Annotated in this window: 47 protein-coding genes (2 of these 47 cut by a window edge); 17 read left to right on the forward strand and 30 right to left on the reverse strand. The window is 40.3% G+C overall.

Annotated features, from left to right (window positions below):
* The 4 genes from rhaB to kdgR all read right to left on the reverse strand — a co-directional run.
* Window positions 1-110, reverse strand: partial view of a rhamnulokinase gene (gene rhaB, locus VCASEI_RS16670; RefSeq protein WP_086958795.1) — the 5' end (the start) only. The gene continues 1,357 nt to the left of window position 1, outside the view; only the first 110 of its 1,467 coding nucleotides appear in the window; its start codon is at window positions 108-110; the stop codon falls past the left edge of the window.
* 141 nt (window positions 111-251) lie between these two features.
* Window positions 252-977 (reverse strand): exonuclease domain-containing protein, encoded by a 726-nt coding sequence (locus VCASEI_RS16675; protein WP_086958797.1) that lies wholly within the window; start codon window positions 975-977, stop codon window positions 252-254.
* Window positions 978-980: 3 nt separating this feature from the next.
* Window positions 981-2,843, reverse strand: coding sequence for a DUF294 nucleotidyltransferase-like domain-containing protein (locus VCASEI_RS16680; protein ID WP_089111143.1), 1,863 nt, complete (start codon window positions 2,841-2,843; stop codon window positions 981-983).
* 195 nt (window positions 2,844-3,038) lie between these two features.
* Window positions 3,039-3,821: a DNA-binding transcriptional regulator KdgR gene (gene kdgR / locus VCASEI_RS16685; protein WP_089111144.1), complete on the reverse strand. Its 783-nt coding sequence runs from the start codon at window positions 3,819-3,821 to the stop codon at window positions 3,039-3,041.
* 284 nt (window positions 3,822-4,105) lie between these two features.
* Here kdgR and kduD point away from each other — a divergent pair, with 284 nt between their 5' ends.
* The 8 genes from kduD to VCASEI_RS16725 all read left to right on the forward strand — a co-directional run bounded on the left by kduD (window position 4,106) and on the right by VCASEI_RS16725 (window position 11,885).
* The gene (kduD, locus tag VCASEI_RS16690) at window positions 4,106-4,867 is read left to right on the forward strand and encodes a 2-dehydro-3-deoxy-D-gluconate 5-dehydrogenase KduD (protein WP_089111145.1); all 762 of its coding nucleotides are present in this window, start codon (window positions 4,106-4,108) and stop codon (window positions 4,865-4,867) included.
* 38 nt (window positions 4,868-4,905) lie between these two features.
* Complete coding sequence (locus VCASEI_RS16695; protein WP_089111146.1) at window positions 4,906-5,229, forward strand: cupin domain-containing protein; 324 nt, start codon at window positions 4,906-4,908, stop codon at window positions 5,227-5,229.
* A 114-nt stretch (window positions 5,230-5,343) separates the two neighbouring features.
* The gene (locus VCASEI_RS16700) at window positions 5,344-5,982 is read left to right on the forward strand and encodes an RpiB/LacA/LacB family sugar-phosphate isomerase (RefSeq protein WP_089111147.1); all 639 of its coding nucleotides are present in this window, start codon (window positions 5,344-5,346) and stop codon (window positions 5,980-5,982) included.
* A gap of 269 nt (window positions 5,983-6,251) precedes the next feature.
* Complete coding sequence (gene kdgK / locus VCASEI_RS16705; RefSeq protein ID WP_089111148.1) at window positions 6,252-7,184, forward strand: 2-dehydro-3-deoxygluconokinase; 933 nt, start codon at window positions 6,252-6,254, stop codon at window positions 7,182-7,184.
* 31 nt (window positions 7,185-7,215) lie between these two features.
* Window positions 7,216-7,839, forward strand: coding sequence for a bifunctional 4-hydroxy-2-oxoglutarate aldolase/2-dehydro-3-deoxy-phosphogluconate aldolase (locus VCASEI_RS16710; RefSeq protein WP_089111149.1), 624 nt, complete (start codon window positions 7,216-7,218; stop codon window positions 7,837-7,839).
* 129 nt (window positions 7,840-7,968) lie between these two features.
* Window positions 7,969-8,529, forward strand: a complete 561-nt coding sequence (locus VCASEI_RS16715) for an MSMEG_1061 family FMN-dependent PPOX-type flavoprotein (protein WP_272948328.1) — start codon at window positions 7,969-7,971, stop codon at window positions 8,527-8,529.
* Window positions 8,530-8,846: 317 nt separating this feature from the next.
* Window positions 8,847-10,607 (forward strand): sodium:solute symporter family protein, encoded by a 1,761-nt coding sequence (locus VCASEI_RS16720; protein ID WP_086958816.1) that lies wholly within the window; start codon window positions 8,847-8,849, stop codon window positions 10,605-10,607.
* 96 nt (window positions 10,608-10,703) lie between these two features.
* Entirely contained in the window at window positions 10,704-11,885 is a 1,182-nt protein-coding gene (locus VCASEI_RS16725; RefSeq protein ID WP_086958818.1) for an oligogalacturonate lyase family protein, read from the forward strand.
* Window positions 11,886-12,063: 178 nt separating this feature from the next.
* Here VCASEI_RS16725 and VCASEI_RS16730 read toward each other — a convergent pair whose 3' ends face one another.
* The 7 genes from VCASEI_RS16730 to VCASEI_RS16760 form a co-directional block, all read right to left on the reverse strand.
* Entirely contained in the window at window positions 12,064-13,464 is a 1,401-nt protein-coding gene (locus tag VCASEI_RS16730) for an EmmdR/YeeO family multidrug/toxin efflux MATE transporter (protein WP_089111151.1), read from the reverse strand.
* A complete protein-coding gene (locus VCASEI_RS16735) occupies window positions 13,464-15,098 on the reverse strand; it encodes a pectate lyase (protein ID WP_089111152.1) in 1,635 nt (544 codons plus the stop codon). The genes VCASEI_RS16730 and VCASEI_RS16735 overlap by 1 nt, the downstream gene beginning before the upstream one ends.
* Window positions 15,099-15,126: 28 nt before the next feature.
* Window positions 15,127-16,194, reverse strand: a complete 1,068-nt coding sequence (locus tag VCASEI_RS16740) for a pectinesterase family protein (protein ID WP_089111153.1) — start codon at window positions 16,192-16,194, stop codon at window positions 15,127-15,129.
* Window positions 16,195-16,375: 181 nt separating this feature from the next.
* On the reverse strand, window positions 16,376-17,656 hold the full coding sequence (locus VCASEI_RS16745) for an ABC transporter substrate-binding protein (RefSeq protein ID WP_089111154.1): 1,281 nt from the start codon (window positions 17,654-17,656) through the stop codon (window positions 16,376-16,378).
* A gap of 17 nt (window positions 17,657-17,673) precedes the next feature.
* Window positions 17,674-18,813, reverse strand: a complete 1,140-nt coding sequence (locus tag VCASEI_RS16750; RefSeq protein WP_089111155.1) for an ABC transporter ATP-binding protein — start codon at window positions 18,811-18,813, stop codon at window positions 17,674-17,676.
* Window positions 18,814-18,830: 17 nt separating this feature from the next.
* A complete protein-coding gene (locus VCASEI_RS16755) occupies window positions 18,831-19,745 on the reverse strand; it encodes a carbohydrate ABC transporter permease (protein ID WP_226983306.1) in 915 nt (304 codons plus the stop codon).
* A 2-nt stretch (window positions 19,746-19,747) separates the two neighbouring features.
* Window positions 19,748-20,632, reverse strand: a complete 885-nt coding sequence (locus VCASEI_RS16760; RefSeq protein ID WP_086958830.1) for a carbohydrate ABC transporter permease — start codon at window positions 20,630-20,632, stop codon at window positions 19,748-19,750.
* Window positions 20,633-21,162: 530 nt separating this feature from the next.
* On the opposite strand from VCASEI_RS16760, the gene VCASEI_RS16765 reads away from it, so the two are divergent.
* The 3 genes from VCASEI_RS16765 to VCASEI_RS16775 all read left to right on the forward strand — a co-directional run bounded on the left by VCASEI_RS16765 (window position 21,163) and on the right by VCASEI_RS16775 (window position 26,970).
* Window positions 21,163-21,879, forward strand: a complete 717-nt coding sequence (locus VCASEI_RS16765) for an oligogalacturonate-specific porin KdgM family protein (RefSeq protein ID WP_086958832.1) — start codon at window positions 21,163-21,165, stop codon at window positions 21,877-21,879.
* Between the two features lie 90 nt (window positions 21,880-21,969).
* Window positions 21,970-24,210: a right-handed parallel beta-helix repeat-containing protein gene (locus VCASEI_RS16770; protein WP_089111156.1), complete on the forward strand. Its 2,241-nt coding sequence runs from the start codon at window positions 21,970-21,972 to the stop codon at window positions 24,208-24,210.
* Between the two features lie 96 nt (window positions 24,211-24,306).
* On the forward strand, window positions 24,307-26,970 hold the full coding sequence (locus VCASEI_RS16775) for a pectinesterase family protein (protein ID WP_089111157.1): 2,664 nt from the start codon (window positions 24,307-24,309) through the stop codon (window positions 26,968-26,970).
* A gap of 84 nt (window positions 26,971-27,054) precedes the next feature.
* Here the strand turns inward: VCASEI_RS16775 and guaD are convergent, their stop codons facing one another.
* From guaD to gcl, 9 genes are all read right to left on the reverse strand, one after another.
* Window positions 27,055-28,362, reverse strand: a complete 1,308-nt coding sequence (gene guaD, locus VCASEI_RS16780; RefSeq protein WP_089111158.1) for a guanine deaminase — start codon at window positions 28,360-28,362, stop codon at window positions 27,055-27,057.
* 42 nt (window positions 28,363-28,404) lie between these two features.
* Window positions 28,405-29,265 (reverse strand): xanthine dehydrogenase accessory protein XdhC, encoded by an 861-nt coding sequence (gene xdhC, locus VCASEI_RS16785; RefSeq protein WP_226983305.1) that lies wholly within the window; start codon window positions 29,263-29,265, stop codon window positions 28,405-28,407.
* 23 nt (window positions 29,266-29,288) lie between these two features.
* Window positions 29,289-31,706 (reverse strand): xanthine dehydrogenase molybdopterin binding subunit, encoded by a 2,418-nt coding sequence (gene xdhB, locus VCASEI_RS16790; RefSeq protein WP_089111159.1) that lies wholly within the window; start codon window positions 31,704-31,706, stop codon window positions 29,289-29,291.
* Window positions 31,699-33,180, reverse strand: coding sequence for a xanthine dehydrogenase small subunit (xdhA, locus tag VCASEI_RS16795; RefSeq protein WP_089111160.1), 1,482 nt, complete (start codon window positions 33,178-33,180; stop codon window positions 31,699-31,701). Before xdhA ends, xdhB begins: the two co-directional genes overlap by 8 nt.
* 269 nt (window positions 33,181-33,449) lie before the next feature.
* Window positions 33,450-34,613, reverse strand: coding sequence for an aromatic amino acid transport family protein (locus VCASEI_RS16800; protein WP_089111187.1), 1,164 nt, complete (start codon window positions 34,611-34,613; stop codon window positions 33,450-33,452).
* Between the two features lie 237 nt (window positions 34,614-34,850).
* Entirely contained in the window at window positions 34,851-35,456 is a 606-nt protein-coding gene (locus tag VCASEI_RS16805) for a TetR/AcrR family transcriptional regulator (RefSeq protein ID WP_089111161.1), read from the reverse strand.
* 353 nt (window positions 35,457-35,809) lie between these two features.
* On the reverse strand, window positions 35,810-36,706 hold the full coding sequence (locus tag VCASEI_RS16810; RefSeq protein WP_086958845.1) for a 2-hydroxy-3-oxopropionate reductase: 897 nt from the start codon (window positions 36,704-36,706) through the stop codon (window positions 35,810-35,812).
* An 80-nt stretch (window positions 36,707-36,786) separates the two neighbouring features.
* Window positions 36,787-37,563 (reverse strand): hydroxypyruvate isomerase, encoded by a 777-nt coding sequence (gene hyi / locus VCASEI_RS16815; protein ID WP_089111162.1) that lies wholly within the window; start codon window positions 37,561-37,563, stop codon window positions 36,787-36,789.
* A 61-nt stretch (window positions 37,564-37,624) separates the two neighbouring features.
* On the reverse strand, window positions 37,625-39,400 hold the full coding sequence (gene gcl, locus VCASEI_RS16820; protein WP_086958849.1) for a glyoxylate carboligase: 1,776 nt from the start codon (window positions 39,398-39,400) through the stop codon (window positions 37,625-37,627).
* A 420-nt stretch (window positions 39,401-39,820) separates the two neighbouring features.
* Between gcl and aceB the strand changes: the two genes are divergently transcribed.
* The 3 genes from aceB (at window position 39,821) to VCASEI_RS16835 (ending at window position 42,839) form a co-directional block, all read left to right on the forward strand.
* Window positions 39,821-41,410 carry a malate synthase A gene (gene aceB / locus VCASEI_RS16825; protein ID WP_394347161.1) on the forward strand — a complete coding sequence of 530 codons (1,590 nt, stop codon included), beginning with the start codon at window positions 39,821-39,823 and terminating at the stop codon, window positions 41,408-41,410.
* Window positions 41,411-41,540: 130 nt separating this feature from the next.
* Window positions 41,541-41,969, forward strand: a complete 429-nt coding sequence (locus VCASEI_RS16830; RefSeq protein ID WP_089111164.1) for a GlcG/HbpS family heme-binding protein — start codon at window positions 41,541-41,543, stop codon at window positions 41,967-41,969.
* Window positions 41,970-42,104: 135 nt separating this feature from the next.
* Window positions 42,105-42,839, forward strand: a complete 735-nt coding sequence (locus tag VCASEI_RS16835; RefSeq protein WP_086958855.1) for a GntR family transcriptional regulator — start codon at window positions 42,105-42,107, stop codon at window positions 42,837-42,839.
* A gap of 102 nt (window positions 42,840-42,941) precedes the next feature.
* Here the strand turns inward: VCASEI_RS16835 and VCASEI_RS16840 are convergent, their stop codons facing one another.
* The 5 genes from VCASEI_RS16840 to VCASEI_RS16860 form a co-directional block, all read right to left on the reverse strand.
* Window positions 42,942-43,352, reverse strand: a complete 411-nt coding sequence (locus VCASEI_RS16840; protein ID WP_226983304.1) for a YgiW/YdeI family stress tolerance OB fold protein — start codon at window positions 43,350-43,352, stop codon at window positions 42,942-42,944.
* 242 nt (window positions 43,353-43,594) lie between these two features.
* Window positions 43,595-43,993 (reverse strand): YgiW/YdeI family stress tolerance OB fold protein, encoded by a 399-nt coding sequence (locus VCASEI_RS16845; protein ID WP_086958859.1) that lies wholly within the window; start codon window positions 43,991-43,993, stop codon window positions 43,595-43,597.
* Window positions 43,994-44,092: 99 nt separating this feature from the next.
* Entirely contained in the window at window positions 44,093-45,331 is a 1,239-nt protein-coding gene (locus VCASEI_RS16850; RefSeq protein WP_086958861.1) for a sensor histidine kinase, read from the reverse strand.
* Window positions 45,324-45,995 carry a response regulator transcription factor gene (locus VCASEI_RS16855; protein ID WP_086958863.1) on the reverse strand — a complete coding sequence of 224 codons (672 nt, stop codon included), beginning with the start codon at window positions 45,993-45,995 and terminating at the stop codon, window positions 45,324-45,326. Before VCASEI_RS16855 ends, VCASEI_RS16850 begins: the two co-directional genes overlap by 8 nt.
* A gap of 67 nt (window positions 45,996-46,062) precedes the next feature.
* Complete coding sequence (locus tag VCASEI_RS16860) at window positions 46,063-47,136, reverse strand: AI-2E family transporter (protein WP_086958865.1); 1,074 nt, start codon at window positions 47,134-47,136, stop codon at window positions 46,063-46,065.
* 283 nt (window positions 47,137-47,419) lie between these two features.
* On the opposite strand from VCASEI_RS16860, the gene VCASEI_RS16865 reads away from it, so the two are divergent.
* Window positions 47,420-47,986: a sugar O-acetyltransferase gene (locus VCASEI_RS16865; RefSeq protein WP_086958867.1), complete on the forward strand. Its 567-nt coding sequence runs from the start codon at window positions 47,420-47,422 to the stop codon at window positions 47,984-47,986.
* Between the two features lie 73 nt (window positions 47,987-48,059).
* Here VCASEI_RS16865 and VCASEI_RS16870 read toward each other — a convergent pair whose 3' ends face one another.
* The 5 genes from VCASEI_RS16870 to VCASEI_RS16890 form a co-directional block, all read right to left on the reverse strand.
* Window positions 48,060-49,250 (reverse strand): sugar transporter, encoded by a 1,191-nt coding sequence (locus VCASEI_RS16870; protein WP_086958869.1) that lies wholly within the window; start codon window positions 49,248-49,250, stop codon window positions 48,060-48,062.
* Between the two features lie 234 nt (window positions 49,251-49,484).
* Complete coding sequence (locus VCASEI_RS16875) at window positions 49,485-51,959, reverse strand: molybdopterin guanine dinucleotide-containing S/N-oxide reductase (RefSeq protein ID WP_086958871.1); 2,475 nt, start codon at window positions 51,957-51,959, stop codon at window positions 49,485-49,487.
* Between the two features lie 9 nt (window positions 51,960-51,968).
* Complete coding sequence (locus tag VCASEI_RS16880; protein WP_174208767.1) at window positions 51,969-53,072, reverse strand: NapC/NirT family cytochrome c; 1,104 nt, start codon at window positions 53,070-53,072, stop codon at window positions 51,969-51,971.
* A gap of 276 nt (window positions 53,073-53,348) precedes the next feature.
* Window positions 53,349-53,810: a DUF2127 domain-containing protein gene (locus VCASEI_RS16885; RefSeq protein WP_086958875.1), complete on the reverse strand. Its 462-nt coding sequence runs from the start codon at window positions 53,808-53,810 to the stop codon at window positions 53,349-53,351.
* Window positions 53,811-53,872: 62 nt separating this feature from the next.
* Entirely contained in the window at window positions 53,873-54,376 is a 504-nt protein-coding gene (locus tag VCASEI_RS16890; RefSeq protein WP_086958877.1) for a GNAT family N-acetyltransferase, read from the reverse strand.
* 277 nt (window positions 54,377-54,653) lie between these two features.
* On the opposite strand from VCASEI_RS16890, the gene VCASEI_RS16895 reads away from it, so the two are divergent.
* Both VCASEI_RS16895 and pulA read left to right on the forward strand, forming a co-directional pair.
* Window positions 54,654-55,649 carry an LLM class flavin-dependent oxidoreductase gene (locus VCASEI_RS16895; protein ID WP_197709596.1) on the forward strand — a complete coding sequence of 332 codons (996 nt, stop codon included), beginning with the start codon at window positions 54,654-54,656 and terminating at the stop codon, window positions 55,647-55,649.
* A 316-nt stretch (window positions 55,650-55,965) separates the two neighbouring features.
* Window positions 55,966-57,671, forward strand: the 5' portion of a protein-coding gene (pulA, locus tag VCASEI_RS16900) for a pullulanase-type alpha-1,6-glucosidase (RefSeq protein WP_089111166.1). Its footprint extends 1,687 nt past the window's final position; the window shows 1,706 of its 3,393 coding nt (coding positions 1-1,706); it begins with the start codon at window positions 55,966-55,968; its stop codon lies beyond the right edge, outside the window.

Raw genomic sequence — 57,671 nt, forward strand, 5'->3', positions numbered from 1 at the left:
TTTTTAAAACGATGAATTTCAGACAAGACGATTTTACCCGCTTGAAACTGAGATAAAATCACTCGCCCGCTGGATGCACCAAGATCAACCGCAATAATGTTCTTAGACATGAGATAACAACCTTTCCTTTATTTAGGCTGTTATCTTGACGAAATGCGATGAAATGTAACTTAAAAAAAAGGACAGCCTTACGAGAAGGCTGTCCTTTTTTTTAGTTTTCAATGTGCACATTCACATAATGTAAAATAAGATTAGCATGTTGCTCGACAATACATTTCGCCAATGGTGGTTTTTTTCGCTTGCCGCCCAAAGATTTTAATTTTCTGTGCCATAAAAAGTTCTGCGGTAGAAATAGCATCAACCAACGCATTATGAGCAGAATACAACGGTAAACCATAACGCTGTCTAACCGCATTAAGTTGCAACTCAAAATTGTCGCCTTTACTATGGTAAACCAAATGCTTTTCTATTTTTAAGGTATCCAACCAAATGATGGGTAAGTCATTTAAACCATAACGCTTACGTACATAGGCTTGCATGAAACTACGCTCTACCACAGCCCCATGCGCCATCACAATTTTACCGGTCATTTTTATAAATAAACGATTCATTGCCTCTTCTAGTTGCTCACCTTCTAATAGCATTTGGGGCATAATATGGTTCACAACAGCACTCGCCGCTTTTATCTTTTGATTATCATCAAGATAACAATGAGCCGCGGTATCCATATCGATTTGATTGTTTTCAATTCGAATATTACCGATGCTTAATAAACTATCTTCCGTAGGATTAAGCCCTGTAGTTTCAAAATCAAGAACCAGAAAATCTAGCTCATCTAAACACTTATCAGGTTTAGGCAACGGTGTCCTCAGTAAGCGACGCAGTTCTTGAGAGCACTCTTTAGGTACTGACAATGCCTTTCGCTTCTTCTCTAATTGAGTAATGGGATGGAAATAGTTTTTTAACCTCTTATACATACCCTACCCTTTGGTAAAACGAAGTTTTGCACCATCTTGTAGCTCATTAATGATTTTAAACGCATCTTTTAAATGTTTACGTTCAAAGCTACTAAACCGTTCAGGATCAATATGATTATCCGGTGTTTTGTTATTTTTTAAGGCTTCACATTGATGAGTGAAGCGAACTTGAGTAATAAATCGATAGGCACCAATAATATTTCTATAGCTGTCTTCAGCCATGACACCTTGTTCAAAAGCATATTGGAAACGTTCTTCAGTACCCGTTTGGGTTCCATTCGCTGATAAGCTATAAATACGAGCTAAATCAATAATAAGGTTCAAGGCATATTTTTTGATATTTAATGTTCGGCTATTATCACCACTTTTCTCTAATACTAACTTATTAAATATTCCAAGCGGTGGTTGAGTTTCTATTGCATCACGTACCAAAGACGGTATAAAACGAGCACTATTGGTGATGCATTGATGTAAATGCTGTTGCAGTTCATCCGCTAACTCTTTATTTCCGTATATTGCACGAACTTCCAAAAAAACACTGATATTCAATAATTTATTATATTCAGGTGTATTCACCCATTTACGATAATATTCTTTCCAACGAGAAAGAGGCTGACACCATTTAGGCGTTGCCGCCATGTATTTCCCATCACACAGCGGATAACCACAGGCATCCAATCCATTACAAACTATCATGGCTAAATGAGTGAAATACGCAATATCTGCGTTTGTTGCTGAGTCCTCAATGATCAGTGCACTGTCCTGATCCGACAATAAATGCACTTCATTACGAGCATGAGATCCTGCGACAATCCATGCATAATCACATGGTGGAGCCCCAAGTTGTTTTTCGGCCAATTGAATGATACGGCGATTAAAAGCATCCATAATCATCGACATTACAGAGGCAACGACATTTGACCCAACACGACTTTCCACTAACGAATTGAAAATAACCTTCCTTTCTTCTTTAAGCGTTTTTAAAGCTTCAATAGAATTTGAATATTTTATTTTTTCAATCAGAAAGAGTGCTTGTGTTCTATGGTTATGCACTAAATGGGTCGTCGTAATTAAGCCAACAATGCTTTTCCCATACACAACGGGTAAACACCGGATATTGAATTGCATCATTAAAGATATCGCTTCCAAAACCGTCGCATCACCGTGTATTAACTGTGGATTTATTGTCATGACTTCGCCAATAGGAGAGTCTGTATTAATTCCGGTAGCCACGACCCTAGTCGTCATATCTCGATCAGTAATCACACCAACAATATCATCCCCATCTTTCACCACAGCACAGGATGAACGCATTTCGTCCTGCATTAACAACGCGACGGTTCTAATACTGGTATTCCTTTCGACAATTGCAACATCTTCACTCGCCACTTCCGATACTTTACGGTAATAAGGCCCTTTATCATTTGGCATCACACGATATAAAGCAGAATTTAAACGTGCTCGAGCACGAGAATCGAAAAATTCGGAATACTCGGGATTGCTCTCAAGCACATTTTGTAAAACAGAATGAGGAATGAGATATAAAAGTGAATCCACCAATGCGACGGCCTGATATCCATCTTCACTATCTGATAAGGGCTCTAGAAAGGTAAAACCAAATTGATCTTCTTCACCAAGGCGAGCACGTAATGATCCATCTTTCATGCGTTGCTCAATTGCGCCTGTTCGAATGACGTACAGAAAACGTTGATCACAATCAGAATGAAAAGGGATCTCATCCCCTTTCGCTAAATAGCTAATTTTAACTTTTTGCACCACTTCTTTAACCACGGATTCAGGCAATTTATCAAATGGATCAATTCGAGCCATAAAGTTATAGATATTGGGTAGCAGCGCATTTGTCATCCGTCCGACCTTCCGAATTAATTAGCTTTTTATACAAGAGAAACTGTATTCAATAAGAATATCACTCACCATATCAAAACATTGTTTTAATATTGAAATTAAAATATAAAAAGTTTACTAAGTGCACAAAAAAAGCAGCTTAACGCTGCTTTAATAAACTAAGTTTTTACCGTGTACGACTTTTACAGGCGAGAATCACGATACTGGTTCATGGTAGCCCAATTGTTCAGAAATATTTCGACAGGCGGTTTGAAGTAAAGCAACATAGTAAGACATTCTACTTTCATCAAAACGAATCGTTGGGAATGAAATCGATAGCCCTGCAATCACATGACCAAAACGATCGTATACAGGAGCGCCAATACAACGTAAACCTGGCTCTTGCTCTTCGTTATCTTCCGCATAACCTTGTGCTTTCACACGCTTTAACTCTGCAAGAAGCTGATCCACATTGTCATGAGTTTTTTGAGTATGCTTAACAAATTTCACATTTTTTAAGGTTTCGCGCACAAAAGACTCGCTGCGCTCAGCCAGTAACACTTTACCGATAGCGGTACTATAAAGTGGATTACGGCGACCAATACGCGATTGCATGCGTAGGTTATAGCCAGAATCAATTTTGTGGGTATAAATGATTTGGTCAACATCTAACGCGCCTAAATGCAGCGCTTCATTGGTTTGCTCAGAAATATGGCTCATCTCTTTATCGGCTAAAGAAATCAGATCAACATATTCTAACGACTTTGCTCCTACCTCAAATAACTTCAAAGTAAGCGAATATTTATCGGCTTCACCTTCTTGATCAACATAGCCCAACATTTTCATCGTTTGCAGAAAACGATAAGTGGTGCTTTTTGACATCAGTAAGCGCTGGGATAGTTCGGTAATACCGATATTTTTTTGCTCACCAAGTGCTTGAAGAATACCAAACACTTTCATGACTGATGACACTGCATCGGGTTGTTTTGCTTTTTCCATTAGAGTTGACCTTGAATTTGATTAGACCTTAAAAAGCCAGTCATCATTGTTATCGTTTTATCATTCTATATCCTTTATCGATTTTTTTGAAATGCATGGTTCAAAAAAATGAAACACAAATCACTTTAATATATAAAACACGATTTAGGTCACTTTTTATGAAACGGCTTTTTATTTTTAATTGAAATGGCGTTTCACTATTGCTATTGTTATCACACTTGCTGAGGGATACACCTCAATATCAATAAACCTACTGGCTGAAAAGCTGAATTTAAGGACACGTTATGATTTTGAACTCTTTTGATCTACAAGGTAAAGTGGCTATCGTTACTGGTTGTGATACCGGCCTTGGTCAAGGTATGGCTTTAGGTTTAGCGGAAGCTGGCTGTAGCATTGTTGGTGTTAACTACACTGCCCCAGAAGAAACAATTGAAAAAATGAAGGCAGCGGGACACAAATTCTTAGACGTTCGCGCTAACTTACTAAAACAAGATGAAATCCCAGCCATCATTGATGCCGCTATTACTGAGTTTGGCAAAGTTGATATTCTGGTGAATAACGCCGGTATCATTCGCCGTGAAGATGCCATTGAATTCTCAGAGCAAAACTGGGATGACGTAATGAACATCAACTCAAAAACAGTATTTTTCATGTCTCAAGCGGTTGCTAAGCAATTTATCTCTCAAGGTAATGGCGGCAAAATCATCAACATCGCTTCTATGCTTTCTTTCCAAGGAGGGGTTCGTGTTCCTTCTTATACGGCATCAAAAAGTGCGGTTATGGGTATTACTCGCGCCATGGCAAACGAATGGGCAAAACATGGCATTAACGTAAACGCTATTGCACCAGGCTATATGGCTACTAACAACACAGCGGCTCTACTCGCTGATGAAGAACGCAGCAAAGCCATTCTTGAACGTATTCCAGCTGATCGTTGGGGTACACCTGCTGATGTTGCCGGCCCTTGTGTGTTCCTAGCCTCTGATGCTGCAAGCTACATTAATGGCTACACTGTTGCCGTTGATGGTGGTTGGTTAGCTCGTTAATACCACTATTTCATTCTATAAACAAAGGACAACTGAGCATGTTTGTTTATAACAAAGATATTAAATTAGAAGACCTAGGTGATGGCGTTTCACGCAAAATCATGGCTTATAGTGACAATATTATGTCGGTTGAAGTTTACTTCGAAGACGGAGCCATTGGCCCACTGCACAATCATCCGCACGAGCAGTTAACTTACGTGCTATCAGGTGAATTTGAATTCACTATTGGTGATGAAACCAAGATTGTAAAAGCAGGCGACGCGCTCTACAAAGAACCTAATGTAATGCACGGTTGTACTTGCTTAAAAGCAGGCGTATTACTCGATACCTTTACTCCAATGCGTAAAGATTTCGTAAGCTAACACCTTGCTATAAGATCACTCAATATAGAAGCGGTCACTGCTTTAACCTCGATTAACATAATCAGTGACCGTTTATTTTAAAATTGATGTAGGCGGACCCTACTGGAGAATACAATGAAAATCGCACTAATGATGGAAAACAGCCAAGCTGGCAAAAACGCAACTATCTTAAATGAGCTAACAAGTGTTGTTGAGCCACTAGGTCACTCTGTTGCAAACGTAGGCATGAGCGATGAAAACGATCATCACCTAACTTACATTCACCTTGGTATCCAAGCTAGCTTGCTTCTTAACTCTAAAGCGGTTGATTTCGTGGTGGCAGGTTGTGGTACTGGCCAAGGCGCAATGATGTCACTGAACCTACACCCAGGTGTATCTTGTGGTTACTGCCTAGACCCATCCGATGCTTTCCTTTTCAACCAAATCAACAACGGTAATGCGCTTGCGCTTGCGTTTGCGAAAGGCTTTGGTTGGGCAGCAGAATTGAATGCTCGTTATATCTTCGAAAAAGCATTCTCAGGCCCACGCGGTGAAGGCTACCCTGTTGAGCGTAAAGCGCCACAAGTTCAAAATGCGGGCATCCTTGGTCAAGTAAAAGCGGCAGTAAACAAAGAAAACTACCTTGATACCCTACGTGCTATCGACCCTGAACTGGTGAAAACAGCCGTAACTGGCGAGCGTTTCCAACAATGTTTCTTCGATAATTGCCAGAATGATGAAATCAAAGCGTTTGTTCGTGAAGTATTAGCTTAACCCCCATTTGATTAAGCTTTTAAATTGCACTAACTTTTGCCGACCTCCGAGGTCGGCTTTTTTATTTAATTTTTCTAGTTCTCTGTCATCAAGTGACTGTCACCAAGTAAAAACCATCAAGTGAAAGCCATCAAATAAAGGTCATCAAAGAAGGTTTATTAAATGAAAAAGTGATCTACCCTGTAATATTATGAAACCTCGTTTCAATTTAATTGACCTTGAGTTTGCAATTGATAATAATAGCCTCATACCGATCAAGGAGAATTCTCATGCAAGCAAATCGCATTGCCATCATTGGCGAGTGTATGGTTGAACTACAAAAAACAGGTGATGCGACTTACAAGCAAAGCTTTGGTGGTGATACCTTAAACACGGCACTTTATCTATCTCGTTTAACCCATCAGCACCAATTAACGACGGCTTATGTCACTGGCTTAGGGAAAGATCCGTTCAGCAACTCGATGTTAGAAGCGTGGCAACAAGAAAATATTAATACTGATTTGGTGCATATTTCAGAGAAAAAATTACCCGGATTATATTCGATTTCAACCACACCCGATGGTGAGCGTGCTTTCCAATATTGGCGCAACGATGCCGCAGCACGCTACTGGTTACTCGAAAAAGACACCAACGCCGTTATTGATTCATTAAGCCAAAATCAGCTGATCTATTTAAGCGGTGTAAGCCTTGCCATTTTACCATCAGAAGCATTGGATAAACTTTTCACGGTTTTAACTGCCTGTAAAGCGCAAGGCTGTAAAATCGCATTTGATAATAACTACCGCCCAGCCTTATGGGAAAACAAAGAACAAGCGCAACAAGCGTATAAAACCATGCTTCAATTAACCGATATTGCTTTCTTAACTTACGATGATGAAGAAATGCTGTACGGCGATACCGAAGAACAACAAGCAATTGACCGTACTCAAGCACTCGGCGTAAATGAAATTGTGATCAAGCGTGGCGCAAAAGCGTGCTTTGTGATCACCGCCGATGAGCGTATTGAAGTCGCACCAAAACCGGTATCTGGTCTTGTCGATACAACAGCCGCGGGTGATTCGTTCAGTGCGGGTTATTTAGCAAAGCGACTACTCGGGGGTACATTAGAAGCATCAGCCAAAATGGGCCACACCTTAGCCGGAACCGTGATTTGTTTTCCGGGCGCTATTATCCCGATCGACAAAATGCCAGCACTTAATTAAATTTTATTAACATCATTCTCAAGGACTCAAAATGAAAACGTTAAATCAACGTCTCAGTGAAATCAAAGTGGTACCGGTCATTGCTATCCATGATGCCAATAAAGCCGCTAAACTGGCTCAAGTATTAGTTGAAAACGGCCTACCTTGCGCCGAAGTCACCTTCCGTACACCTGCTGCAGCGCAAGCAATTCGTAACATGCGTGAAGCCTACCCAGATATGCTAATTGGATCAGGTACCGTATTAACCGCGAAGCAAGTGGATGAATCCATTGAAGCTGGTGTAGATTTCGTAGTAAGCCCAGGTTTGAATCCAACCACAGTAAAATATTGCCAACAACGTGGTGTACCAATTATTCCTGGGGTGAACAATCCAAGTCTCGTTGAGCAAGCGATGGAATTGGGTCTAGATACATTGAAGTTCTTCCCTGCTGAGCCTTCTGGCGGCGTGAACATGCTGAAAGCATTAACTGCGGTTTACCCTGTTAACTTTATGCCAACAGGCGGAGTGAACCCGAAAAATGTGAATGATTACCTAGCGATTCCTGCCGTATTTGCTTGCGGCGGCACTTGGATGATCCCAAATGATTTGATTGATAATGAAAAGTGGGATGAATTAGCTGTATTAGTCGCTGGTGTTGCCCAAGTTATTGCTTAATTAATATTAGTCACAAGCTTGCCTACAGCAGTAATAAAATAAAAAAATCGAGCCTTTAAATGGCTCGATTTTTTGTTTTAAAGATAGAGATAAAGAGTAGAAACCTAAATAACCATAACAGAGAATAAAATAACAACACAGGAACAACTTCGAGATCTTTATAGTATTCCAATGGCTTTAGCGGCAACAAAAGACATACATCATATTGACAAACATGCCAAAAAATTCATTGAAAATAGCGTGTTATTTTTCCTTGCTACACAAAGTGAAGATGGCTTTTATGACGTATCACCGCGTGGTGGTGATGCTGGGTTTGTAAAGGTTTTAGACGACCAATACATTGCCTTTCCAGACAGTCCTGGTAATAACCGTTTAGATACACTGACTAATTTATTGTCTAACCCTAATGTCGGAATGTTATTCATCGTGCCGGGTATTCAAGATGTGGTTCGACTTAAAGGCGTAGCATCAATCCATGTCGATGATTCTCTTCGTGAGCAATGCCTGGATGGTAAACACAAACCAAAGCTCGTCCTCAAAATAAAAATCACATCCCTTATGTTTCATTGTCCTAAAGCACTCATCATTTCAAAAGTATGGAAGAATAGTACTTACATTGATCGCGATTTTTTACCCTCGTTATTAACGATTATTGAAGATCAACAAATAGAAAAAGAGCAAATAAGCTAAGAATGAGGTCGATTTACAAATAAATTGAGGTGTGGAAATAAAAACGATTAATTCACAATATTTCCACATCTTATAGTCCTCGTACCGTATTTCCTGCATGACGTGTCCATAAAAACCTGCCTACTACTTCCCTCTCCAAGATCTCTCTTTCAACAATGTGCGCTACCTAATAAATACAAGCCTAATAAAGTGGCATAGATCACAGTTACACACGAAGTTACAAATTATTGAACCCTTGTTTTGATTTCGCGCACATTTTGATTTCACTTATACCGGTATTATTTATAAAAATTAAAACAACGTTTCAGGATGAAGTTATGAATTATGATTACCTCGTAATAGCGGGTTATTTTGCCTTAATGGTAATGATCAGTGTGTTATTCAAAAAAATGGCAAGCAACAGCACCAGTGACTACTTCCGTGGAGGTGGCAAAATGCTCTGGTGGATGGTGGGGGCAACGGCCTTTATGACACAATTCTCAGCATGGACTTTCACCGGTGCGGCAGGTAAAGCCTTTACTGATGGTTTTGCAATTCTTTTTGTATTCTTCGGCAACATGCTCGCTTATGTGTTTGCTTACTTCTACTTTGCTCGTCGTTTCCGCCAAATGCGCGTGGATACCCCAACAGAAGCAGTCGGTCGCCGTTTCGGTTCTGTGAACGAACAATTTTTTACTTGGGTAATCATTCCATTAAGCGTGATTAACGCTGGCGTATGGTTAAACGGTTTAGGTGTATTTGCTTCTGCGGTATTTGATGCTGACATCATTACGACCATCTACGTAACAGGCGCAGCAGTACTGGCTATCTCACTGATCAGTGGCGCATGGGGTGTTGTTGCCTCTGACTTCATACAAACACTTGTGGTTGCAGTAATCTCTATCGCATGTGCTGTTGTCGCCATCTTTGTTGTCGGTGGCCCGGGTGAAATCGTAACAAACTTCCCTGGTGGTTTCTTTATTGGACCAGACATGAATTACCCAATGTTACTGGTTGGTTCATGCTTATTCTTCCTTGTGAAGCAGCTTCAAAGTATCAACAACATGCAAGAGTCTTACCGCTTCCTGAACGCAAAAGATTCTAAAAACGCCAGTAAAGCAGCATTGATGGCACTTGGTATGATGTTCTTCGGTGCAATTGTTTGGTTTATTCCACCTTGGGCTACCGCAATTCTATACCCAGATGCTGCTGCCGCTTATCCAAACCTTGGCGCAAAAGCTGCCGATGCCGTTTACTTAGTATTCGCTCGCGAAGTAATGCCAATTGGTACGGTTGGTCTATTAATGGCGGGTTTGTTTGCAGCAACGATGTCTTCTATGGACTCAGCATTAAACCGTAACTCTGGTATCTTTGTTCGTAGCTTCTGGGCAACAGTGGTTCGTAAAGGCAAAGCAACCGATAAAGAGCTTCTGCGTGCAGGTCAAGTGGCTTGTCTTATTAACGGTATCTTAGTTATTTTGATGGCTCAGTTCTTCAACTCACTGAAACACCTAAGCTTGTTTGATCTCATGATGCAAGTCGCGACATTGCTACAATCGCCAATCCTAGTACCATTATTCCTAGGTATCATTATCCGTAAAACGCCAAAATGGGCACCTTGGGTAACGGTTATTGTCGGTATGTTCGTCTCCTACTTAGTAGTGACTGTTTTCACACCAAGCTTTGTTGCAAGCTGGTTTGGTATTGATTCACTAACGGGTCGTGAGACATCTGACTTCCGTACTATGATTACCATTGCCGCCCACTTGTTTATCACTGCTGGTTTCTTCTGTGCAACAACGTTGTTCTATAAAGAAGAAAATGATGTGAACATCGAAAACACCAAAGCATTCTTTGAAGATGTGGATACCGAGTGTGTAGCAGAAGAAGGCCAAGATGAAATCGACCGCATGCAACGTCACAAACTAGGTACCCTTGTGAACTACATGGGTTACGGTTTAACGGCAATGGTGCTAATTCCAAATCCATTATGGGGTCGAGGTCTGTTCTTAGCGTGTGCAGTGTCTATCTTAATTATCGGCTACTTATTGAAAAAGAGTGCCAGGATCGATGAGTCAGCACTTGCCATAAATCATTAAATAGCTAAGTAATAAATAGCGAAACAACATAATAGTTAATTTACCAATTAGCAGCCAACATTATTACGTTGGCTGCTCCATTTCGGAGCATTTCTCATGGCTAAAGGCAACATTATCCATTTAGAGTTCGATACCTTCATCGACTCAGACACAAATAATAAAGTAACACGTTTAACTCCAACGAATGTGATCTGTCATCGTAACTATTTCTACCAAAAATGCTTTACCACTGATGGTAGCAAGTTATTATTTTCTGGTGATTTTGATACCACATCCGGTGATGCGAATCGCAACTACTATCTGCTTGATCTGAAAGCTCAGAAAGCCACTCAGCTAACTGAAGGTAAAGGCGACAACACCTTCGGTGGTTTTATTTCGACCGACGACAAATCTTTCTTCTATGTGAAAAATGAATTAAATCTGATGAAAGTTGATCTAAACACATTAGAAGAAACCATTATTTACACGGTTGATGACGAATGGAAAGGTTATGGTACTTGGGTTGCCAACTCAGATTGTACTAAGTTAGTAGGCATTGAAATCAAAAAAAGCTGCTATCAACCATTAACATCTTGGGAAAAATTCGCCGAGTTCTATCACACCAACCCAACGTGTCGCTTAATTAAAGTTGATATTCAAACGGGCGCGTTAGATGTAGTTCATCAAGAAGATGCATGGCTTGGTCACCCTATTTTCCGCCCATTTGATGATAACACCATCGGTTTTTGTCATGAAGGTCCACACGATCTTGTTGATTCACGTATGTGGCTTGTCAATGAAGATGGCAGTAATGTAAGAACCATTAAAACGCATGCGGAAGGAGAATCTTGTACTCACGAATTCTGGATCCCAGATGGCAGCGCGATGGCCTATGTATCTTACTTTAAAGGCCAAACTGAACGTGTGATTTATAAAGCGAATCCAGAAACGCTGGAAAATGAAGAAGTCATGATCATGCCACAATGTTCTCACTTGATGAGTAACTATGATGGCTCGTTAATGGTCGGTGATGGTAGTGATGCGCCTGTCGATGTAGCAGACAGCGAAGGGTACAATATTGAAAATGACCCATTCTTATATATCCTAAATACTCAGAAGAAAAGCTACGCCAAACTGGCAAAACACAGTACTTCTTGGGATGTATTAGCTGGTGACCGTCAAATTACCCACCCCCACCCATCATTTACACCGGGTGATACTGGCGTGTTATTTACCAGTGATTTTGAAGGTGTCCCAGCCATTTATATTGCTGAAATTCCAGAGGAGTTACGCGGTTAATTTTCAATTATATTGTTAAAAACATTAAGCCTTATTTACTTTAAACATAATCGTTAAGTAAATAAGGCTTTTAAAATTGAGATGAGTGTATTCTCAAAGCTGAAAATCAAATCTGTCTAACAACATATAAGAGCATACTCCATTGAAGCTCAGCCACCCTATTTGATTTCCATCAATACTAAGCTCGCGTTGAGTAGAACTTCTTCAACCATGTCATTTTAATCAAACGAGAATAATAAATGCCTCCTCGAACGAGCCAATCGACATACATGCCCAACCAAACACCATACACACCAAATCCCAAAACAATACCAAGCACGTAACCGCAGCAAATACGACATCCCCACATGCTAAAAATGGCCGTCCACATGGTCGATTTTACATCTTTTGCGCCTTTAAATGCGGCAGGTAAAACAAAAGAAGCAGCCCAGAAAGGCATCATAATTGCGTTCAAATAAAACAGCTTCACGACCACACTGCTCACTTCTGGATCGGTGGTGTAAAATGCAATCACAGGATGAATAAAAGGGAGTAATAGTAATGTGGAAATAATCAGTAAAATCGTGGCAGCCCAAAAGATTAATTTCAACTCTTGATAGGCCATTTTAGGTTTATTTTGCCCTAGCCGTTTCGCCACTAATACCGTTCCTGCCATACCTAAAGTATTACCGGGAATATTAATCAGTAAGATAATAGAGAAGGCGATGACGTTACCGGCCATAGCAACCGTCCCCATTCCTGCCACCATTAACATAGTGATTAATTTACCAATGTTAAACATTAACGATTCAATACTTGATGGGATCCCGATACCTAAAATATCTTTTAATATTGCGCGGCTAAAAGGTGAAAAATAACTTTTAAATGGGATCGGTAAACGATCGTTTTTAGCCAAGTATACTAAGATAATGATCGCCCCCACCCAACGAGCACAAGAGACACCTAACCCCGCACCTAATAAACCTAAACCATCCCAACCAGCAAAGCCATAGATAAGTGGATAACTGAAAATGATATTAAGAATATTGATAAGGATGTTCACTCGCATTGGCAAACGGCTATTGCCTACTGCGCGTAACACTCCACTGCCAGCAAGCATAATGGCAAGAGCAGGATAACTGAGTGCTATGGATGTAAGGTAGATTTCTGCAAGTTGGATAACATCTTGCTCGGCACCAACGGCAATCATCCCTAAAATCGATTGACCGAAGAGAAGAATCGCCACTAAAAAAAGAGTCGAGATCAACATATTCAAGCTTAACGTTTGTCTTGCTTGTTCAATCGCTTGTGGTTTGTTTCTGCGCCCATAAGATTGGGCGACCAATACCGCACCACCTAATTCTATTGCGGCTAGTACCGAATAAATAATATAGGTCATGCTGTCACTGACACCAATCGCGGCGGTTTGAGATTGTCCTAAACGGCTCACCAAAATCGTGCTCACTATCCCCATGAGCACCACGCCAAGTAATTCGATAAAAATAGGCCAAGAGAACGGCAATACCTCTTTACGAAGCAAAACCCAATGGCGCTTTCTAATATGACAAAATGGCCATCGGGTTGACAGTGTACTTAGCATTAGGCCTCTTCAATTAACGAATCATAAATAACATCGCGGTCGTAAACCGTCTTGATTTCACCATGCATATCTCTTTCTCCATGCAAGTATCCACCCGTTGAAATTTGCACGGCTAATTGGTCATAACACCCTTTATAGGAAGCTTCTAATGCCAATAAAGCATACGGTGCTGGATCATCAATACGAGCAAATCTATGCAGGCTTGATTCCACAAAATAACCACGGTGATAATGCGCTTGAACAATGTTATTAGCAATACAATCTGCAAGGGTTAACACCAATTCTTGCTGCGTTAGTTGATGTAAATCCAGTAATGCAAAAACCAAGTATGGCGAGGCGATTTCTGTGAGTGGATTGATCTCGCTCAGTACTAAAGTTTCAGGATTGATCAGACCCAATTCAAAGCGAGCAAACATGGTCGCCATTAACTGACGAAGCTCAAAATCATCACTCATAATACAAGCACGAATCAATGGTAAAAGATAAGCGGGGTCAGCTGCTTGACGCTTAATCTCCATACCTTTTTCACCATAATAACCATCGCGCTTAAAGATATAACCCGTCAGGTCATCACCATTATTCCACATTGGGATCATTTGATTATCAAAGGTATCCCAAGCATGAGCAAAGTAGGCTTTAATGCCTGCAATCGCACCTGTAGCCAGTTCTGGGTCATTCAGCTTTTTCGCACACAGTAAAATCGCCAGTGGATTATCCACTACCACAGGCCAGCAATCACGAAACAAAGCATTGGCTTCTCTGGCAACATCACCAAATTCAGGGCCAAATTGACGTTTCGCCCTATCGCCAAACCAAGAATAAGTTAGCTTGTCATCTTCCGGAATTGGCTCACGCTGTTTTGGTGACGAAAATTGATACACTGGCATACCCGTTTTGGGGTTTCGAGCAAGTACAAACTGCTGATACAAATGTTTCGCCCACATGGCGGAATGTTGATCACCCGTATATTGCGAATAATGGCAAGCCGCATAAATCAAATCGGTAGCCGCATTTACAAACGTCAGTCCCACCGTCTCGGGTAATTCTGGCCATTTATTAGAATCAACAACAGGCTCTGGCTGATAATGGGCAAATACATTATCAATCGGCTTCTGTCCGTATTGCCCATGACGACTGAGATCCAGTTTTTTCCAATCCAACACATGTGATGCCCAAAAACCATGTAAAAAATCTTCAGTTTTTTTTGCATCCACTTGGTGAAGAAAATCATAAAAAGGAAAATGATGTTTTAATTCATGCACTCGCTCTTTACTGGCTGGACCTTCAATCTCACCGGTTTGTTGATTAATGAATCGATGCCCACCCCAATTAAATAATCCACTTGCACCATCGCAATAATTATCCAAAAAATAATGAGTAACTTGCTCTGCCGTTTGCTGCCATTTTTCATCTCCTGTCACTTGTGTCATACCACATAAGCCACGCAGGAAGTTTTGCTGGCTGGCAAAATTACTCATGATCGCAGTGCTACCATCAGGATATGTCCAATACACAGGTTTGTCGGTTAATGTGTCCAAACCATCGGCGAGTAATGACATAGTAGGATTGAGAGCATGGATAAGAACTTGCTGATAATAATCATTTAATAACGGAAGAAAAGATTGACGTTGCATATAAAGCTCCTGGAAAATAGAAAAGGAATTACCCAAAGACACTGAGAGCGGGTAACCATTGCTGCAATGAAAAATGTACATGTTGCATTAATTGTTCTGCTTTCTGACTTGGCAGAGGATTAAAAAATGAAAGTGACGAACGAGGATGAGCAAATAAACAGTTTTGATATTCTTCAAAGCGTGCTGATTCAGGTTCAAACCACATCATGTCCCCACTCGCACTTTTTCCTCCCATTTTGTCCCAACCATAAATATGATCATCGATTTGGCAGTATAAAAAGGCACAATGCCCAATCGCGTTAGGATCGGCGTATCGACCATCTTCAAATAAAGTAGTGGGATGCCAAGGCCGCCCCAATGCATAGCTTCGCTTTGGTACACCTTCTTCTTTTAATAAACGGCAGTGGTGGAAAATAAATCCATGGGATTGGGTGATATTAGTACTTGGTGCGGCCAAATAGCCCCAAATTTTTTCCTTAGTTGGATTTACATGTTTTCGAGCCACAATATCGCACTCATGAAACAAAGCTTGTCCTGCACCAAAAATGAAATCTATGCAACCACTTACCATACAATTATAGAAATAACTGCGACCTGCGTTGACATACAAGGTGTCGTGGTAACTGATCAATCGTATATTTTCACAGTAAACTTGGTCTGCATGATGTCCCAATAATAAAGCAACCGATTGGGTATGTTTACAATGATGGGGATCCATCACATCACGTTGTTGATTGGCAATGAAATCAAAATCATTGCATATAGTTAAGTTCTTTATTTTACAATTATTAGCATCAATATTGACGGTATTCGAACCATAAGTTCCGAGAATACTGCCATCTTGCACAACCATTTGATTGCACAAACTCATACTAATAATCGTTTTTTCAGCATCTTCACCAATCAATTGCACGTTGTTATGTGTGAGATGTATTCGCTCACGGTACTGCCCATTCTTGATAATGATTTGATAGCAAGTGTCATTAATTTCATGACTAGGAAGTGCACTTATCGCTTGCAGGATAGAATTAAAGTCGCCCACATTTTGATCTTGTGATACGACCCAAGAAATGGTGTGTTTATATTGCGAGTACATTCAACCTACTTCCTAATACATATCTGTAATGTTACAACCTAAACTCAATAGCCAGCTGACTTACTCGTATAAGAAATTACGTAAAGTAATAAAAGTAAAAAGCACCCTACCTTGGCGACGACATAAGATAGGGTGAAGGCTGTGCAATAGATTTAGTTGAAACTTGTTTCTAGTTTATTGATCACTTAGTTAAACGAGCCAGAATACGCTTACCTTTACGAAGGAATTCTTGTGCAGATTGCTCTGGTGTCGATTTACCGTAATCCAACGCTTGCATCTCTTCGCTGAAAATATCCATTAACTGGGCATTATCAGTGTAAGGCGTAGAAACAATCGTTTGAGGTAAAGAACCCGCTTGAGTATAACCAGCAAATGATAGGCTTGATTCTTGGATCGTACCGTCAGATTTCAACTCTTTCACACCAGCGGTACTCAGTGGAATACCACGAGTTAAGCCAAGTGCTTTCACGCCAACAGGATCGTTAAGCAAGAAGTTGATAAGTTTTGCCGCTTCTTCAGGATGCTTAGTATTACGGCCAATTGAGAACATCATGGATGGGCGAGATAATAAACCTGCATCTTTCGCATCAGGTGCCATTGGGTATGGTGCTAATTCAAGCGCCATTGGTGGCTTCAAGTTATCAGAGTATTTGGTGATTGCAGTATCCCACATGTAAACCCCACCAAATTTACCTTCAATCCATGGCCGCATTTCATAAAGATTTGAGCGACCGTAAGATGCATATTCTTTAGTCGATGGGAAAACATGATCTTCAACTTGCTTAGTATACAGCTCGAAGAATTTCGTCATTTCATCTTGGCTATAATTCAATTTACCATCTTGTGTAATGATGTCTTTGCCTGTCGTTTGGATCATGTATGAACGGTTCATAGCAAACACGTCACGAGCTTCGATCACAATTGGGTAATATTCATCACCCAATTTTTCTTTAAAGGCCTTACCTGCCGCCATTAACTCATCCCAATTGTTAGGATAAGCAATACCAGCTTTGGACCATGTCTCTTTGTTGTAGTAAAAAACACGTGATGTCATGCTGACAGGAACACCATTTAATTTACCGCCAAAAGTCACGGTATTGAGCGCTGAATTGGAGAAGTTATCCGCATGTAAGTCAGGTTTGACTTTGTTCATGTCATAGAAACCCTCTCCTGTTTTAGAGAAGATCGGCATCCAGTTTAAGTTAGTTTGCATCACATCCGGTTCAGTATTACCCGCAATTTGAGTGGTGATACGAGTCAATGCGCCATCCCAACCTGTGTATTCTGCTTTTACAGAAATATCTGGGTTGGCTTTTTGAAAACGCTCTAATGCATCGTTGGTTGCTTGGTGGCGTTCGTTACCGCCCCACCAAGACATACGTAATTCCGTTTTTGCATAAGCTCCCGCAGACATTGTTGCCAATGCTAGAGCGGTGACGGTAGTAATTAACTGTTTTTTCATGCTCTCTATCCTTGTATTTATTGACGTTCTAATGAGATGTTTTGTTCCGTTACTGCATCAAAAATGTGTGCTTTGGTAACATCCACAGCAAATTTAACGATTTTATCAATTTCAAAACCTACTTGGCCTTTTACGACATCAACTGGTACACGGGCCGTGAAGGTATTTTTATCCACTCGGAAGTAAACAAATACCTCATGTCCCATGTTTTCCATTCGGATGACTTCGCCAGAAATGACTTTATTTTCATCATCTTGGTCTGTTGCAACCGTAATATTATCCGGACGGATACCAAGTACGGTTTTTGAATAGCTTCTTTGCTTAATGTTACGAGCTTTTTCTTCTGGTAAACGAATTCTCTGGCCACCAATTTCAACCAATAAATCGTTTTGGTCTTCCACTAATGTCACTTCGTGTAAGTTCATTTCTGGAGCGCCAATAAAGCCGGCAACAAACATATTGACAGGATTGTTATAAAGCTCTTCAGGGGTATCCACTTGCATGATTTCACCCAACTTCATCACGCAAATACGGTCGCCCATGGTCATTGCTTCAGTTTGATCGTGCGTTACATAAACCGCAGTAGCAGGATGCTTCTCTTTCTTCAGATGCTTATGAATATCTGAAATACGAACACGCATTGAAGCTCGCAGTTTGGCATCCAAGTTCGACAATGGCTCATCAAACAAGAATACTTCTGGTTTTTTCACAATCGCACGGCCTACCGCTACACGTTGTGCTTGCCCACCAGAAAGCTGCCGTGGTAGACGATCCAATAGATCTTCAATTTCTAGAATCGCGGCCGCTTCTTGTACCCGAATTTCAATTTCTTCTTTTGGCAACTTTTGCAGTTTCAGTCCAAATGCCAAGTTTTCTTTCACTGTCATGTGTGGGTAAAGCGCGTAGTTTTGGAACACCATCGCAATCCCACGGTCTTTAGGTACCAAGTTATTCACCACTCGGTCGCCAATACGGATTTCACCTCCACTGACACTTTCCAAACCAGCAAGCATGCGGAGTGTGGTGGATTTAGCACAGCCTGATGGGCCAACGATAACGAGAAACTCACCATCACGAATGGTTAAATCAATACCGTGTACTGCTTTAAAGCCGTTCGAATATACTTTTTCTAATTTCTTAAATTGAACTTGAGCCATAATTTGTTACTCCAAAATTAACCTTTAATACCGCTGTTTGAGACGCCTTCCACAAAGTATTTTTGTGACATAAAGAAGACAACAATTGACGGGATGATAGCGATAGAAGCCATTGCAAGAATCTCGTTCCAACGCGCACCTTCGGTGACATCGATAGACATTTTTAATGCAAGAGCAATAGGGAATTTCTCAACACTGGATACGTAAATCAAAGGACCTAAGAAGTCATTCACCGACCACATGAATTGGAACAGAGCAACCGAAATAATCGCAGGGCGAATAACCGGAACCACAACATGCCAAAGCACTTGCAGTGAGTTACAACCATCGATCATTGCCGCTTCTTCCATATCCGTTGGCACACCACGTAGGAACTGAACCAACATGAATACGAAGAAACCTTGTGTAGCGAATGCAAGTGGCAGGTACAAAGGTAAATAGCTGTCTAATAAGCCCATTTCACGGAACATTAAATACTGAGGAATAAGCAGCACCGTTTGAGGCAACAAAATTGAGGCAATCAAAGTACCAAACCACAGCTTCTTCCATGGAATATCAAAACGAGCAAAGCCGTAAGCTACGATGGTAGAAGAGACGACCGTAAAGAACACTTTTGGCACTACATATAAAAAAGTATTAATAATGTAGTGACCAAAGGTAAATTCCGTGCCGGTTTTCCAACCATTAATGAAGCCATCTAAGCTCCACTCTTTGGGAATCAAACTCATTGAGGTAAAAATTTCATGGTTCGGTTTCAAGGCTGCGGTAAACATCCATAACAATGGGTACAACATCATTAACCCGACCACACCCAACACCACATAACGAATAAAAGCATTGATCTTTTCACGACGTAATGTGCGGTTGTTTTCAGCGTTGTCGGCTTTGGTAGTGTTATTCATAACATTATTGTTTTTCGTTATTGTATCCATAATTATTTCCCGCCCTTATCGCCAGAATAAAATACCCAGTACTTAGATGAACGGAACGTGATGCCTGTGAAGATGGCAACGATCACGAATAATGCCCACGCCAAGGCGCTGCCATATCCCATATCAAAGAATTTGAATGCGGTTTCATAGATATAAAGTGAAATTAAATACGTCGATTTCATTGGGCCACCACCGGTCACAACATAAGGTGCGGTGAACTCTTGGAAAGCTTGTGTGGTTTGCATAATGAAGTTAAAGAAAATAACAGGAGTGATCAGCGGCACGGTTACTTTGGTAAACATCTGCCATTTACTGGCTCCATCAATCATCGCGGCTTCATATTGAGATTGTGGAACATTTTGTAGCGCCGCTAAGAAGATAACCATCGCAGAACCGAACTGCCATGCACGTAATAAAGTGATGGATAAAAGCGCGAAAGAAGGCTCGCCTAACCAATTAATTGGATCGAGACCAATGACGCCAAGCATGCCATTTAATACCCCATCGATCGCAAATAGTGCACGCCATAATACTGCGATAGCGATACTACTGCCTAAAATCGATGGTATATAATACGCGGTACGGAAAAACCCGATGCCTTTCAACTTAAAGTTAAGAATAAAAGCAATAAACAACGCAAAGGCTAACTTCACTGGAATGGTCAAGAAAACGTACATAAATGTCACGCTCATTGATTTCCAAAACGTATCATCTTCAAAAAGCATGTACTGATAGTTATCTAGACCCACAAAATTTGGTGTGGTCATAAGATCGTAATCAGTAAAGCTCATCAAGAATGACGATACAAATGGAAAAGCAGTAAACAGTATCAACCCGATAATATAGGGTGATAAATACGCTAATCCTAACTTTCGATTTTCATACATTTCCTTGTCCTCGATAATTAAAAGAATGCAACTGAGATAGAATTCGACCCTATTAATACAGCTCAGAAGCTAATTTAAAATAAATGAACAAAAAAAATACTCCACACATAATAAATACAATTGTGATCCAATATACGCTTTTATAGAATAATGTTTCATTTTTATTGATCTAAATTAAATAATTTTTACAATCAAAAATAATAAAACGATTTTAAAAAAAATAAAACCCAACAAAAAACATTAAACACAATAAATATCAATAATTTAAATTACATAGACTAAAGTCTAACATTTTAAGCTTATGTTTATATTGAAAAATAAATATATATGTAAATTTAAATTTAAATTACGCACAAGAAAAAATCATTGCTAATAAACTCAACATTAAAATAAATTGATCAATATCATAAAAATATCATAATTTTTTTAAAACAATGTTTTACACATCACACTAAAACAAAAGATGCATTTTATTAAATTTTTAATGTCTTATTATCCAAAAAGAAAAAACAAACAATAAAGGACTAGTCATGAAAAAAATATTAAGCCTCTCTCTACTAGCTGTTGCCATTACGTCTACTTCAGTCTTTGCAACCACGATTAATATTCGTCACGAATGGAAGCCAGAGTTTGGAGATAAAGAACAAGGAAATGCAGATCGGATAGCCGTCAGCCACCGATTTGCAAATGGTATTGGTTTTGAGGTTGAAGCAAAATGGAAATCAAATAATGAAGCCGCATTTAGTAATCTCAGTGGTAATGGTCAACAAGCAAATCTAAGCTATCGCTATAAGCTCAGTGAATCATTTACTCTAACACCTCAAGCAAAACTAGAAACCAGTGAAAAAGGTGCCAACTACCAAGGTAATTTGACCTTAGGATATAAGGTCAATGACGATGTTTCGACTTCGATCCGTTACCGTTATAACTATTTCAACGGAAAAGATGCCACCATTGATAACAACCACTACAACCGTATTACCTTAGCGGCAAGCTACAGCGGTGTTCAAAACTTTGGCTTTGGTGCGAGCACAGATTATACCTTCCGCCAAGAAGGTACCGTACAGTATGGAACAAGCAAACAAGGTATTAGTGAAATCAACTTAACCGCTGAATATAAAGGTTTTGAATCAGGTTGGCGTCCATTTATTGAAGTCGGTGTTACGCCTGAATATAAATACAAAACAGATGACGAGCGTGATGACTGGCGTCCCCGCTACCGTGTTGGTATGAAATACAGCTACTAATATCTATAACCCGTTTATTTAACATTTTGTATTAGGGCTTATTTTGTATTTACCAGAATAAGCCTTTTCTCATTTCAGGAGTCAGTAAAAATGAAGAAAACCACTCTCTCGGTTTGTTTGGCAATATTGTTATCTCCTGCGGTTCTTGCCGCCAATACCATTCCTAATGCGAACAATTTAACTTGGCATGCCATCACTTTTGGTCAATCCACTGATCTCAACTTTGGATCGACTATTCTTCCAGAAAAAGTGGGAACCAACCAAGTTACCGTCGACGGGAAAAAAATCGATTCAGGTAAACTTGCCAATAAATTCACCATTGAAAGCCGCGGCGGAAAATTAGCTAACTCTCATGAAGGGGTAACTTATTATTACACCGCTCTACCAACCGATGTGAACTTCACGCTAACTGCTGATATTCAACTAGAACAACTTGGCCCAGAAACAGGCGCAACACCTAACCGCCAAGAAGGAGCTGGTATCATGATACGTGATGTAATCGGCAAGCCTCGTATGGATCCTCAACCTCAAGGTATGGAAGAATTTCCAGCAGCTTCCAACATGGTAATGAACGCACTACGCGCCAATAAAAAAGCCGTCAATGGATTAACTAATATTAATGGTATTTATCGTGAAGGGATCTACCAACCTTGGGGAACCGGCGGCAATAAAATGTCCCGTGATGAATATTTAAAAGGTGTGCCATTTGGCCCTAAAACGCATTATAAAATGTCAGTCACCCGTACCGACTCTGGATTCACAGTTAGCTACGATGATGGAAAAACACAAAAAACACAGCCTTTAGATGGCGCTCATGCCAATATCGTAGAGATGCAAGATCCAAAAACTCAATATGTCGGTTTCTTTGCTTCCCGTAACGCTAAAATCAATGTTTCCGATGTAAAATTAACCTTATCCGAAGCTAAAACGGTCGATGCACCCAAATATCAAGCCAAACTCAATGAACTGGTCTTTGAAAATGCATCTTCCCCTCGTACTGCCAGTGACGATTATTTAGTTCAAGCACGTGCGAACTACGCTGGTACTTTTAGCTTAACTCAAGATGGCGAATCAGTAGTAAAAGATCAAACCGTAAAAGCAGGTGAATTATTTAGCTACGAAGCTGATATCAACAATGCTTCATCCGATTTTGAAATTACCTTTACTGCAAGCGAAGGTCCAAATTTAGAAGCACAAACGCATAAAGTCGTTGTCACAAAATCCAATGTTGCTGACGTAAATGATATATATGTCAGTCCAAACGGCGTGGCAACGAATGATGGCAGTAAAGCGAACCCAATGAACCTTGCCACTGCGATGGAGTTGCTGGCTCAGGGCGGGACAATTTATCTTGAAGATGGCGACTATCCTGCCATTACCATTGAAGCCACCGCTAGCGGCAACAAAGATAATGTGAAAAACCTTGTCGCTAAAGGTGATAACGTGCGCTTTGTCGGTGAAGTGATCCACAAGGCACATTACTGGCATTACACTGGAATAGAAGTATCTGGCGCTCAGTTTATTGTTCATGGTAGCCATAATACCTTCGAGAAAATGAGCACTCATGACGCACCTGATACCGGTTTTCAAATTACCTCTCCAGCCGAAGTAGGCAAAGCGCTGTGGGCAAGTTACAACACCGTAATCGACAGTGAAAGCTACAACAATATGGATAAATCACGCATCAACGCTGATGGCTTTGCCGCCAAAATGCGTGTTGGTGAAGGTAATACATTCATTCGTTGTATCTCACATCACAATGCCGATGATGGTTGGGATTTATTTAACAAAGTAGAAGATGGCCCGAATGGCGCGGTGACCATTTTGGATTCGATCTCCTTTATGAATGGACAAAATCTGGGTTACCCAAACCAAGGTGGCACCATTGGTAATGGGTTTAAACTCGGTGGCGAAGGCTTACCCGTTCCGCATGTCATTAAAAACAGCTTAGCTTTTGCCAATAATATGGATGGGTTTACTGATAACTTTAATCCTGGAACATTAACGGTTGAAAATAATGCATCCATCGACAATAAGCGCTTTAACTATTTATTCCGTTTAAGCCCTTATTCTGATGAAATTAAACAAGGAACATTTACACACAATACCTCGCTTCGTTTCTATCAAAAAAGTCAATACGATGACTCCGTGAACAGTGAAAAATCGATTGATAATGCCTTCTACCAAGATGGTAAAACACAATTTTCGGATAACAATACGATGGATGCCAAATTGCTTGAAAAATTGAAAGCAGCCGCAAAAATCGATGAAAGCCAAAAAATAGCTGGCCGAGCTGAAGCATTAAAACTGAAAGATATTCTCTTTAAATAATTCATTCACTTAAAACCCATATCCCCTTTCGGTTATGGGTTTGTTGTTTAAGAAAATGAAAGGACACAGCCTAGATAACAACATGTAGGACGAATCATGAAAAAGACTTTAACCGCTAGCTTAAAAATAGCGACCTTACTCACCCTATCTTTCCCCTCCTTTGCATCACTTTATAACGTGACTGTGGCACGAGATGAATCAGGTGATTATAAAACCATCCAAGAAGCCTTAAAAAACGCGCCAAAAGATAACTCGCTTTACACTATCTACATTAAAAATGGTACTTACAACGAAAGACTGAATATTGAGCGCCCCAATATTTATCTCATTGGTGAGAACCGTGATCACACCATAATTACTGCCACCACCGCCAGCGGCACATTAAAACCCGATGGTTCAAATTGGGGTACTACCGGCAGCCGAACGGTAAATATTAATGCCGAAAACTTTACTGCGCGCAGCCTGACCATTGCTAATGGCTTTGACTTTCCAGCTAACCAAATCAAAGCCAGTGATGATCCTACTAAAATACAATCAACCCAAGCTGTTGCTTTATTAATCTCAAACCAAGCCGATCACAGCCAATTTAAAAACGTCAACTTGGTTGGCTACCAAGACACCTTGTATATTAAATCACCCATGAATTATTTTGATCAATCTCGTATCAGTGGTCATGTTGATTTTATCTTTGGCTATGGTGGCGCACTCATTGAAAATAGTAACATCGTGGCGAGAAATCGAAATGATGTCGCAAATGGAGAACCTTATGGATATCTCACCGCACCCGCCACTGATATCAAGCAACCTTATGGATTTGTTTTTAAAAATTGTCAATTAACTAAAGAAAGCAATGAAGTTCCAGCTAAATCCTTCGCTTTAGGACGACCTTGGCATCCTACCACCACATTTGATGACGGTCGTTACGCCGACCCAAATGCAATTGGACACAGCGCATTTATTAATTGTTCAATCGACGATCATATTTATGGCTGGGATCAAATGTCAGGAACAGGAAAAGATGGAAGTAAAGTTTGGTTTACACCTGAAGACTCCCGGTTTTGGGAATATCACAACCGAGGTGAAGGCTCCGTTCAAGTACAATCGCATCATAACCATTCAGACAAGCTAAAAGATAATACTTACCGCCCACAACTCACAAAACAACAAATAAAACTATACGATAATAACCGTATTTTACAGGGGTGGATTCCTGATATTTCTTTACCAAATAACAGTCAATTAAAAGGCGAAGTTCTAAACGAAGCGATGACATTTCCGGCAACCATCACAGTAATTGATAGCTTAGGACAAACCGTAATAGCAAGAACTGATAAAAAAGGTCGCTACCAAACCGATATTACAAAAATGACATTACCTATTATCGTGTCGGCCGATGACCATAGTGGATTTTCCTGCTTAAAGAGTGATAAAAAACGTTCACTCTGTATGAGCGCGTTGATTACCAAAGCAAATCTAGATGGCACTACGGTTGGAAACATTAATCCATTTTCAGATGTCATTGTTTCTAGTGTGGCGAGTGCAGCTGATATCGATGGGCCACAACAATTGGTCGCAAAAGGATACGTGCCAGCGCTGCCGTTAGATGCATTTAAATTAGCACAAACACACTTTGAACAGGCATTTGGCGACTTAGCTCCTAACCGCAATAAAGAGCGCCATAATAAAAAACAAAATAATGAGAAAGGTGGTAGTAAAGATAATAATTGGGATCCGGTTTCTTATCCGAAAAAATACCATTCATTAATGGAAGATTTGACGAAGAAAGTAATCCACAATCGTGGTTACACCACGAATACTGGCTTAGCGTCAAAAACAACCTTAACTGATTTGGCATTTCACCCCCTACTGAGTGTATCCGACAATCCAAGCTATCAACTGCAAAAAAGTCAATTATCACAAGTACAACAACAAGTAGAAAAAGCAAAAACAAGAGTGTTTATTGTTGGGGATTCAACTGTCTCAAACTATGAAGCCGATGTTTTTCCAAGAATGGGTTGGGGTCAAGCCTTCGATTTACGTTATACCACCGAGGATCTTTCTATAGTAAACGCCGCACGTTCTGGTCGTAGTTCGCGTGACTTCATTAATGGCCGCTGGTTAAGTAGCATTGAACCTTATGTTCAGCGTGGCGATTATCTTTTCATCGAGTTTGGTCATAATGATGAAAAATGTAATGGTGCCAATGGAGATAGAGGACCAATTGATGTAGCAAACTTATGCACGTACCCAAACAGTGCTGATGGTGAACCGCAATCACCACTTTGGTTACCTCATTACTCTTTCCAGCACTCCTTAGAGCGTTATTTATTGTTCGCCAAAATTCACGGTATGCAACCTGTGCTGTTAACACCACTTGCTCGCGCTAAAACGGCTCAAGGTGAACTTGGGGCGCCAATAAATCCCGCACAGCATATAACCAAGCAAAATGCAGATAACGGTTATGCTTTTTATGGTAGTTATACGCAAACCATTATTGATACAGCAAAAAAACATCACATCCCACTAATCGATCTACAAGCTGAATCCATTAAACTTGGCGATAATGCAGGAGAAAATTGGAATCAATTATGGCTCGCAGTCGATCCTAATCAATACCCATACTACGAAGGGAAAACCGGAAGTATTGATAAACCAGATACTACCCACTTCCAGCAAAAAGGAGCACAAGCGAACACTGACATTGTGGTGAAAAATATTAAACGTCAACCTCAATTACACCAATTAGCAACACAGCTTTAATCGCCCATATTTTTATTACATAACAAAAAACCACCTCATTATCCGAGGTGGTTTTATCCTAGGCTCTAAATATTCTCGGCCTAATCACTCATTTTTATAGGCTAAATCACCATACACATAAGTGGCATGGACCGTTCGGTCATCACCCAAACTCATTAGCACAAACAACTTTTCTTCCAAAGTTTTCGTTTGCTGCATACGGAACTTCATTAACGTTGTGGCATTAGGCTCCAACACCACAAAATCCGCTTCTTTACCCACTTCCAAACTGCCAATTTTATTATCCAAATATAATGCTTTCGCACCACCTAATGTGGCTTGATACAAGGATTTGATCGGGTGCAATTTTTGTTGTTGAAGTTGCATGATCTTGTAGGCTTCACTCATGGTTTGCATCAATGAAAAACTCGTACCAGCACCAACATCAGTCCCCATACCGACTCGAATACCAAAGTTTTCGATACGAGTAAGGTCAAACAGGCCCGAACCTAAAAACAAATTAGAGGTGGGACAAAAAGCAATAGCTGAACCCGTATCGGATAAACGTTGACATTCGCAATCAGAAAGGTGGACACCGTGCGCAAATACCGAACGTTGATGCAAAAGTCCATAATGATCGTATACATCGAGATAGCCTTCCCTATCAGGAAATAACGATTTGACCCATTCAATTTCTTGTTTGTTTTCAGATAAATGAGTATGCATGTACACACTTGGATATTCTTGTAATAACTGACCCACCATGGCCAACTGTTCAGGTGTGCTGGTGGGTGCAAAACGTGGAGTCACTGCATAAGATAAACGGCCGTTATTATGCCATTTTTCAATCAGTTCTTTAGAATCGTTATAACCGCATTCTGGTGTGTCAGTTAAGTAATCCGGGGCATTTCTGTCCATTAAGACTTTACCGCAAATCATACGCAGATTGCGACGCTGAGCTTCCTGGAAGAACATATCCACCGATTGCTTGTGTACCGTACCAAACACCAATGCGGTTGTCGTACCGTTGCTAGCCAATTCGTTTAAGAAAATTTTGGCTACTTTCTTCGCATATTCAGGATCTTTAAAACGCTCTTCTTCTGGAAAGGTATAATTTTCTAACCAGTCGAGTAATTGTTCACCATAAGAAGCAATCATACCGGTTTGCGGATAGTGTATATGAGTATCAATAAAGCCTGCGGTGATGATTTTGTCTTGATAATTCACCATTGCCATATCGCCATTATGCTTGGCAAGCGTTTCAATATAGTCACCCACATCCACAATATAACCGTTTTCAACCACCAATAAACCATCTTCAAAATATCGATAAGCCTCTTCAATACCGACCTCTTTTGGATCAGCTATAATTTGAATGATAGCACTACGATACGCGGTTTTTTGCTGTGACATATAGCTTCCTTGTTCATCTATTCATTATACGAGTGCTTGTATTTATCCAGCTAACTCATGGTTCTTCATTGGTCTTTTTTGCTCGAGAATTTCACCTTGATAATGCGCAATCAACTCGCCAGCAACCGACACAGCAATCTCCGCCGGGTGTTTACCCTTTATCATTGCAATACCAATTGGACACTGCATTTTTTCAATCGTCTCTAGTTGAAAACCTCGATGAGCCAAACGTAAGTCGAATTTTTTACGCTTAGTTTGTGAACCTATCATGCCAAAATAACAAAACGTGTCTTGGATAAGAATTTCACGCGCTAAATCAAAGTCGAGTTGATGATTGTGTGTCATAACTAAATAGTAACTATTTCTCGGCATGTGCTTCAGCTCCCCAACGGGATCATCACTGATCAATTTGCGCACATTTGAGGGGAGATATTCAGGAAACTCCGCTTCGCGTTCATCTATCCACGTAATTTTAAACGGTAAGGTTTGAACAATATTCACCAACGCTTTCGCGACATGCCCAGCCCCTAACAACACTAAATGATGCTGATTAAACCCAATAGGCTCAAAACTTAACGTTGCCATGCCACCGCAACATTGCCCCAGACGCGCACCAAGATTAAACCGTTCGACATGGGTTTTATTTTCACCATGACCTAAACTCATCAACATTTCTCGCGCCATCTTGGTAGCAAGATGTTCTAAATGCCCACCACCAATGGTGGCGTACAGTTCATGACGAGTCACTATCATTTTGGTGCCCGCATCACGTGGTACCGAACCTTTATGTTCCAATACTGTGACTAAAATACATTCTTCACCTTGTTGCTCAAGCAAGGCAAGCTGCTGAATCCAAGACACTTGGCTTATCGGATTAGCATGCTTATTTTCATGTTTAGTCATTATAAGTACCTTCTTACTTAACTTTAACTTTGCGACTCAGAATGCTCGACTGTCTTTTCAAGCGCACTACTTTTTCCCTCTCTAGCCACTTCCATTGCCCATAGCACTCGTTCTGGTGTAGCTGGTGTATCAAGGTGAACAGTTACGTGCTCACCCTCTTTTGCATTTTCTAATGCCACTGCATGCACCGCATCTTTCAATGCACTCCATACCGACATGCCAAGCATAAAGGGTGGCTCACCTACCGCTTTTGAATTAAATACGGTGTCTTCTGGGTTACTGCGGTTTTGGACAATATTGGTTCTAAAATCAATGGGCATATCGGCAATGGCTGGGATCTTGTAGCTTGCCGGTCCATTAGTCATCAACCGTCCTTTTTCATTCCATATCAATTCTTCTGTCGTTAACCATCCTACCCCTTGAATGAATCCACCTTCAATTTGACCAATATCGATCGCAGGGTTTAGAGAAGCACCCACATCGTGCAAAATATCGGTACGTAATATTTTGTATTCACCGGTTAAGGTATCGACTATCACTTCAGAACAAGATGCACCATAAGCAAAGTAATAGAACGGACGACCACGTGCATTTTCATGATCATAATGAATTTTAGGTGTACGATAGAAACCCGTGCTCGATAGCGATACTTGGTTGAAATAAGCTTGCTGTACAAACTCAGCAAATGGGATCAACTGATCACGTACTTCTACCACGCCATTATTAAAGGTCACCTCTTCTGGGGTCACTTTGTAATGATGCGAAGCAAATTCTATTAAACGAGCTTTAATAGTTAAGGCTGCATTTTGCGCCGCTTTACCATTCAAGTCCGTCCCTGAAGATGCCGCCGTTGGCGAAGTATTTGGCACTTTATCGGTATTGGTTGCCGTGATTTGGATTTGGTCAATATCAACACTAAACTCCTGCGCCACAATTTGTGCCACTTTAGTATTCAAACCCTGTCCCATTTCCGTGCCACCATGGTTAAGGTGGATACTTCCATCAGTATAGATATGAATCAATGCGCCCGCTTGGTTCAAGAAAGTCGCCGTAAAGGAAATACCAAACTTAACAGGCGTTAAGGCGATGCCTTTTTTCAATACTGGGCTTGTTGCATTAAAGGACGCTATCTCTTTACGACGTTTTTGATATTCACTGGTTTTTTCTAGCTCTTCCGTGATTTCAAGAATACAGTTATCTTCAACCGTTTGGTAATAATGAGTCACGTTGCGACCTTCTTCGCCATAATAGTTAGCTTTACGGATCTCAAGTGGGTCTTTACCAAGATAGTGCGCAATTTCATCCATCACATGTTCAATTGTCATCATGCCTTGTGGGCCACCAAAACCACGATAAGCGGTATTAGAAGCGGTATTAGTTTTACAACGATGCCCCGTGACTTTTGAATCCCCTAAATAGTAGGCATTATCAGAATGGAACATTGCGCGATCGACGATAGAATGCGATAGATCAATGGAATAACCACAGTTACCCGACACAGTGAGATCAGCACCATGAATCCGACCTTCATCATCAAAACCTACTTTATATTGATTATAAAATGGGTGGCGTTTACCCGTCATGGTCATGTCATCGTTACGCCATAAACGAATTTTAGTTGGTTTGTTGGTCAGAGTAGCTATCACCGCAGCAATACAAGCAGGTGCGTTGGCTTGAGTTTCTTTCCCCCCAAAACCGCCCCCCATACGGCGCATATCGACCACCACCTTATGCATGGCTACGCCTAATACTTCCGCGACGACTTTTTGAATTTCTGTCGGGTTTTGGGTTGAGGTATAAACAATCACCCCGCCATCTTCTGCTGGCACCACACTACTGGCTTGAGTTTCAAGGTAAAAGTGCTCTTGTCCACCAATATGAAGATCGCCTTCCAATACGTGTTTAGCACCATCAAGCGCGGTTTGCACATCACCACGTTGCTGAACGTGGCTTTGATGCACAAAGTGCTTTTTCTCTAACGCTTCTTTTACATCCAAAATAGCCGGTAGAGGTTCCAACTCTATATTGGCAGCAAGTGCGGCTTTGCGGGCGGTTTCCATATCTTTAGCCGCGACCGCAATAATGGGCTGACCATAATATTCAACAACACCATCGGCAAGTAATGGATCACCAGGAAACACCGCGCCAATATCCAATTCACCCGGGACATCTTTACTGGTGATAACAATGTCAACGCCATCAAAGTCATAGCACGGAGCTGTATCAATGCTCACAATCTTCGCATGTGCTTCGGTACTTAAACGGCAATAGACATGAAGTTGATTAGGAAACTCAAGACGATCATCAACATAAACCGCTTCACCAGTTACTTGCTTATCTGCGCTGTCGTGTTTAACCGATTTTCCTACGCCCGTTTTTAGATCTTTTTTATATTGTTCGAGCAGCTCGTCATAGCTTAATTTTGGAGTATGATTAGACATAAGACGTGACCCTCGTTTCAATTTTATTTTGCGCAAATTGCTGTGTGTTTTTTTGGGCTATCGCTTGAGTTTGCTGTTCTAAGAAAAAGCGAAGTAACATGTTGCAAGCGGTTTTATTACGGTACTCTTTACTAGCACGAAAATCCGATAGTGGATCGAAGTCTTGTGCAAGCTCTACCATTGCCGTTTCTATATTGGCTTTATTCCACTCCTTTCCAATCAACGCTTTTTCACATAATTCAGCACGTTTTGGAATGGCTGCCATACCACCAAATGCCACCCGAGCATCTATCACCACATCATTTTCAATAGTAATATTAAACGCTCCACAAACCGCTGAAATATCATCATCAATACGCTTCGATAATTTATATGCACTGAAAAATTGCTGTGCATTGTTCGGTTTTGGAATAATGATTTGTTCTATGAATTCCGATTCTTGCTGAACCGTCACTTTATAATTAATGAAGTATTCATCTATCGGGATCTCACGGCTTTTCTGCCCTTTACGTAATTTCAGCCGGGCATTCAATGCAATAAGAAGAGGGGGCGTGTCACCAATAGGAGACGCATTGGCAACATTACCCCCAATAGTGCCTTGGTTACGCACTTGTAGCGATGCAAAACGGTGCAACAAGTGACCAAAATCTGGGTAATATTTTGTAAGTGAAGCGTAACAATCCGTGATCGGTAGATTCGCGCCAATCACAATATCTTGCTCGGTTTCATGGAGGATTTTCATGTCGGATACACTAGTTACATTAATCAGCGTTTCAATTTCACGATGAAACTGCGTGACTTCTAAAGCAAGATCCGTTCCCCCCGCCACTAATTTGGCTTTTGGATGACGCTCATAAAGTTCAGCTAACTCATCCGTCGTCGTTGGTGAAAAGCTAGTTAAATGCTCAAGCACTAACGGTGCTGTTTTTGATTCGATCTTTTCAAGCTTGGCGATGGTTTGTTGCTCAAGATCTGCAAATTGATCCAGAAGAGGTTTATCAGAACTTAATGACATTGCCGCATCAATAATTGGACGATATCCCGTACAACGACACAAATTACCCGCTAAAGATTCTAGTACATCTTCTTTATCAGCATTTGGCTTATTCTTACTCAAGGCAAACATCGACATAATAAAGCCAGGTGTACAATAGCCACATTGCGAACCATGAAAATCAACCAAGGCTTGCTGAACAGGATGAAGAGATTGCTTATTCTTTAAATCTTCAACCGTGATCAATTGTTTACCGTGTAACGACGATACAAAAGTCAAACACGAATTCACACTGCGATACTGCAGCTTTCCATCCACAATTTCGCCAAGAACCACGGTACACGCGCCACAATCCCCAGAACCACATCCTTCTTTTGTTCCGGTTTTTTGTTGCTCTGTGCGTAAATAATTCAATACCGTCATATTCGGTGAAATATTACTTTCACGCTTTAATGTTTGATTGAGTAAGAACGTAATCAAGTTGCTTCTCCTGTGCTCATTTTTGGCCTTTATAGGCTTTCTTCCTTTGAACTAAGTATTGGATTTCCTGACTCAATGGTCAAGTTTTTATGATCACATTTTTTAAACAATTTTATAACAATATGATTTGGCTATTCTTTAAAATTAAAGTTTTAGTAGTAAATTAGAAAAAATACAGAAAGGTGAGTAATAAAAACAAAAATGCCGACATAAGCCGGCAAATATTAGGGCGGGTTTATACCCACATGAAGTCAAATATATAGCTTTATTTACTGAACAAACCACGACACGAAAATAAAAACACCGAAAAAGAATGTCATTATTAAACCAATATTACCGCCTGAAACGGTATAAATTAAACTTGATTCAGGTAAAAGATGTTGAGGTTTTCTGACTTGAACAGCCATCGCTAAGGGTCCCCAAATCGCCAAGAACACCAAAATCATACCGGCATAATCCAACATGCTCACAAATTGATTGGAAAATATACTGGCTAATAATAAAGGCACAACGAAAGTAAGACCAAAACATAAGCCTTTATGTTCTGAAATAGCATCACGATTTTGATCATACAAGGCCATAGACACACCAAGGAAAGAGGTCACCAATGCCAATGCAGAAAACACCGAAATCACCCCTTTTAACAATAAAGAATGCCCACTAAACGCGGCAATCAATTCTGAAATATGGTTAAACTGGCTAATTTGATCCGTTCCTAAATTACCAACAATGGCAAATAACCACGTTAAATAACACAATAATGGAATAGCCGAGCCCAATAACACCATATTACGCAGTTGTTTTGGCGTTGCGTCTTTGTTGTATTCAACTAAAGAAGGTATGACCACCATAGAAGTGAAACTGGTAAAGATCACTGTGCTGTATTTCACTAAATCAAACAACGTAAAATTAGCCGTTTGTGTTAAATAACCAAGGTTAATTTTGCTAAATAGCGATGCAATCACGACACATAACATTACGACCATCAAGATAAACAACACTCGGTTTAATTTATCAATGTAGCTTTTACCAGAGATAACAATCACACCCATCAATAAACTAAAAATGGAGTAACAGATGGGATTCGCAACATTGATACCAAAGCTTAGAAATAACTTATGTAATAAATCACCAATACCTAAACTATAAGCCACCATCATACAAAGGAGCAGCATATAGAAAAACAGATTCATCGCGTATTTACCCTTTACGCCTAATGTTGCAAGCGCAACACTGCTTAAGCCAGAGCTCGTTTTCGTTTTGGTGCATGCTTCAGTGAGTAACAAGGTGGCATACGTGGTGCCGATAAAGATAATCAGCATAAGCACAAGGCTAAGTACAAACCCAAATTGAGCTAATACCATAGGAATCGCTAGCATTCCCGCCCCTAAAGCGGTTCCAGATAGGATCAAAGAACTACCGAATAATTTCATATTCACAACATTGGTCCTTTAAATGTTCATTTTTGTCATTTTTAAAGGCGCAAATTCTAACAGAATATTCTGCATTCAATTCAAAAAACCATCAATTAAGAATAATTATCAGCATAAAACCTAAATAAAACACAATTAATAGTGATTAGTTCTTAATTATTGCAATCATTCAAACATATCGCACAGTCAAAGAAACCAAGACAACAGATCATATAGCCAAGTAACCGAAAAAGGCATTTACTTAACACCGCAACCTTGCAAAATCATGCTCGTTAAAAATTCTGAAGCTTCCGCATAGTCTTGCCTTGTCAGTTTCTTTTTATTCATGACTCGACAAATCTGCCAACCAAAGTCCGCATAAGTTTGGGTTGCTGCCCAGATAGTAAACATAAGATGATGAGGAGAGACAGCGTTCATTCTTCCCTGCTTAATCCAAGATTGAAATTTGGCAAGAATCATTTCAGATTGTAGTTGTAATTCATCTTCAATATCTTTAGGTAATGACTGCCCACCCGACATCACTTCATTGGCAAACACTTTGGAAGCGTATGCGTGATCACGTGAAATAATCAGTTTAGTTTTAATATATTCACTGAGTGCTTCAACTGGGTCATCAAGATCTTGAATGGGTTTTGAAGATTGTAATAAAGGAAGGGTCACACTTTCTAATACCGCTCGGTAAAGGTTATCTTTCGAGGTGTAATAATAGTAAATATTGGGTTTGGGGATATTCGCTTCTTTAGCAATGTCCGCAACTTTAGTGGCGGCATAACCATATTTGGCAAAGTGTTGGCTAGCAGCCTCTATAATGGCGTTTTGATTGCGTTCTCTCACTTTGGCCACGTTTACTCTCCTTACAAATGGCAGGTAGTAAGTGTTTTAACATAGCTAATAATAAATTCATCTATTTTTTATATTATCTGTAACTGAATAAACAAAAAATCCCAAGTAACTTAAATCATTCATCAATCGTCGGTACACAATACTAAGATTGAAATTCAAGTCACTCGGGGCGCACTTAAAGGAGACAAAAAAGTGCGTTAAAAACCAAGTATCTGCAATCACTTTGATCCATTCCCAAATAAAAACCAAAGCGACGAGTCCAGTACAAATACTTGGCTACATCTAAAAAGGGTTATTCTATTTAATGCACCATATCCATAATATAGGAGCGCATAAAATAAGGTGCCAAGCCGTTATTCACCACGGATATTATGATTGGCTAGTTTCTCAATAGCTTTAACCAATGCAGAGTGATCCCAATTTGAACCATCCATGTCCGCGCAATCACCAAATAAGTTTTGTGTGCTGGCGGTATTTGGCAAAGTAATGCCCAGTTGCTCTGCACCACTTAGCGCTAGATTTAAATCTTTTTGGTGAAGTGAGATTCTAAAACCTGGATCAAATGTTCCTTTCACCATACGTTCACCATGAACTTCTAGTACTTTAGAATTGGCGAATCCCCCCATTAATGCTTCACGGACACGTGCAGGATCTGCGCCTGCTTTTGATGCAAAGACCAACGCTTCAGCAACCGCTTCAATGTTCAGCGCTACAATGATTTGGTTCGCCACTTTACAGATTTGCCCTGCGCCGTTATCGCCAACTAAGGTAATGTTTTTCCCCATCACTTCAAATAATGGTTTCGCTTGTTCAAACGCCGATTCATCACCGCCAACCATAATAGTAAGCGTGGCATTGATTGCGCCAACTTCACCGCCGGATACAGGAGCGTCTAAATATTGTGCGCCCGCTTCTTTAATTTGTTTGGCAAACTCTTGAGTTTCAATAGGAGCAATCGAACTCATATCAATAACTAATTTTCCCGCAGATAAACCTTGAGCAATACCATTATCACCAAATAAAGCATCCGCCACATCCGGTGTATTTGGCACCATGGTAATAATAATATCGGCGACTTGCGCCGCTTCTTTACCGCTATGAACAATCGTGGCACCGCCATCAACTAGTTCTTGCGGTGGTGCAACAAAGTGGTCAGAAACCACAATATCATAGCCCGCTTTTTGTAGGTTAACCGCCATTGGTTTACCCATAATGCCAGTGCCAATAAATGCAATTGTTGGAGTTGTCATAATATCTTCCTTAATCTTTATAACCGACGAAATTGAGCCGTGCTTCAATGACTCCGGTTATGTATAAATAATATAAATGGTTACGCTAATTGACTTAGCCAGCCGAGTCCTTCATGAGTCGTTGTTTTTGGCTTATATTCACAACCAATCCAACCGTCATATCCAATAGAATCTAAATGTTTAAATAAAAATTGATAGTTAATCTCACCAGTACCCGGTTCATGACGACCAGGATTATCGGCCAATTGAACATGTTGAATTTGTCCAATATGTTCGGAAAGCGTTGGGGCAAGGTCTCCTTCCATTATTTGCATGTGGTAGATATCGTATTGAAAGTTCAGATTATCACTCCCAACCTTTTCAATAATGTCTAAAGCTTGCTTGGTATTGGTTAAAAAGAATCCCGGAATATCGCGAGTGTTAATAGCTTCAACTATTAAGCGAATGCCATTTTCTTGTAGCGCTTGCGCCGCAAAACGAAGATTAGAAACAAAAGTATCTTCTGCTTGTTGTTGGCTAACGCCATCCGGCACGATACCCGCCAGACAATTTACTTGATCACAGTTCAAGGCTTTCGCATAATGGATGGCCTTAGCCACACCTTGTTGAAATTCTTCAACTCGTTTAGGGTCAACCGCAATACCGCGGTCACCCGAGAGCCAATCCCCCGCAGGTAAATTAAATAACACCTGCTGAAGCTGATTCGAATCGAGTACATCTCTAATGGTCTCGGCTTCAAAATCATAAGGGAAGAGATATTCTACGCCTTGAAATCCAGCATTGGCGGCTTGCTCAAAACGTTGTAGAAAATCCACTTCGTTAAACAGCATGGATAGATTTGCTGCAAACTTAGGCATAACACCCTCCTTTGTTATCTTGTATACCCAATATTTGAATACTGGGTATTCTCATCAAAATTTATTGATTAAATGTAATCGCCGTTGGTGCGTCATTTGGATCAAGCGCTAAACTTTCAAATTCGTTAACACCATCGATCTCAACGCCCATAGATATGTTAGTCACTCGTTCTAAAATGAACTCAACCACAACGGGTACTTGATGCTTTGCCATTAACTCTTTCGCCTGAGCAAAAGCTGCGGGCGCATCTTCAGGGTTGCGTACTCGAATGGCCTTGCAACCTAAACCTTCAACCACGGCAACATGATCCACCCCATAGCCTTCCATTTCTGGTGCATTTTGGTTGTCAAAGGCCAATTGAACACAGTAATCAATATCAAATTGACGCTGAGCTTGACGAATTAAACCAAGGTAAGAGTTGTTGACCACCACATGAATATAAGGCAGCTTAAATTGCGCACCAACCGCGAGTTCTTCGATCATAAATTGGAAATCATAATCGCCAGAAATCGCAACAATTGGGCGTTTAGGATCAGCTGCGCGAACACCAAGCGCAGCAGGAATTGTCCAACCTAATGGGCCAGCTTGGCCACAATTGATCCAATGACGTGGTTTATACACATGTAAGAATTGAGCCGCCGCAATTTGCGACAAACCAATCGTACTGACGTAACACGTATCTTCCCCAAACGCTTTGTTCATTTCTTCATAAACACGCATCGGTTTCATTGGTACTTCTTCGTAATGTGTTTTGCGCAACATACTGGCTTTACGCTCAATACATTCACTTACCCAGTCGCTGGTGTTTTTCAACTTACCTGAAGCTTTCATTTCTTTTGCAACATCAAGAAACAACGTCAATGCAGATTTTGCATCAGACACTATGCCTAAGTCTGGGCAGAAAACGCGACCGATTTGAGTCGGCTCAATATCTACATGCACAAACTTACGCCCTTGGGTATACACATCCACCGAACCGGTATGACGATTTGCCCAACGGTTACCAATTCCTAGCACGAAATCAGAGGCCAGCATGGTGGCGTTACCATAACGATGAGACGTTTGAAGTCCGACCATGCCCGCCATTAATTCATGATCATCTGGAATAGTTCCCCAACCCATTAATGTTGGAATCACAGGCACGTTAAGAAGCTCAGCTAATTCTTGCAACTCAGCACTTGCTCCAGCATTAATAACACCACCACCGGAAACGATTAATGGCTTTTCTGATTCCGTCAACATCGTCAATGCTTTTTCAACTTGTGCTCGTGTTGCCGTTGGTTGATAAGGTTGTAATGGTTCATATGTATCAATATCAAATTCAATTTCAGCTAACTGAACATCAATCGGTAAATCAATTAATACAGGGCCTGGTCGGCCAGAGCGCATGATATGAAACGCTTGTTGAAAGGCTCGAGGTACCAAAGCTGGCTCTAACACAGTCGTTGCCCATTTAGTGACTGGCTTGGCTATCGATTCAATATCTACCGCTTGGAAATCTTCCTTATGCAAACGGGCACGAGGGGCTTGACCGGTAATGCATAAAATTGGAATGGAGTCTGCCGAAGCTGAATATAAACCTGTGATCATATCCGTTCCTGCTGGGCCAGAAGTCCCGACGCACACACCGATATTGTTATCGTTAGTACGAGTATAACCTTCTGCCATATGCGACGCTCCTTCCACATGGCGAGCTAAAACATGATCGATTCCACCCACTTTCTTCATAGCAGCGTAAAACGGGTTGATTGCTGCACCCGGCACACCAAACGCAATATCCACACCTTCTTTTCTCAATACTTCAACTGCTGCTTCAATAGCTTTCATCTTAGCCATAATCCAATCCCTTTTGATATTGTATACAATGAAAAATACATAACCTATTCTAGGCATTGAAATTGAAATAGAGCAAATAAAAAAGAAAAATAAATGTGATTTTCTTTAAAATATAGCGATAAAGCGCTACAAACAAACAAGTTACATCTCATCTGACCAGATCTTTCATTATTGAACAACAACACAAAACGTTAAATAAATTTTGATTTTTTGTTAAAACAGGGATATACCTAGAGAAAGTTTAAAACATTAATGTACACAATTTTGTATAAATAATTATAAATCACCGTAAAAAAGTTAAGTAAAGGTTCCCAAATATCTTTACTTATCAATGATATTTAATGCTCGTACATGTTCATAAAGGAGACGATTATGCACAGCACTGAGGACCGTAAAACAGACATGCAAACCAATACTGATATGCATGCTCTTAACGTGGTCGGCGAATTAAAAACCGAACAGCAAAAACAAATTATTTCTCAAGACGCTTTAGATTTTCTCAATGCGTTAGTGACTAAATTCAGTGAACCGTTGCAACAAGCGTTAGATTTACGCCACCAACGTCAAGCTAAATTTGATGCTGGAGAGTTACCAAATTTTCGCGCCGACACTCAAGCAATACGTGATGATAAAAGTTGGAAAGTCGCACCAATTCCAACAATACTGCAAGATCGTCGAGTTGAAATCACCGGCCCTGTTGACCGTAAAATGGTGATCAATGCGTTAAATTCTGGGGCAAAAGTCTTCATGTGTTGCTTTGAAGATGCATCATCACCGACCTGGGAAAACATGATAGATGGTCAAGTAAACCTGAAAGATGCGAATGCTGGTGTCATCAGCTATTTTGATGAGAAAAAAGGAAAACAGTACGATTTAGTCGCCAGCCCAGCACAATTATTGGCTCGACCTCGTGGCTTACATTTGCCAGAAAAACATATTCAATACCAAGGGCAACCCATTGCAGGTTGTTTGATGGATTTTGCATTGTATTTCTTCCATAACTACCAAACTCGCGCAGCAAAAGGCGAAGGTGTGTACTTCTACATTCCAAAACTGGAAAGTATGGAAGAAGCCCAATGGTGGGACGATGTATTCCGTTTCACTGAAGAATATTTCGATGTAAAAATTGGAAGCATCCGTGCGACCGTCTTAGTTGAAACGCTTCCAGCTGTATTCCAAATGGAAGAGATTCTTTATGCCATGCGCGATCATATTGTGGCGATGAACTGTGGACGCTGGGATTACATTTTTAGCTATATCAAAACACTGAAAAATCATAAAGATCGTATTTTACCGGATCGCCATAGTGTAGGAATGGATAAACCCTTCTTAAACGCATACAGCCAGTTATTAGTAAAAACTTGCCATGCACGCGGCGCTTTAGCGATGGGAGGAATGTCGGCCTTTATTCCGAATTCTGATCCAGATGTTATGCAACAAGTGTTAACCAAAGTTGAAGAAGATAAAAATCGTGAATCAAATAATGGGCACGATGGTACATGGGTTGCCCACCCTAAATTGGTTAATGTCGCAATGGACATTTTCAATAAAAAACTCGGCGGTAATGTAAACCAAGTTGATTTTGATAGCAGCTATGTTGGTGAGATCACCGCACAGCAACTATTAGAGCCATGCCAAGGGCCACGTAATGAAGAAGGGCTACGTAAAAATATTCGTATTGCTCTTTATTACATTGAATCTTGGATTAGTGGCGTAGGTTGTGTACCAATTTATGGTTTGATGGAAGATGCTGCGACCGCAGAGATTTCACGCGCAAGCATCTGGCAGTGGATCAAACATGGTGTACAACTGGATGACGGCCAAGTGGTAACGGAGGCGTATTTCCGAACTCTATTGGCTGAAGAACTAAATACTATTAAGCAAGAAGTTGGCGAGCAACGCTATGCTCAAGGACGATTTGAAGAAACGGCCAAGATGTTCGATACCTTATCGACCCAAGACGATTTTGCAGAGTTCTTGACTCTACCGAGCTATCCGCTTCTTTGTTAATAACCAATAGTTTGCAATCGCTCTCTGTTTTAATCGAGCCTAAGTATTAAGACAGAGAGTCTTTGTAAACTTCATATCAATCAAAAGATTCAATAATCCATGATTGATATTATTAATGAGGATCTTGACCATGAGTTTGACACTACAACAAGCATTAAGCATTACACACGGTGCGTTTAATTCCGCACTTAGTTTAAAGAGTGCTCCACTCACTGTGGCGGTATTAGACAGTGGTGGCAAACTGATTTCCCTGCAACGGCAAGATGGGTCTAGCATGATGCGACCAGATATTGCCATTGCCAAAGCCTGGGGAGCATTAGCGTTAGGATGTTCATCAAGAAAACTGGCACAAGATGCCGATGTAAGACCTGCATTTATTTCCGCTATTAGTGTACTTGCCCATGGCAATATGTTGCCCGTACCTGGTGGTGTACTCATCCAAAATGAAACGAAACAGGTTCTTGGTGCAGTTGGGATCAGTGGAGATTTATCTGATTTAGATGAAAAGTGTGCACTAGAAGGCATTTTGCATGCAAAGTTGTATTCATCTGAGACTTAGATAAACTAAGGTCTATAATGTACAATCTAAGGGCGTTTTATGCATTATTTTCAAATGACTCGTTTTCAAATGATTCGTTTTAAAGTAACTTGTTTTCAAGTAAACACGCCCACCTCACTTTCAGTAGATTAGGCCATGACCAAATTAACTAAGTTATCGAACACGAAGATACAAGCGAAAGCAAATAACCAAACTCAAGATGACGTGGTGTATTGCCACATTTTTGATGCCATTTTGGAGCAACGCTTGCCTCCAAGCACTAAACTTAATGAAGAGTCATTAAGTGAGATCTTTGGTGTCAGCCGTACTATTATTCGCCGTGCATTACTACGTTTATCACTTGAGCAAGTGGTCGACATAAAGCCAAACCGTGGTGCGACAGTTTCAGCTCCAACGATTGAAGAAGCAACTCAAATTTTAAAAGCACGTGAAATTGCAGAACTTGCAGTAACTGAGCTCGCAACCGACAATTGTAATCCTCAACAAATGCAAATATTACGCAATTTAGTGACAAGTGAAGATGAAGCCATCGCGAATGGTGATGTCGGTCGTGGTATTCGTTTATCGGGTGAGTTTCATATCGAAATGGCAAAAATGGCAAAAAATGGTCCCTTGCTTCATTTTTTACGCAGTTTAGTGTCGCAAACCTCACTATTGATTGCTCAATATGAAGGCAGTAATAACAGCAATTGTTCTCAAGATGAACACACTAATTTACTGAATGCGATTGAGTCTGGCGATAGAGAGAAAGCGCTTCATTTAATGGAACATCACTTGATGCATATTCGTGCGAATTTAAATTTAAGTGATGATGCAACCTCTAGCGATTTACATGTCGTTTTTTCTAACATCATTCGCTCGCGCGCTTAATTCACAGCTTTCCTGTGGAAGATCCGTGTTTGAAGCTTTAAGAACCAAATTATAAAAATGTCCTGACTTAAAAATTAGGACATTTATTGAAATCACTCATCTTTATTTGAGCACGTCTAAACTATCAACATCAATTGATATATTGTTCCAGTCTTTTTCAACCTCACCTCTAATCACAATATTCGTTTCTGGCGTTATTGTTCTGCCAAGCCAGATATCATCATCAATCTCAACAGTGATATCCCCTGTCGGATCTTCGAATATATATTCTTCATCACCAACAGACATCGTTAAACGGCCCGTTAGTTGAATTTTGGTATCATCACTAGCATTTAATGCACTGATCACATCTCTCATAATACGCTTAGATTTACTTGGCCCCTGAAAACCTCCCCTAGCATTCTCAGTATTAGTTGGGCTAATCTGCTGGGCGGTTGAATGTCCTAAATGATTATCGGCAAATGTAGACGCCGAAAATACCCCTACTAAACATAGTAATAAAATTTTTTTCATGTTGAGTCCCATTTGAAAATAAAGATCCCATGTATATTATTCACACTGGTAAACCGATTATGCCGTTCAATGAGTGAAGAAGACGTGAAATTTTATTACCGAACTTAGCTGGAATAAAACAGCCTGACTCATAGGAATCAGGCTGTAACTGTCATAACAGACATTCATTGAATTTTATTTAACTTAGTTTTATGACACCGTACTGTTTAGTGTTATTTCACTACTTAATGACACTAAACACCTTATTTAACTTCAAGGCTATCTACATCAATAACAAGGCTATTCCAATCTTTATCCACTTCACCACGCAGGATAATGTTATCTTCCGTGGTTATGGTTCTGCCTTGCCATTTATCGTTGTCTATTTCAACGGTGATTTCTCCTGTACTATCAGAAAAAATATATTTTTCATGCCCTGATGAACTTTTTAAATGACCAGTTAAAACCACTTTTTGATCATCACTTGCTTCTTTCGCCATCTCAACAGTTTCAATCAATTTTTTCCCTGTATAAGGGCCTTCAAAGCCACCCTGAGCCGATGGTTGTTGTGTTGTGTTAGCCGGTGAAATAACTTCTGACATCGCGATACCAGAAAAAGATAGAGCCGTAGCAAGCGTTAAAATTTTAATTGTATGTTTCATAAATTCACCTTTAGTTATCTAATCTGAAAAATATGTTTGGTTATTGGTACGACATTAGATTATTTGAATCAGCGTGAAGATTTTGTGAAAATTTTAACTCTATTTATTCTTTAATACATGGTTTGATAAGAAATTCACCGTCGCAGAAAAAAAAGCGCCATCGGAATCAGTTGTTAATGTCCAACCCATTCGCTCACAGATTCGCTGAACGATAACCAGCCCACAGCCATAACCAGAGTTGTGTATATTATGGCCATCATGCTGATTTTTAATTGTGAGCTTTTCATTATCGAGCTGAAGAGTAATATCACCAATACTGTAACTAAACGCATTTTTTACTAAATTACTCACTACAATATCAATAAAACTTTGTGGTGCAATCACTAGGAACTCACCCTCTATTTTAAGGGTATAACTGGCATCTTGTTTATCAAAGTGCTGAGCCATACTTTCCAATACCCACTGAACTCGTTCAGATAATTGAGATTGACCAATATGATGTGGTTCAATACTTTCTTTTCCTAACAGCAAAAAGGCTTCGGTCAAGGTTTGCATTTGGTTAGCGGCATCCTCTAGCCGAACAATTGCTCTTTGGGCAGCTTTAGATTGTTCTGGGATCTTTTTAAGTAAATCGGTCGAGCCTTTTATAACCATAATTGGCGTTCGCAACTCATGGGAAGAAAACCGGCTAAACTCTTGCTCCCGTTGAAAGTATTCAGAAATTTTCGCTTTACTGTCGAGTAAAGCTTGTTCAATACTGCGAGTCTCTTTATAAAAGGTATCAACATCAAAATTAGGATGTTCTGGCGACATAGCGCCAATCTTTTTTTCAATCTGAATCAAAGGTGTGGAAAGTAATCGCACGAAGTATAAGCCATAGGCCATCACTGCAATCAAAAATATCGCCCCAACTAAGAAAGTCACTAAATGTAGGTTATCTTCATAATGATCAAGATAATCATCAGCATTATCTTGATACACAACATAAAGCCAACCTATCCCTGAAGGATGGGGAGTAACTAAAAAGTGTTTATCTTCTTCGCCTAGCTGCTCTTCAAAAAAACCCGCTGAAGTATAGCTTTTCAACCAATCAGGTGTCTCTTCTTCAGACCAATAAGTATCTAACTCTTGTGGATCGGGTAATGCTGCTTTGAAGCCATATTGACGATAACTCTTCATATATTCATGAGTTTCAGTCGTCAACCTATGTTCTAAGCTAATAACTTCTAACCTATCTTGCGCAAAGTAAATCAGCCCCCAAAACAAGGCAAACATTAAGCTGGTTAAAACAATAAAAGTTAAACGAATTCTGACCGATAAACTGGGTATTTTAGTCATCTTTTAAACGATACCCTTGACTATGTAACGTTTCTAAACGTGATGTTTCAAACCCTTTATCTAATGCACTTCTTAGCCCGTAGATATGGCTTCTCAATGAATCACTAGATGGGCTATCTTCTCCCCACACTTCTAAAATAACGGCCTCTTTACTTACAATGGCAGGTGCATTTTTCAATAACAACTTAAAAATGATACGTTGAATTTTACTCAATTTAATGACGTGGTTAGCCCTTATCACCTCATTGGTTTGTAAGTTCATAGAAAGATCAGCAAACGTTAACTGACCGACATCAATTCTAGGTCCTCGTTTATGTAAAGCGTGTAAACGCAAACACAATTCTTGCATAGCGAATGGTTTATTTAGAAAATCATCACCACCAGAATGAAAGGCTTGAATTTTATCGTCCAAGGTATCTTTTGCAGTTAAAAAAAGAATGGGCCTGTTACAGTGCAATTCATCACGTAAAGTTTTTACGGCGGTAATTCCATCCATTTTAGGCATCATGATATCCATGACAATGACATCATAATGATTGTCATGGATAAGCTTTATTGCACTTTCACCATTATACGCGCAATCAGCTACAATACCTTCTAGCTCAAGATAGTCCATGATCGTCTCCACCACGCTATGGGTATCATCAACTATTAATACTCGCATAAACCACCTTTATTGTTTCATCTTTCATTTCAGAAAAACCAAGATACTTAAAAAAAAAAGCAATAACTCAAGCCGTTTTTTTACTCTCTCCTAGCCAGATAGTGAAAACACCCCACCACAATGCTAATACTACCGCTCCTAAGAAAAGCCCAATAATGCCAGCAAACATCATCCCCCCTAACGAGCCAATCACAACCACTGGCATAGGTACCATCGAACCTCTCCCCATTAGAAGAGGTTTCAGCACATTGTCAGACAAACCAGCAAGCAATCCCCATATAACAAAAATAATAAATGAGGTGGTATCTGCCGTGAAGTACATATAAGCAAAAAGTGGAATTAGCGGCAAAATCGCGGGCAACTGAGCAATACACAGCACCAAAATAACTAAGCTAATTAACCCTGCGGCTGGAATATGAAAGGTAAATAAAGCTGCACTAATAATCGCGCTTTGAATAAACGCAACGCCAATTACGCCAACGAGAACACTGCGTATAATACTCGACAACATTCCTGCCCATTGAGTGCCATGATCTCCAGCACTTCGTTCAAAAACCTGAATCACCACTTTCGAAATAGGATCACTTGCTGCCATGAAAATCCCCGCAATCACAAGAGATAATAGAAACATGATTAAGCTTCCTAGCCCGCTACCAAAGGTTGATAATAATTGGGTTAAAACCCCTTTAATTTGAGGAAGAAATTGAATAACCAACTCTTTGATATGGAGTGATAGGTAAGTTAAACCATCAAATATACGCTCTCCGACTAAGGGTAAGTCTTTTATTGCTTCATTGGGAGACCAGTTTTTAAGCTCTCCTGATGTTGCCATATTCGTAAGAAACATCAAACCGTCATAGATAGACGTTGAAATCATCGCAAAAGGTATCACAAGAATGAAAATACTGAGTAATGTCACAATAGACGATGCAACAGAACGATTCCCTTTAATGCGATCACTCAATCGATTCACAACAGGATTTAGCGCAACCGCGATAATCGCTCCCCAAAGTACCGGCAAAATAAATGGTTGAACGATATGATAGGTCCCCCATACCAAAATAAAAATCAAACCAATACGTACGGCCGACTCAACCATATTATTCACAAATATACGTGAGGCTTCATCAATGGATTTCATAAATAAACATTCCTTGTAGGAGGATACAGTAACTCATTAAAATATAGGATATTCTACTCTTTAACGCACCCGATGGTATTTATTTCATTATCAATACATTCTTAATTGTTGCTTACCATACGTCGCCTTAGTAAGAACATTGTGCTTATTTTATGTGCCGCAAGGTAATTCAAAATATTGAGATACCATCCCACTTTTCACACTAACAAATTAATACATATTTCGATAAGCTGCCGTTTAAAAAGAGTCTATACCCATATATATATCAAAAGAGAATCGCAAAATGCCAATAAAAAGTGAAAAACAAAAAATGCTATCGGGTGAGCTATTTAATCCTAGCGATTCACAACTTTCTGATGAGCGGAATCGTACCAAAAAACTGTGCTTCCAACTTAATCAAACTTGCCCTACTAAAATAGAATTACGTAGAGCCATTATTCAAGAAATAATGCAAAGTGAGAGTGGTGGTTATATCGAATCGCCTTTCAACTGTGACTATGGCTATAACATTAAAGCTGGCAAGAATTTATACATTAATCATGGTTGTACTATTTTAGATGGAAACCAAATCAATATTGGTGATAACTGCCTTATTGCGCCCGGAGTGGTCATTGCAACAGTGAACCATCCACATGATCCGACAATTCGGGCTACGTGGTTAGAATACGCTTTGCCTATTAATATTGGAAATGACGTATGGATAGGTGCAAATGCAACCATTTGTCCAGGCGTCACCATCGGGAGCAATTGTATTGTGGCAGCGGGAAGTCTTGTGAATAACGATTTACCCGCCAACACAGTATGCGGGGGCGTGCCAGCGAAAGTATTAAAAAATAATCCCCCGCAATAATAAAAATTTAATGTCGTAAAAAGCCACGTAAACGTTTATCGATACGCTTATGTGGCTTTAAAGTCACTGGGATTTATTTTCGCAATGTCGGATAACGATACAGTAAAGCCACAATCAGCGCCAAGCCAAAAACAGCCACTAATGAAGCAGCATAACCAACGTTCGGTAAAGACCAAGCAAGAATAACTTGGCTACCAATTAACGCACCAGCGCCTATACCCAAGTTAATAATGCCCGAGAACATCGACATAATAACTTCAAAGGCATCATTATCGATATTAAAAACTTTGACTTGCATGGTCAGCACCACCAGCATTAACGCCACGCCCCACACCACCATGACTATGGACAATAACATTGGGCTATGAATCACAGTCAATAACAACAGCAAGCTGAACAACATACTTCCTGTACCTAATAGCAATAAATGCGTATTCTTTGTTTCACCCCAATAACTGAACATCATGCTACCAATAATGCCAGCACCACCAAATAACAACAAAATAAAGGTTGTGAAATACGCCGTCGAAGAACCAACATCACGTAAGAAAGGTTCGATGTAGCTGTAGGCTGTATAATGTGCAGTAAACATCAAGAACGTAAACGCATAAGCGCCAATTAGTATGGGATTTTTCAATAAGCGTGGTAATTTTTTCAAGGAACCATTTGATAAGCTTGGTAAAGTTGGCAAGATACGCCATAAAATCACCATCAACGCTAATGCCGTCATCCCAATAACAGCAAAGGTCACACGCCAACCAAACCATTGGTCAATTAATCGACCAAGCGGTACACCTAGTACCATTGCCAGAGAGGTTCCCGTGGCTAGCACGCTCAACGCTAGTGTTTTTTTACCTGCAGGGGCAACTCGAATTGCAATAGAGGCGGTTATTGACCAGAAAATAGCGTGCGCCAACGCGATACCTATCCTGCTGATCATCAAAACTGTATAGCTCCATGCAATCACCGAAAGCACATGGCTCACCACAAACACAGTGAAAACACCAAGTAATAAGGTCTTACGTTCTATACGCCCAGTAAGTAACATTAAAGGCAGCGACAAACCAGCCACAACCCATGCATAGATGGTGATCATCCAACCAGCTTGAGCCGTCGAAATGGAAAAGCTTTGCGCAATATCCGATAAAATTCCAACTGGAACAAATTCGGTCGTGTTAAAAATAAAGGCACTGATCCCCATAGCAAAAACCCGAAGGTATTGAATGCGACGTGAGGTCATTTCAGCTTGAATAGGTTGAGTCATTACAAAGGGAGCTCAAAAATGTGTTTTAAATCACATTATCTGCTCAATTGTTGCCATATGGAAACATTTTATTTGATTTTTTTAAGAAAATAATTTGAATTGTCATTAACCTTTCATATCGAAATAACTCACCTAAATAATTGCCCGAATAAAAAAGCCACATTTTGAATTCAAAATGTGACTTTGATTAAGTAGCAATTAAATAAACCAATTAAACAAAAAGCCTAATAACGTTTATGCACCTTTAGGTGGCTCAAAAGCTTGAGTTTCAAGCGTATCACCTATCCATTTTTCGACTTTAACCAGTGCTGAGTTTGCCGCACAGCCATTGGCTAAACGAGAGGTAGGAATATCCAAAGTTAATACGTTTGGCCCACCGTTGCGGCAAATACCGGTTTCAGGATCAAAATCTGGCCATGCACCTTCGTGGATACACACTGAACCTTGCTTGATGCGATCAGTCACATCAGCGCCAGCTAATACTTGGCCACGTTGGTTAAACACACGAACCACATCACCCGTTTTAATGCCACGTTTTGCCGCATCATCTTTGTGAATCATGACTGGTTCTTTGCCTGCAATCGCATACTTTTTACGAACATCAGCATAGTTAAACTGACTGTGTAAGCGATAAGCAGAGTGCGCGGTCATTAATTGCAACTCACCATCTTTAGCAGAACCTGTGTATTCCGTTGGTTCTAACCATGTTGGGTGAGCGGGACAATCTGGCAAATTATAGCTCGCGAGTGTTTTTGAATAGATCTCAATTTTACCACTTGGCGTACCAAGAGGGTTCATTGTTGGATCTTCTCTAAAGTCAGCGTAACGTACAAATTTAGCGTTCTTTTCATTCCACTTCATTTCAATGTACTGGTTTTCTTTCCAGAAATAAGTGAAATTAGGCATAGCCACACGAGAGTTACGCCCCCCTTTTTGTGCAATTTGATAGAAATGATTCAGCCATTCCATCTCATCACGACCTTCGGTGTAAACATCACGACCACCTTTAAATAGGTGCTCTGATAAATCACCAAAGACGTCAAAATCACTCTTAGACTCATATTGAGACTCTACCGCTTTTTTCATCGGTGATAAGAATTGACTGCTGTAATCGCCAACCATCGTCAAGTCATTACGTTCAAAGCTACTGTTAATCGGTAATACAATATCCGCATGCTTAGCAGCGGCTGTCCAGTAAATTTCAGAGACAACAGAAAGCTCAAGTTTTTGCCATGCTCGCGCTAAACGGTTGGTATCTTGATGATGAGTAAAGTTACCACCACCACACCACCAAACCATCTTGATGTCAGGATAAGTTAGTGTATGACCGTTGTGTTGATACTGCATACCTGGATTTTCTAACGCTTCAGTAATACGAGCAACAGGCAAAGCATTAACAACGCCCTCGCCATTATTCAACCAAGAGCTAGTGTCACCACCCGTTGTTGCACCAGCATTAATGCTTGATGAAATAGAAGGTAGGATACCTGCATCACGGGCAGGGTTACCGCCGTTTGAATAGTGGTAAGAGAAGCCGAAACCACCACCTGGCAAACCAATTTGTCCAAGCATTGCAGCTAGAGTCACGATCATCCAGTGGCGTTGCTCACCAAATTGTTGACGTTGCATACCCCAACCGGCCATTAACATGGTGCGATTTTTAGAGAATACTTCCGCTAACACTTCGATTTGTTTTGCTGGAACGCCAGTAATTTTTTCTGCCCATGCAGAATCTTTTACTACGCCATCTGTTTTACCCAACAAGTAATCATTGAATTTATCAAAGCCGTGAGTGTATTTTTCGATAAACTCAGCATCATGCTTACCGTTTTTCACTAAGGTATGTGCAATACCCATAGCTAATGCCACATCGGTCATTGGATGCGGAGCAATCCACTGCGCATTATCACCAAAAAACTCAATCGTTTCTGAACGAATCGGATCAATTGCAATGACCGTCTTACCTGATTTTTTCAACTGATGGAAAAACTCAAGGCCTTGACCATCCGCTGCTGTCCAAGCAATCTCAAGTGTGTTGATTGGGTTCATCCCCCAAAGAACAACCACATCAGAATGCTCCATAACGACAGGATAAGTCGTTTGTTGCTCATAAACTTCAATAGAACCCACAACATACGGCATGATAACTTGCGCAGCACCAGTCGAGTAGTCACCTAGAGAGCCAACATAACCACCAGCAAGTCCCATATAACGCTGTAGCAAAGTACGAGCATCATGCAGTGCACCACTTGAGTGCCAGCCATATGAACCCGCATAAATACCTTCTGCGCCGTAGGTTTTACGGATGCGAGAATGTTGTTCATTCACTAGTTTGTATGCTTCTTCCCAAGAAACACGGACATAGTCATCTTTACCACGAACACCTTGCGGGTTTGATGGATTCGCTAAATAGCCTTTACGCACCATCGGATACTTAATACGAGCTCTTGTATGAACTTGTGATGGACCCGTTTGTTGTAAATGGTTTTCTACAGTCTGAGGAAGAGCATTAGTTGTGTTAACTAATTTTCCATCTTTCACTTCTGCAAGTAAAATCCCCATGCGTCCTGCGGTCAAAACTTTACCGTCAGTACGACCAATTTTTGGTTCTGACGCAAACACAGGCATAGGTTGAATTGATGCAATCGCCAACGCACCAGCTGTAGCACCTGAGCCTTTTAAAAATCTACGGCGTGAAATACCAGTCATGTCCACTCCTTATTCTTGTTCTTTAACAACGTCTTTCGCGTTGTTCTGTAAAAACTTAGTGAGAATCTCAAGATTTAAATCTGAGATATCCGTACGACTACCCATGCTTTTCGCAACAGGGCCCCAAGCATTCACAGTAAAGTGATTTGGTGGGATCTTCGCATGACAAGTAGAACAATACGTGGCATCTAGCTTCTCACCGTATTCCCAAAGTGATTTATTAGAATCAACCACAGGAGCTGTGATGTCACCGGTTAAGCTAGCTGTACGCCATTCATTGCCGTATTCATCGGTAGATGGTTCGCCTAGTTTCAAGGCTTTTTGACCATTTTCTGTTAATGAAGCAAGAATTGAGCGCTTGCCATTACCTAGATAGATAACAGATTCAGCACCTTTCATTTGGTAACCAGAAACCGTTACTGTTCTCTTATCACCATCGGTTTTCACAACATCTAATTCAACCGTAGGGTTGATCGTTGCCAACTCACCCATTTTGATAAAATCAAGTGGGTATACATGCTTAGCATTATCTGGAGTCGATTTCGCTAAATCGTATAAATGGTCGAAAGCTGAAGTATCCAGTTTCATTTGTGGCGCCATATGTGCCACGCCTTTGTGACAATCAATACACGTTTGGCCATCCTTTTGCGCAGAGATATGCATCTCACGTGCACCTTTAGGTTGCTCGTATAACTCCATGGCATTGAAACTGTGACATGAACGACAAGTCGCAGAGTCATTGGCTTTTAATTGATCCCAAACGGTTTGCGCCATTTCTAAACGGTGCTCTTCGTATTTTTCTTCCGTATCAATTTTACCGGTGACAAATTCGTGATAGATATCTTTCGATGCACGAATTTTGGTCCAAAGGTAGTCAACCGTGTTGTGGGTTGGAATATGACAATCGGCACATTCGGCTCTTACACCTTTGCTATTACTGAAGTGGACTGAACCTTGATACTCATGAAGGGGTTTTTCCATAGTATGGCAAGAGACACAAAATTCAGTGGTTGAAGTGGCGTGAAGTACCGCCTGGGAGCCCCCAAACGTAATCCACCCAATTACCACACCGATTAAAACGATGATGGCAATATATCTTTTTTTCATGGTTATTTTCCTTATGTGCCCACAAGCTAATTTTTATTTATTGGCAATTACTACTTAAGGATAGGTTCTGAAATGTAACAACAACAAATGATCTATTAAAAATTAATGATTAATATGCAGCGTTTTTCATTCTAATAAGTGACATCACAGTCATAAAACTACCCATTAAGAGGTACAGTAGTTGATATCCATGACGAAAACATTATTTTTAATCAAAAAACGAAGAAATAAAAATAAATCAAGGAAGTATAGGAAGGAAGCCCTGGCCGAGACTGAATAATATTACGCCGACTTTTCACGCTTAGGCTGTTTCAGAATAAAAATCATATAACCTACAACGAGCAGGTTAATCACTAATGCCCCAACCGTGATAAGATCTACTTTTTGTATCAATTCATACAATTCAAATGGAATGTAAATCGCGCCACTGAGTAACGCGAACCATTCCGTCCAACGCTTTTCTAGCCATAATCCATAGGCTTCAATAAAGCGAATCACACTGTAAAGTAATATCCCTACGGTGAGCAGGTTAATATTTTTCGGCGTTATAGCTCCTATCTTTTCAACCAACATATGAGGGTAATAACTGGCAGGATTTAAGTGACAATGGCGAATCAAATCGATCACTATTTGCTTTGCGTCATGGCTGAATAATGTATAAATTCCAAATCCGATCAGCACCGCTAAAATACCTTTTGACGCTTCCAACGTGGCAATCACTCTTAAACCCACTTGTTGAGACATTCATGTTCCTTAAACGTAATGAGGTAAATGCTTTTCTGTATTAGATATTGCCTTTTGATGGCTTAGTTTTTAATTTGGTTTAAACGTGCCATTTGATAAGCATTAACATATTCACCATGTCGAAAAGCATATTCGACCAGCTCACCTTCAATTTGAAAACCAAATTTTTTATAAAGCGCAATGGCGGCATGATTATCGACATAAACATTTAACTCAATGCGCTTTACATTCAGCCAGTTATCACATAAATCAATCATAGTAGAAAGTAAAGCTCTGCCGACACCTTGTCCTTGAAAGTCATCATGTACACCCATACCAAACGACGCAACATGCCGACGACGAGCATTAACGCATAGCTCTACACCTAAATTTCCCACGACTTTCCCATCAATTTCAGCGACATAAGCATAAGCATTGGAAGGAATACTTTGTAGACGGTCTTGCCACATTTTTAACGATGGATGAGGAAGTTGCAGCGTGCCTGAATAAGCATTGGGAAATTCATAAATGGTTTTTATCGCTTCAATATCATCGATTTCACAATGACGGACAGACACTTTCTGCATATTCGACTTCCTACCATAAACTTACTGAAATTAGGGACTGTTGGTTTGAAATCAATATCACAAATTAACGCTTATCTAGCAATGAATAAAATTAAAATAATCATAATTACGAGCATTCAATAAGAATAAGTTATTAAATAACAGCACGAGCTTTCAATACTCTGCTCATTCGGGCGGTCATCTAACCAATAGGGTTATTTCTAAAATTGAGTAATCGGTTGCGAATATTCCCAGACAAGATTAAGGTCTGTCAATGAACCAACCTACAGGAGCTATCATGTCTGTCCTCAAAAATATTCCGTTTTCCTTACTTGAATTGGCCCCAATGCGCCAAGATTCCACCGTTGGTGAAACTCTGCAAAAAACGTTGAAATACGCACAACATGCCGACCATTTAGGCTATAACCGGTTTTGGCTTGCAGAACACCACAACATGGCTGGTATTGTTTGTGCCGCAACCTCCGTCTTGATTGGTTATATCGCTGGCGGTACTGAAAAGATTCGGGTTGGTTCTGGTGGCATTATGTTGCCCAATCACCCACCTCTCGTGGTGGCAGAGCAATTTGGCACATTAGAAAGCCTGTATCCTGGGCGTATTGATCTGGGCCTAGGCCGAGCACCGGGCAGTGATCAAATTACCAGCCGCGCACTGAATCGCGATGAAAAACGAGCAGATGAATTCCCAATCGAAGTCGAAGAGCTGCAAACCTTACTTGGCCCTTATAACGGCTTTAGCCAAGTTCGAGCGATGCCCGGTGAAAATACCAATGTACCAATTTGGTTACTTGGATCAAGCTTGTTCAGCGCACGCTTAGCGGCAGAAAAAGGCCTACCTTATGCCTTTGCTGGTCACTTTGCCCCGCGTTTTATGCATGATGCGATTGAGGTTTATCGAAACGAATTCCAACCTTCAGAAGTACTCGACAAACCCTATGTGATGCTTGGTTTGCCCTTAGTGGCAGCAGAAACCGATGAAGAAGCAAACTACCTTTCAAGTACTTCTAAACAACGCGCATTATCATTAATTCGTGGTACAGAGTTATGGCTACAGCCACCAGTAGACAGTATGGATGACTTATGGAATGAACAAGAAAAAGCGTATGTGGATAATTTCTTAGCCTTGTCCATCACAGGTGGCCCTGCGACGATCAAGCATCGTTTAGAAATGATGGTGAAGCAATTAGGCATCGATGAGTTTATCTTCACCAATGATTTATATGATCATGACAAACGTTGCAAAGCAATTGATATTTTAGCGGAAATCAAAAAATAGCGTATAACAGACCAGATATACCAACCAACACAACTATGTTAAGACGAGGATAAACTCTCGTCTTTTTGTTTACCTTGTTTATTTACTTTCAAAATAAAACACACCTGCACATTTCTCTCATTTTTACCATTCGGTACATGCAAACCTATGTCTTCACTGCACATAGTGTGACAATTCCGAAATTATGATTATTCCTTTCATTTCAAACTGATAAAACAATGAAAAACATCACGGTATGCGCATAGTAAAGCGCTTTACTTTCTGTCCTCTGTATTTCACTACCGCCATTAAACAAGAATAAAATAAGGACAGAAACATGCAATTTTCTCAAAGAGAATGCGTTCAACATAGATTTTTTAAAAAGAAACCCTATCGATATAAATTCAAAACTCTAATGCTCCCCATTCTTACAACGGGGTTTTTAATCGGGTGTAATGACGCCAGTGATGAAACTAATCACGATCCCGATACACCAGCGACTGAAAACTATTTTGATACCACTACCCCACCAAATTTCGATATTGTCTTGCCAAAAACTAACGGCCCAATCGCTAAGTTAGCAGGCAGTGAACCAGTAGCCGATCCTATTGCACCTAGTGAGAACCAAGCCGTTGTTTATTTTGTGACAAAACCCGATACCAACGCTGATTACCGTCAATACAGTTTGTATACTTGGAATGATGGTAATTGTGACCGAGCCGACTCAACATGGCTAAAAGATTGGAGTGACATTTCAAATACGCCAACAGGTATTGATCAATATGGTCCTTACTGGCAACTGCCATTAAAAGAAGGCGATCGTGATTGCTTAAATATCATTATTCGTGATGCCGATTTAAACAACCAACTGGGCAGTGATGCCAGACCAAGTTTAAGCAAGAGCAACCATAACATAGCCTTAATTTCCGGCAGCACTACCGCTTATCCCAACCGAGAAGAAGCTTATTTACAACTCTCAGGCATTGCTAATGCACAAGCTCACTTAATCTCTGGAAACCAACTAGTATGGAAAAACGCTCCCACAACAGCATCTGAATATCGTCTCTATGTCTCACTCGATGCTAAAATCGAATTGAATGATCGTTACCAATACACTCAACCTTATGTGGTAATGACTCCTTCTAGCTTAACCGCAGAGCAGCAAATTAAGTTTCCTCAATTAAATAAAGACAGTGTGACATTGTCACTTAATGACGAGCTTAATATTCGAAATATTATCAAGGCTCAACTTGTCGCGATTGCCGTTGATAATGAAGGCAACGTGCTTGCGGGCACTCAAATTCAAACAGCGAATAGTTTGGATGCCCTTTTTTCAAGCAACGCTCAAACCGTTGAGCTTGGTTCAACAATCCAAGAAAATGGACAAACCCAATTTCAAGTTTGGGCACCTTCAGCACAAAATACCGTATTAGTTCTATTTGATGATGATAAAAAAGAACGTGGTCGCTTACAAATGGACTACAACGCTAATAACGGTGTTTGGTCAGTCACAACAAATAAAGCGACATCTGGTTCGTATTACTTATATGACACCACGGTATTTCACCCTGCATCCCAAAAAATAGAACATTATGAAGTAAGCGATCCTTACTCATTAAGCCTATCCACCAATTCTGTTTATAGCCAAGTAGTCAATTTAGATGCCCCTGAATTAAAACCACAAGGCTGGGATGATTTACAACGTCCTGTGAAACAAGATAACCCAGCGGACTTCATCATTTATGAATCCCACGTACGTGACTTTAGTGCACAAGACCAATCCACTCCGGCGAATTATCGTGGAAAATACTTAGCTTTTAACCAACAAGATTCTGTGCCAGTCAAACACATGCAATCTCTCAGCCAAAGCGGTGTCACTCATTTGCATCTATTGCCCATTTTCGACATTGCCACCATTAATGAATCCAAAGATAAAGTGGCCAATATTGATCAGCCATTCAGCAAACTATGCCAAGTTAATAATAAGATAGAAAGCAGTGAATTTGCCCACTATTGTAGCTCAGGTCTAAGCATTACCGAGGT

It is taken from the genome of Vibrio casei (assembly GCF_002218025.2).
In the GTDB taxonomy this organism is placed as follows: Bacteria; Pseudomonadota; Gammaproteobacteria; order Enterobacterales; family Vibrionaceae; genus Vibrio; species Vibrio casei.

Coding starts and splice junctions, on each gene's coding strand:
- VCASEI_RS16735 (WP_089111152.1), bottom strand. CDS start 15,098: ATGCAACGTCAATCTTTTCTTCCGTTATTAAATGATTATTATCAGCAA.
- VCASEI_RS16675 (WP_086958797.1), bottom strand. CDS start 977: ATGTATAAGAGGTTAAAAAACTATTTCCATCCCATTACTCAATTAGAG.
- VCASEI_RS16730 (WP_089111151.1), bottom strand. CDS start 13,464: ATGCTAAGTACACTGTCAACCCGATGGCCATTTTGTCATATTAGAAAG.
- gcl (WP_086958849.1), bottom strand. CDS start 39,400: ATGGCTAAGATGAAAGCTATTGAAGCAGCAGTTGAAGTATTGAGAAAA.
- VCASEI_RS16680 (WP_089111143.1), bottom strand. CDS start 2,843: ATGACAAATGCGCTGCTACCCAATATCTATAACTTTATGGCTCGAATT.
- VCASEI_RS16890 (WP_086958877.1), bottom strand. CDS start 54,376: ATGCAGAAAGTGTCTGTCCGTCATTGTGAAATCGATGATATTGAAGCG.
- aceB (WP_394347161.1), top strand. CDS start 39,821: ATGCATGCTCTTAACGTGGTCGGCGAATTAAAAACCGAACAGCAAAAA.
- VCASEI_RS16710 (WP_089111149.1), top strand. CDS start 7,216: ATGAAAACGTTAAATCAACGTCTCAGTGAAATCAAAGTGGTACCGGTC.
- guaD (WP_089111158.1), bottom strand. CDS start 28,362: ATGTCACAGCAAAAAACCGCGTATCGTAGTGCTATCATTCAAATTATA.
- VCASEI_RS16800 (WP_089111187.1), bottom strand. CDS start 34,613: ATGAAATTATTCGGTAGTTCTTTGATCCTATCTGGAACCGCTTTAGGG.
- VCASEI_RS16745 (WP_089111154.1), bottom strand. CDS start 17,656: ATGAAAAAACAGTTAATTACTACCGTCACCGCTCTAGCATTGGCAACA.
- VCASEI_RS16810 (WP_086958845.1), bottom strand. CDS start 36,706: ATGACAACTCCAACAATTGCATTTATTGGCACTGGCATTATGGGTAAA.
- VCASEI_RS16835 (WP_086958855.1), top strand. CDS start 42,105: ATGACCAAATTAACTAAGTTATCGAACACGAAGATACAAGCGAAAGCA.
- kdgR (WP_089111144.1), bottom strand. CDS start 3,821: ATGGAAAAAGCAAAACAACCCGATGCAGTGTCATCAGTCATGAAAGTG.
- VCASEI_RS16895 (WP_197709596.1), top strand. CDS start 54,654: ATGTCTGTCCTCAAAAATATTCCGTTTTCCTTACTTGAATTGGCCCCA.
- VCASEI_RS16770 (WP_089111156.1), top strand. CDS start 21,970: ATGAAGAAAACCACTCTCTCGGTTTGTTTGGCAATATTGTTATCTCCT.
- VCASEI_RS16850 (WP_086958861.1), bottom strand. CDS start 45,331: ATGACTAAAATACCCAGTTTATCGGTCAGAATTCGTTTAACTTTTATT.
- kdgK (WP_089111148.1), top strand. CDS start 6,252: ATGCAAGCAAATCGCATTGCCATCATTGGCGAGTGTATGGTTGAACTA.
- VCASEI_RS16740 (WP_089111153.1), bottom strand. CDS start 16,194: ATGTACTCGCAATATAAACACACCATTTCTTGGGTCGTATCACAAGAT.
- VCASEI_RS16700 (WP_089111147.1), top strand. CDS start 5,344: ATGAAAATCGCACTAATGATGGAAAACAGCCAAGCTGGCAAAAACGCA.
- VCASEI_RS16775 (WP_089111157.1), top strand. CDS start 24,307: ATGAAAAAGACTTTAACCGCTAGCTTAAAAATAGCGACCTTACTCACC.
- xdhC (WP_226983305.1), bottom strand. CDS start 29,265: ATGACTAAACATGAAAATAAGCATGCTAATCCGATAAGCCAAGTGTCT.
- xdhB (WP_089111159.1), bottom strand. CDS start 31,706: ATGTCTAATCATACTCCAAAATTAAGCTATGACGAGCTGCTCGAACAA.
- VCASEI_RS16860 (WP_086958865.1), bottom strand. CDS start 47,136: ATGAAATCCATTGATGAAGCCTCACGTATATTTGTGAATAATATGGTT.
- VCASEI_RS16725 (WP_086958818.1), top strand. CDS start 10,704: ATGGCTAAAGGCAACATTATCCATTTAGAGTTCGATACCTTCATCGAC.
- VCASEI_RS16720 (WP_086958816.1), top strand. CDS start 8,847: ATGAATTATGATTACCTCGTAATAGCGGGTTATTTTGCCTTAATGGTA.
- VCASEI_RS16845 (WP_086958859.1), bottom strand. CDS start 43,993: ATGAAACATACAATTAAAATTTTAACGCTTGCTACGGCTCTATCTTTT.
- VCASEI_RS16865 (WP_086958867.1), top strand. CDS start 47,420: ATGCCAATAAAAAGTGAAAAACAAAAAATGCTATCGGGTGAGCTATTT.
- VCASEI_RS16855 (WP_086958863.1), bottom strand. CDS start 45,995: ATGCGAGTATTAATAGTTGATGATACCCATAGCGTGGTGGAGACGATC.
- hyi (WP_089111162.1), bottom strand. CDS start 37,563: ATGCCTAAGTTTGCAGCAAATCTATCCATGCTGTTTAACGAAGTGGAT.
- VCASEI_RS16830 (WP_089111164.1), top strand. CDS start 41,541: ATGAGTTTGACACTACAACAAGCATTAAGCATTACACACGGTGCGTTT.
- VCASEI_RS16840 (WP_226983304.1), bottom strand. CDS start 43,352: ATGAAAAAAATTTTATTACTATGTTTAGTAGGGGTATTTTCGGCGTCT.
- VCASEI_RS16765 (WP_086958832.1), top strand. CDS start 21,163: ATGAAAAAAATATTAAGCCTCTCTCTACTAGCTGTTGCCATTACGTCT.
- VCASEI_RS16750 (WP_089111155.1), bottom strand. CDS start 18,813: ATGGCTCAAGTTCAATTTAAGAAATTAGAAAAAGTATATTCGAACGGC.
- VCASEI_RS16875 (WP_086958871.1), bottom strand. CDS start 51,959: ATGACTGGTATTTCACGCCGTAGATTTTTAAAAGGCTCAGGTGCTACA.
- VCASEI_RS16885 (WP_086958875.1), bottom strand. CDS start 53,810: ATGTCTCAACAAGTGGGTTTAAGAGTGATTGCCACGTTGGAAGCGTCA.
- VCASEI_RS16760 (WP_086958830.1), bottom strand. CDS start 20,632: ATGTATGAAAATCGAAAGTTAGGATTAGCGTATTTATCACCCTATATT.
- VCASEI_RS16755 (WP_226983306.1), bottom strand. CDS start 19,745: ATGGATACAATAACGAAAAACAATAATGTTATGAATAACACTACCAAA.
- VCASEI_RS16695 (WP_089111146.1), top strand. CDS start 4,906: ATGTTTGTTTATAACAAAGATATTAAATTAGAAGACCTAGGTGATGGC.
- VCASEI_RS16870 (WP_086958869.1), bottom strand. CDS start 49,250: ATGACTCAACCTATTCAAGCTGAAATGACCTCACGTCGCATTCAATAC.
- kduD (WP_089111145.1), top strand. CDS start 4,106: ATGATTTTGAACTCTTTTGATCTACAAGGTAAAGTGGCTATCGTTACT.